General features: G+C 61.4%; 53 protein-coding genes and 1 pseudogene (2 of these 54 only partly in view). 28 read left to right on the plus strand and 26 right to left on the minus strand.

Translation table 11 applies throughout. From position 1 onward, the window contains the following. The 5 genes from RRH01S_RS18230 to RRH01S_RS18250 form a co-directional block, all read left to right on the plus strand. Positions 1-62: the 3' portion of a CobW family GTP-binding protein gene (locus RRH01S_RS18230; RefSeq protein ID WP_012652385.1), read on the plus strand. Its footprint begins 1,042 nt before the window's first position; only the last 62 of its 1,104 coding nucleotides appear in the window; its start codon lies off the left edge, out of view; the stop codon is at positions 60-62. After that, complete coding sequence (locus RRH01S_RS18235; RefSeq protein ID WP_012652386.1) at positions 62-1,051, plus strand: WD40 repeat domain-containing protein; 990 nt, start codon at positions 62-64, stop codon at positions 1,049-1,051. Before RRH01S_RS18230 ends, RRH01S_RS18235 begins: the two co-directional genes overlap by 1 nt. Before the next feature lie 16 nt (positions 1,052-1,067). After that, complete coding sequence (gene cysE, locus RRH01S_RS18240; RefSeq protein WP_042473430.1) at positions 1,068-1,883, plus strand: serine O-acetyltransferase; 816 nt, start codon at positions 1,068-1,070, stop codon at positions 1,881-1,883. A gap of 245 nt (positions 1,884-2,128) precedes the next feature. Further along, positions 2,129-3,757: a phospholipase C gene (locus tag RRH01S_RS18245; RefSeq protein WP_042473434.1), complete on the plus strand. Its 1,629-nt coding sequence runs from the start codon at positions 2,129-2,131 to the stop codon at positions 3,755-3,757. A gap of 23 nt (positions 3,758-3,780) precedes the next feature. Further along, on the plus strand, positions 3,781-5,166 hold the full coding sequence (locus RRH01S_RS18250) for a cytochrome-c peroxidase (protein ID WP_037221284.1): 1,386 nt from the start codon (positions 3,781-3,783) through the stop codon (positions 5,164-5,166). 40 nt (positions 5,167-5,206) lie between these two features. On the opposite strand, the gene RRH01S_RS18255 is transcribed toward RRH01S_RS18250, so the two are convergent. Further along, complete coding sequence (locus RRH01S_RS18255) at positions 5,207-5,797, minus strand: GNAT family N-acetyltransferase (RefSeq protein ID WP_012652390.1); 591 nt, start codon at positions 5,795-5,797, stop codon at positions 5,207-5,209. A 95-nt stretch (positions 5,798-5,892) separates the two neighbouring features. Continuing rightward, a complete protein-coding gene (gene odc2, locus RRH01S_RS18260; protein ID WP_007700859.1) occupies positions 5,893-7,026 on the minus strand; it encodes an ornithine/lysine decarboxylase in 1,134 nt (377 codons plus the stop codon). A gap of 532 nt (positions 7,027-7,558) precedes the next feature. On the opposite strand from odc2, the gene RRH01S_RS18265 reads away from it, so the two are divergent. The 3 genes from RRH01S_RS18265 (at position 7,559) to RRH01S_RS18275 (ending at position 10,296) form a co-directional block, all read left to right on the plus strand. Further along, entirely contained in the window at positions 7,559-8,452 is an 894-nt protein-coding gene (locus RRH01S_RS18265; RefSeq protein WP_007700856.1) for a LysR family transcriptional regulator, read from the plus strand. 90 nt (positions 8,453-8,542) lie between these two features. Further along, complete coding sequence (locus RRH01S_RS18270; RefSeq protein WP_034519233.1) at positions 8,543-9,199, plus strand: DUF1007 family protein; 657 nt, start codon at positions 8,543-8,545, stop codon at positions 9,197-9,199. Further along, positions 9,193-10,296, plus strand: a complete 1,104-nt coding sequence (locus RRH01S_RS18275) for a nickel/cobalt transporter (protein WP_012652392.1) — start codon at positions 9,193-9,195, stop codon at positions 10,294-10,296. The genes RRH01S_RS18270 and RRH01S_RS18275 overlap by 7 nt, the downstream gene beginning before the upstream one ends. A gap of 4 nt (positions 10,297-10,300) precedes the next feature. On the opposite strand, the gene RRH01S_RS18280 is transcribed toward RRH01S_RS18275, so the two are convergent. From RRH01S_RS18280 to RRH01S_RS18290, 3 genes are all read right to left on the minus strand, one after another. Next, on the minus strand, positions 10,301-10,543 hold the full coding sequence (locus RRH01S_RS18280) for a hypothetical protein (RefSeq protein WP_007700841.1): 243 nt from the start codon (positions 10,541-10,543) through the stop codon (positions 10,301-10,303). A gap of 67 nt (positions 10,544-10,610) precedes the next feature. Next, a complete protein-coding gene (locus RRH01S_RS18285) occupies positions 10,611-11,318 on the minus strand; it encodes a tellurite resistance TerB family protein (RefSeq protein WP_042473437.1) in 708 nt (235 codons plus the stop codon). Positions 11,319-11,448: 130 nt separating this feature from the next. Beyond that, complete coding sequence (locus tag RRH01S_RS18290) at positions 11,449-12,087, minus strand: 2-dehydro-3-deoxy-phosphogluconate aldolase (RefSeq protein ID WP_042473440.1); 639 nt, start codon at positions 12,085-12,087, stop codon at positions 11,449-11,451. Positions 12,088-12,247: 160 nt separating this feature from the next. Here RRH01S_RS18290 and RRH01S_RS18295 point away from each other — a divergent pair, with 160 nt between their 5' ends. From RRH01S_RS18295 to trhO, 3 genes are all read left to right on the plus strand, one after another. After that, the gene (locus tag RRH01S_RS18295) at positions 12,248-12,733 is read left to right on the plus strand and encodes a CYTH domain-containing protein (protein ID WP_012652395.1); all 486 of its coding nucleotides are present in this window, start codon (positions 12,248-12,250) and stop codon (positions 12,731-12,733) included. After that, a complete protein-coding gene (locus RRH01S_RS18300; RefSeq protein ID WP_012652396.1) occupies positions 12,711-13,619 on the plus strand; it encodes a CHAD domain-containing protein in 909 nt (302 codons plus the stop codon). The genes RRH01S_RS18295 and RRH01S_RS18300 overlap by 23 nt, the downstream gene beginning before the upstream one ends. A 140-nt stretch (positions 13,620-13,759) precedes the next feature. After that, a complete protein-coding gene (gene trhO, locus RRH01S_RS18305) occupies positions 13,760-14,704 on the plus strand; it encodes an oxygen-dependent tRNA uridine(34) hydroxylase TrhO (protein ID WP_012652397.1) in 945 nt (314 codons plus the stop codon). Between the two features lie 33 nt (positions 14,705-14,737). Here the strand turns inward: trhO and RRH01S_RS18310 are convergent, their stop codons facing one another. The 3 genes and pseudogenes from RRH01S_RS18310 to RRH01S_RS18320 form a co-directional block, all read right to left on the minus strand. Further along, a complete protein-coding gene (locus tag RRH01S_RS18310) occupies positions 14,738-16,951 on the minus strand; it encodes a bifunctional diguanylate cyclase/phosphodiesterase (protein ID WP_041722718.1) in 2,214 nt (737 codons plus the stop codon). A 110-nt stretch (positions 16,952-17,061) separates the two neighbouring features. Continuing rightward, a pseudogene (locus RRH01S_RS18315) lies at positions 17,062-17,595 on the minus strand (NADPH-dependent FMN reductase); the annotation flags it as partial. A gap of 182 nt (positions 17,596-17,777) precedes the next feature. Beyond that, positions 17,778-19,151, minus strand: a complete 1,374-nt coding sequence (locus RRH01S_RS18320) for a GH1 family beta-glucosidase (RefSeq protein ID WP_042473443.1) — start codon at positions 19,149-19,151, stop codon at positions 17,778-17,780. 258 nt (positions 19,152-19,409) lie between these two features. On the opposite strand from RRH01S_RS18320, the gene RRH01S_RS18325 reads away from it, so the two are divergent. After that, complete coding sequence (locus RRH01S_RS18325) at positions 19,410-19,814, plus strand: DoxX family protein (RefSeq protein ID WP_007700805.1); 405 nt, start codon at positions 19,410-19,412, stop codon at positions 19,812-19,814. Positions 19,815-19,866: 52 nt separating this feature from the next. Here RRH01S_RS18325 and RRH01S_RS18330 read toward each other — a convergent pair whose 3' ends face one another. The 5 genes from RRH01S_RS18330 to RRH01S_RS18350 all read right to left on the minus strand — a co-directional run bounded on the left by RRH01S_RS18330 (position 19,867) and on the right by RRH01S_RS18350 (position 26,287). Next, positions 19,867-21,054, minus strand: coding sequence for a Gfo/Idh/MocA family protein (locus RRH01S_RS18330; RefSeq protein WP_007700801.1), 1,188 nt, complete (start codon positions 21,052-21,054; stop codon positions 19,867-19,869). A gap of 304 nt (positions 21,055-21,358) precedes the next feature. Beyond that, positions 21,359-22,414 (minus strand): sugar phosphate isomerase/epimerase family protein, encoded by a 1,056-nt coding sequence (locus RRH01S_RS18335; protein WP_012652401.1) that lies wholly within the window; start codon positions 22,412-22,414, stop codon positions 21,359-21,361. A 260-nt stretch (positions 22,415-22,674) separates the two neighbouring features. Further along, positions 22,675-23,622, minus strand: a complete 948-nt coding sequence (locus tag RRH01S_RS18340; protein ID WP_012652402.1) for a substrate-binding domain-containing protein — start codon at positions 23,620-23,622, stop codon at positions 22,675-22,677. 65 nt (positions 23,623-23,687) lie between these two features. After that, positions 23,688-24,701: an ABC transporter permease gene (locus RRH01S_RS18345; protein ID WP_034517498.1), complete on the minus strand. Its 1,014-nt coding sequence runs from the start codon at positions 24,699-24,701 to the stop codon at positions 23,688-23,690. A 62-nt stretch (positions 24,702-24,763) separates the two neighbouring features. Continuing rightward, positions 24,764-26,287, minus strand: a complete 1,524-nt coding sequence (locus RRH01S_RS18350; RefSeq protein ID WP_034517497.1) for a sugar ABC transporter ATP-binding protein — start codon at positions 26,285-26,287, stop codon at positions 24,764-24,766. 166 nt (positions 26,288-26,453) lie between these two features. On the opposite strand from RRH01S_RS18350, the gene RRH01S_RS18355 reads away from it, so the two are divergent. Together RRH01S_RS18355 and RRH01S_RS18360 are read left to right on the plus strand one after the other, a co-directional pair. Next, entirely contained in the window at positions 26,454-27,479 is a 1,026-nt protein-coding gene (locus RRH01S_RS18355) for a LacI family DNA-binding transcriptional regulator (protein ID WP_007700786.1), read from the plus strand. 11 nt (positions 27,480-27,490) lie between these two features. Next, a complete protein-coding gene (locus RRH01S_RS18360) occupies positions 27,491-27,847 on the plus strand; it encodes a VOC family protein (protein ID WP_007700783.1) in 357 nt (118 codons plus the stop codon). Between the two features lie 43 nt (positions 27,848-27,890). On the opposite strand, the gene xylA is transcribed toward RRH01S_RS18360, so the two are convergent. The 5 genes from xylA to RRH01S_RS18385 all read right to left on the minus strand — a co-directional run bounded on the left by xylA (position 27,891) and on the right by RRH01S_RS18385 (position 34,748). Beyond that, positions 27,891-29,201, minus strand: a complete 1,311-nt coding sequence (gene xylA / locus RRH01S_RS18365) for a xylose isomerase (RefSeq protein ID WP_012652406.1) — start codon at positions 29,199-29,201, stop codon at positions 27,891-27,893. 42 nt (positions 29,202-29,243) lie between these two features. Then, positions 29,244-30,701 carry a xylulokinase gene (xylB, locus tag RRH01S_RS18370; RefSeq protein ID WP_012652407.1) on the minus strand — a complete coding sequence of 486 codons (1,458 nt, stop codon included), beginning with the start codon at positions 30,699-30,701 and terminating at the stop codon, positions 29,244-29,246. A 27-nt stretch (positions 30,702-30,728) separates the two neighbouring features. Next, a complete protein-coding gene (locus RRH01S_RS18375; RefSeq protein WP_042473449.1) occupies positions 30,729-31,754 on the minus strand; it encodes a LacI family DNA-binding transcriptional regulator in 1,026 nt (341 codons plus the stop codon). 147 nt (positions 31,755-31,901) lie between these two features. Further along, the gene (locus RRH01S_RS18380; RefSeq protein ID WP_037221298.1) at positions 31,902-33,509 is read right to left on the minus strand and encodes a DHA2 family efflux MFS transporter permease subunit; all 1,608 of its coding nucleotides are present in this window, start codon (positions 33,507-33,509) and stop codon (positions 31,902-31,904) included. An 18-nt stretch (positions 33,510-33,527) separates the two neighbouring features. After that, complete coding sequence (locus tag RRH01S_RS18385; RefSeq protein ID WP_012652410.1) at positions 33,528-34,748, minus strand: HlyD family secretion protein; 1,221 nt, start codon at positions 34,746-34,748, stop codon at positions 33,528-33,530. Between the two features lie 165 nt (positions 34,749-34,913). Between RRH01S_RS18385 and RRH01S_RS18390 the strand changes: the two genes are divergently transcribed. The 3 genes from RRH01S_RS18390 (at position 34,914) to RRH01S_RS18400 (ending at position 37,415) form a co-directional block, all read left to right on the plus strand. Further along, complete coding sequence (locus RRH01S_RS18390; protein WP_012652411.1) at positions 34,914-35,594, plus strand: TetR/AcrR family transcriptional regulator; 681 nt, start codon at positions 34,914-34,916, stop codon at positions 35,592-35,594. A gap of 104 nt (positions 35,595-35,698) precedes the next feature. Continuing rightward, on the plus strand, positions 35,699-36,538 hold the full coding sequence (locus RRH01S_RS18395) for a GyrI-like domain-containing protein (protein WP_042473452.1): 840 nt from the start codon (positions 35,699-35,701) through the stop codon (positions 36,536-36,538). Between the two features lie 133 nt (positions 36,539-36,671). After that, complete coding sequence (locus tag RRH01S_RS18400; protein WP_012652413.1) at positions 36,672-37,415, plus strand: TerC family protein; 744 nt, start codon at positions 36,672-36,674, stop codon at positions 37,413-37,415. A gap of 34 nt (positions 37,416-37,449) precedes the next feature. Here the strand turns inward: RRH01S_RS18400 and RRH01S_RS18405 are convergent, their stop codons facing one another. Then, positions 37,450-37,860: a hypothetical protein gene (locus RRH01S_RS18405; RefSeq protein ID WP_012652414.1), complete on the minus strand. Its 411-nt coding sequence runs from the start codon at positions 37,858-37,860 to the stop codon at positions 37,450-37,452. A 350-nt stretch (positions 37,861-38,210) separates the two neighbouring features. Between RRH01S_RS18405 and gltX the strand changes: the two genes are divergently transcribed. Further along, positions 38,211-39,668: a glutamate--tRNA ligase gene (gene gltX / locus RRH01S_RS18410; RefSeq protein WP_042473455.1), complete on the plus strand. Its 1,458-nt coding sequence runs from the start codon at positions 38,211-38,213 to the stop codon at positions 39,666-39,668. A gap of 15 nt (positions 39,669-39,683) precedes the next feature. Next, complete coding sequence (lysS, locus tag RRH01S_RS18415) at positions 39,684-41,180, plus strand: lysine--tRNA ligase (RefSeq protein ID WP_012652417.1); 1,497 nt, start codon at positions 39,684-39,686, stop codon at positions 41,178-41,180. A gap of 82 nt (positions 41,181-41,262) precedes the next feature. Here lysS and RRH01S_RS18420 read toward each other — a convergent pair whose 3' ends face one another. The 3 genes from RRH01S_RS18420 to RRH01S_RS18430 are packed head-to-tail and all read right to left on the minus strand — an operon-like array spanning position 41,263 to position 44,330. Continuing rightward, entirely contained in the window at positions 41,263-42,426 is a 1,164-nt protein-coding gene (locus RRH01S_RS18420) for a Gfo/Idh/MocA family protein (RefSeq protein WP_012652418.1), read from the minus strand. A gap of 17 nt (positions 42,427-42,443) precedes the next feature. Then, complete coding sequence (locus RRH01S_RS18425; protein WP_012652419.1) at positions 42,444-43,367, minus strand: sugar phosphate isomerase/epimerase family protein; 924 nt, start codon at positions 43,365-43,367, stop codon at positions 42,444-42,446. Positions 43,368-43,415: 48 nt separating this feature from the next. Next, complete coding sequence (locus RRH01S_RS18430; RefSeq protein ID WP_012652420.1) at positions 43,416-44,330, minus strand: sugar phosphate isomerase/epimerase family protein; 915 nt, start codon at positions 44,328-44,330, stop codon at positions 43,416-43,418. Between the two features lie 206 nt (positions 44,331-44,536). On the opposite strand from RRH01S_RS18430, the gene RRH01S_RS18435 reads away from it, so the two are divergent. Both RRH01S_RS18435 and RRH01S_RS18440 read left to right on the plus strand, forming a co-directional pair. Next, a complete protein-coding gene (locus RRH01S_RS18435) occupies positions 44,537-45,541 on the plus strand; it encodes a LacI family DNA-binding transcriptional regulator (protein WP_012652421.1) in 1,005 nt (334 codons plus the stop codon). Positions 45,542-45,639: 98 nt separating this feature from the next. After that, complete coding sequence (locus RRH01S_RS18440; RefSeq protein WP_007700707.1) at positions 45,640-45,918, plus strand: hypothetical protein; 279 nt, start codon at positions 45,640-45,642, stop codon at positions 45,916-45,918. Positions 45,919-45,949: 31 nt separating this feature from the next. Here RRH01S_RS18440 and RRH01S_RS18445 read toward each other — a convergent pair whose 3' ends face one another. Next, a complete protein-coding gene (locus tag RRH01S_RS18445) occupies positions 45,950-46,783 on the minus strand; it encodes a hypothetical protein (RefSeq protein WP_012652423.1) in 834 nt (277 codons plus the stop codon). A gap of 194 nt (positions 46,784-46,977) precedes the next feature. On the opposite strand from RRH01S_RS18445, the gene RRH01S_RS18450 reads away from it, so the two are divergent. The 7 genes from RRH01S_RS18450 (at position 46,978) to RRH01S_RS33540 (ending at position 54,030) form a co-directional block, all read left to right on the plus strand. Further along, positions 46,978-47,886, plus strand: a complete 909-nt coding sequence (locus RRH01S_RS18450; protein ID WP_012652424.1) for a LysR family transcriptional regulator — start codon at positions 46,978-46,980, stop codon at positions 47,884-47,886. Positions 47,887-48,088: 202 nt separating this feature from the next. After that, a complete protein-coding gene (locus tag RRH01S_RS18455; RefSeq protein ID WP_012652425.1) occupies positions 48,089-49,249 on the plus strand; it encodes an ABC transporter substrate-binding protein in 1,161 nt (386 codons plus the stop codon). Positions 49,250-49,421: 172 nt separating this feature from the next. After that, positions 49,422-50,408: an ABC transporter ATP-binding protein gene (locus tag RRH01S_RS18460; protein ID WP_034517483.1), complete on the plus strand. Its 987-nt coding sequence runs from the start codon at positions 49,422-49,424 to the stop codon at positions 50,406-50,408. Continuing rightward, a complete protein-coding gene (locus RRH01S_RS18465) occupies positions 50,405-51,376 on the plus strand; it encodes an ABC transporter permease (protein ID WP_012652427.1) in 972 nt (323 codons plus the stop codon). Before RRH01S_RS18460 ends, RRH01S_RS18465 begins: the two co-directional genes overlap by 4 nt. Further along, positions 51,366-52,181 (plus strand): ABC transporter permease, encoded by an 816-nt coding sequence (locus tag RRH01S_RS18470; RefSeq protein ID WP_012652428.1) that lies wholly within the window; start codon positions 51,366-51,368, stop codon positions 52,179-52,181. Before RRH01S_RS18465 ends, RRH01S_RS18470 begins: the two co-directional genes overlap by 11 nt. 12 nt (positions 52,182-52,193) lie before the next feature. Continuing rightward, positions 52,194-53,621, plus strand: a complete 1,428-nt coding sequence (locus RRH01S_RS18475; protein WP_042473460.1) for a gamma-aminobutyraldehyde dehydrogenase — start codon at positions 52,194-52,196, stop codon at positions 53,619-53,621. Positions 53,622-53,856: 235 nt separating this feature from the next. Next, complete coding sequence (locus tag RRH01S_RS33540; protein ID WP_007700677.1) at positions 53,857-54,030, plus strand: DUF1328 domain-containing protein; 174 nt, start codon at positions 53,857-53,859, stop codon at positions 54,028-54,030. A 28-nt stretch (positions 54,031-54,058) separates the two neighbouring features. On the opposite strand, the gene RRH01S_RS18485 is transcribed toward RRH01S_RS33540, so the two are convergent. From RRH01S_RS18485 to RRH01S_RS18495, 3 genes are all read right to left on the minus strand, one after another. After that, positions 54,059-54,733: a DUF1345 domain-containing protein gene (locus tag RRH01S_RS18485; protein WP_007700674.1), complete on the minus strand. Its 675-nt coding sequence runs from the start codon at positions 54,731-54,733 to the stop codon at positions 54,059-54,061. Positions 54,734-54,842: 109 nt separating this feature from the next. After that, positions 54,843-55,574: an SDR family oxidoreductase gene (locus RRH01S_RS18490; protein WP_012652430.1), complete on the minus strand. Its 732-nt coding sequence runs from the start codon at positions 55,572-55,574 to the stop codon at positions 54,843-54,845. A gap of 101 nt (positions 55,575-55,675) precedes the next feature. Further along, positions 55,676-56,735, minus strand: the 3' portion of a protein-coding gene (locus RRH01S_RS18495) for an extracellular solute-binding protein (protein WP_174158326.1). It continues 74 nt past the right edge of the window; the window shows 1,060 of its 1,134 coding nt (coding positions 75-1,134); the start codon falls outside the window, past its right edge; it ends in the stop codon at positions 55,676-55,678.

Consider the following 56,735-nt stretch of genomic DNA (forward strand, 5'->3'; position numbering starts at 1 on the left):
GCCGCGAGCTCGACCGCGAAAAGCTGGAAAAGAGCTTCAAGGCCTGCGAGGCAGCCGCCTGATGCCGACTGTCGCTCCGCTTGATATCGACGGCCACGTTCTGGCCGTCGAATTTTTAGGGGATACCCCCATCTTCGCCAGCGCCGCCGGCACGATCCACCGGCTGGAAGGCGGGGAAAAGGTAAGCGAAGCCCATCAGGGCATGCTCGCCTGTATCCGCGATCCCCATAGCGACAGCCTGATCTCCGGCGGTGAAGACGGCAAGGTTCTGCGGATCGCAGCCGATGGCGGCGTGACCGTGCTTGCCGAAGCGCCGCGCAAATGGATCACCCAGCTTGCCGCCGGCCCGCAAGGCGCGGTCGCCTATGCCTATGGGAAAAGCAGCTTCGTGCGGCTGGCCGACGGCTCGACCAAGGAATTCACCGAGGAGCGCACCGTCGAAGGCCTCGCCTTCGCGCCCAAGGGGCTGCGCATCGCCGCGGCCCGCTACAACGGCGTATCCCTGCACTGGGTCGGCATGAGCGCGCAGCCGATCAATCTGGAGTGGAAGGGCGCCCATACCGGCGTCACCTTCTCGCCGGACGGCCAGTTCGTCGTCACCACCATGCAGGAAAACGCCCTGCACGGCTGGAAGCTGGACAGCAAGCCGGGTGGCGAAGCGCGGCACATGCGAATGACCGGTTATCCCGCCAAGGTGAAGTCGCTGTCCTGGTCCGCCAAGGGCAAGTGGCTCGCCTCCTCCGGCGCCCCGGCGGCGATCGTCTGGCCCTTCCAGAGCAAGGACGGCCCGATGGGCAAGGCGCCACAGGAACTCGGCACCCGCGCCAACATCATGGCGACCTCAGTCAAGTTCCATCCGGTGGAAGACATCCTGGCGATCGGCTTCATCGACGGCATGATCCTGGCGGTGCGTATCGGCGACGCCAAGGAGGCACTCTTGCGCCGTCCGGGCAAAGGTGCGATCACCTCGATGAGCTGGAGCAAATCCGGCAAGCTGCTCGCCTTTGCCTCCGAGGCCGGCGATTGCGGCGTTGTTGATATTTCAGCCTGACGAGAAAGACAGCACCATGTCCCAGACAGGTACGGCAACTGCCGGACATTCCCCTGCCACACCAGGCAGCGTCTGGGACGTGATTCGCCATGAGGCCATCGACCTCGCCGGCCGCGAACCGACGCTTCGCCCATTGCTGACGACGCAGATCGTCGCGACGCGGTCGGATGCAGAAAGCCTCGCCAATGTCCTGGTCGCCCGGCTCTCCACTGCCGGGATAGAGACCCGCGACCTCTTCGCCCTCTTCCAGGATGTGCTGACGCGCCATCCCGAGATCCTGCCGGCGACGGAAGCCGACCTTGTCGCCGTCCGCACTCGCGATCCCGCCTGCACGACCTATCTGCATGCGCTGCTCAATCTCAAGGGCTTTCACGCCCTGCAGACCCACCGCATCGCCCATGCGCTCTGGATGGAGGGCCGGGCGGAAATCGCCAGCTGGCTGTCCAACCTCGCTTCGCTCGTCTTCGGCCCGGATATCCATCCGGCAGCTAAGATCGGCGCGTCCATCATGCTCGACCACGGCTCCGGCATTGTCATCGGCGAAACCGCCGTTATCGAGGACGAAGTCTCGATCCTGCAGAACGTCACGCTCGGCGGCACCGGCAAGCAAACCGGCGACCGGCATCCGAAGATCCGCCATGGCGTGATGATCGGCGCCGGCGCGAAGATCCTCGGCAATATCGAAGTCGGCGCCTTCAGCAAGGTGGCGGCGGGCAGCGTCGTTGTGAAACCCGTGCCACCCCACTGCACCGTCGCCGGCGTCCCGGCCGTGGTCGTCCGCATCCACCCCGCCGACGAGATCCCTGCGGAGACGATGGATCAGAATATCTAGCGGATAGATGCCCCGTGACATAAGGTAGCACCGTCGCACCCTCATGCTTCACCGGCGTACGCTCCCCCTCCTTCATTCCAGCAAAATCAATCGCTTGGTTGCGCCTTCCGCGGCTGCGACCGCCACTCCCAAGGCACCCCTTCACGGAACTGTCACATACCGTTGATAGCCCGGCATGGCTCCCTCTGCCCCGGCGCGGCGCAACCAAGCGCCGAGGCAATGCCCCCACCCGAGAGGATATCACCATGACCCGTCTTTCGCGTCGCGCCGCCCTTGCAGCCGGCAGCGCGCTTACCCTTGTTTCGCTCTGTTCCGCCGCTGGTGCCGCTGACACGACGCCAGCAACCAACACCGCTACGCCGATCAAGCACCTGGTCGTCATCTTCCAGGAAAACGTCTCCTTCGACCATTATTTCGCGACCTACCCCAAGGCCGCAAACGTCGCCGGCGAGCCGGAATTCAAGGCCGCCGACAACACGCCAGCCGACATCAATACGCTCGCCAATGCCGGTCTTATCGACAACAACCCGAACAAGACCAATGCGGCCAATGGCACCGATGCCGCAGCCCCCTTCCGCCTCGACCGCACCCAGGCGGCCACGCAGTCGCAGAACCACGGCTATACCGCCGAGCAGGCGGCCTACAACAATTTCGCCATGGACCTTTTCCCCGCCAATACCGGCAAGGGCACCAAGGGTGCGGCCGGCGCATTCGGCACCAAAGGCCAGGTCATGGGCTATTATGACGGCAACACCGTCACCGCCATGTGGAACTACGCCCAACACTACGCGCTAAACGACAATTCCTTCTCCACCAATTTCGGCCCGTCGACCCCCGGTGCGCTGAACCTCATCTCCGGCCAGACCAACGGCGCCATCCTGCCGCCCGGCTATACGCTGGAGAAGGACGGCACCTATTCCAAGGGCCGCATCGTGCCCGACGGCAATGGCGGCTGGACCGCCATCAGCGACTTCGACCCGACCGGCGACGTTTGTTCCGTCGGCCAGACCGCCCTGATGTACGGCAAGAACATCGGCGACATGCTGAACGCACACAACATCACCTGGGGTTTCTTCGAAGGTGGCTTCGACCTGACCCAGACCAACACCGACGGCACCACCGGCTGCAAGCGCGCCACCACCTCGCCCGTCACCCAGGTCAACTACGGCGATTACATTCCGCATCACCAGCCATTTCAGTACTACGCCTCGACGGCCAACCCGACGCATGCACGTCCGTCCTCGGTCGCAGCGATCGGCACCACCGACGCCGCCAATCATCAGTATGACGTGACAGACTTCTATGCCGCGCTGAAGAACGGCAGCATGCCGACCGTCAGCTTCCTGAAGGCGCCCGCCTATCAGGACGGCCATGCCGGCTATTCCGATCCGCTCGACGAGCAGGAATTTGTGACCCAGGTCGTCAACACCGTCCAGAATTCGCCCGACTGGAAGGACACCGCCATCATCCTTCTCTACGACGATTCCGACGGCTGGTATGACCACGCTCATGCGGTCGTCAATCCGTCGAAGCTTAGCGTCAAGGGCTATGACGTGCTCAGCGGCGACAGCTGCTCCACCGGCACACCGCTGCCGGGCCTCAACGGCCAGCCGGCCCAGGGCCGCTGCGGCTACGGCACGCGCCAGCCACTGCTGATCATCTCGCCCTACGCCAAGGTCAATTTCGTCGACCATACGTTAACCGACCAGACCTCCGTCATGCGCTTCATCGAGGATAACTGGATGGGCGGCGCGCGCCTCGGCGGCGGTTCGTTCGATGCCATCTCCGGCTCGCTAAACGCCATGTTCGACTGGTCGAAGGGCGATACGCCAAAGCTGATCCTCGACACGAAGACCGGCAACAGCGCGTCCTAAGCGAAAGAAGAGGGAGACGGACGATGTCTCTGAAATCCAATCACCGTCTCCTGCCCCTCATCGCACTCGCGGGCGTGTCGCTCGCGGGGGCGACCATCGGCATGGCAAACCAGCCTGCCCCCGATGCCTCCCCGGCCACGAATACCTATGAGGATACCGTGCCGCTGAGCGCCGTTGCCCAGCTCGGCAAGAAGCTGTTCTACGACCCCTCCCTATCCGGCAGCGGCCAGATGTCCTGTTCCACCTGCCATGATCCAAACAATCACTATGCGCCGGCCAATGGCCTCTCCGTACAGCTTGGCGGCGTGCATCTCGACCAGCCGGGCATCCGCACCGTGCCGAGCCTCGCCTACAAGATGTCGACCCCTTCCTTCTCGATCGGAGAAGAAAGCGCTGCCGACGAGGCGGCGGAGGCAGCACCGATGACCGAGGCCTCTGGTGTTGCCCTCGCCAATACGCCGGCGGTCGTTGCCGGGCCACTGACCGCGCAAGCCGTCGTCAAGGCCGATGCAGCCGCCGCGAACCTGGTGCCGCAAGGCGGCATGTTCTGGGACGGACGTGTCGATTCGCTGGAGGAGCAGGCCTTGCAGCCGATGATTTCGCCCTTCGAAATGGCCAATGCGGATGCGGCGACTGTCTATGCGAAGCTGAAAAAGGGCTATGGCAAGGATATCGCCGCCCTCTTCGGCAACAACGTCCTCAACGATCAGGACATGGCGATCTCCGAAGTCGGCTTCGCGCTCGCCCGCTACCAGATCGAAGAGCCCTCTTTCCATCCTTATACGAGCAAATACGACTATTTTCTGCGCGGCAAGGCGGCGCTCTCGGATGTCGAGCAGCGTGGGCTGAAACTGTTCGACGACGCTAACAAGGGCAATTGCGCCTCCTGCCATCTCGATAAGATGATGGGCGACGGGCAGATGCCGAACTTCACCGATTTCGAGTTCGAAGCCTTGGGCGCGCCGCGCAATCCGGACATCCCGGCCAATGCCGATCCGCATTACTACGACATCGGCATCTGCGGCCCGCTGCGCTACGACACCTATTCCGCCCAGCCGCAGAATTGCGGGCTGTTCAAGACGCCGACGCTGCGCAATGTCGCCAGCCGCCGTGTCTTCTTCCACAATGGCGTCTATCGCTCGCTGGAGGATGTCACTCGGTTTTATGTCAGGCGCGACACCAATCCGGAGGAGATCTATCCGAAGGATACCAACGGGCATGTACAGAAATTCAATGATTTACCGCAGCAATATCAGGCCAATATCGACATCATCGACGCGCCGATGAACCGCAAACAAGGCGATGTAGCGGCTCTGAACGACGCCGAAATTGCCGACGTCGTGGCGTTTCTGAAGACGCTGACGGATGGATATGACCCGGCAAAGGATGGGGTGAAGGCGGCAAAATGATATCATGCCCTCGCCCCATCGGGGCGAGGGCAAATCAGCCTCAAGCGGCCTTTGCGATCGGCTGTTGGGCCAGTTTGCGGCCGCTGGCGATGATCATGCCGGCGGCGCCGGCAAGCCAGCCTTCCTTAAGCTCGAGCCCCAGGAAACGGTCGCGCTGGAACGGTCCCGGCATGACGAGATGACGGGCCTTTTCGGCGAAGAAGCCGAAACGCTCGTAGTAAGGCGCATCACCGACGAGCAGGATGGCGCCATGGCCGCGCTTCTTGGCTTCGAGAATGGCGGCGCGCATCAGCGCCGAGCCGATGCCCTTGCCTTCATGGGCAGCATCGACAGCCAGCGGACCGAGGAGCAGTGCTTCGACCGGACGGGTTTCGCGATCGACGCCGGCTTCGACGTTCCACAGACGAACCGTGCCGATGATATGGCCGGTGCGGTCGCGAGCGACCAGCGCTAGGCCTTCGGCCGGAACGCGGCCGCGGCGGATCTTTTCCGACGACTTCTTGCGGCGGTCAGTGCCCATGGCCTGATCGAGCAGATTTTCGCGAGCGACGACATCGCCTGCATTTTCCAGGTCGAGCGTGAAGGTGGACGGCGCAAAGAATGCGCGGACAGAATCAAGAACAGCGGCCATCTCGGCCTCCCGTGCCCAATACCGTTATCAGCGGCGGTGACAGATTATTGTGAGGGTGCCGCCCCGGCTGATTACGGGGTCGGCGAAGTCGGACCTTAGATGATGTAGGACTTCAGCGGGTCGAACCCGTTAAAGGCTACAGCCGAATAGGTCGTGGTATAGGCGCCGGTGCCTTCGATCAGGACCTCGTCGCCAATGGTGAGCGTCACCGGCAGCGGATAGAGGTTCTTTTCATACAGCACGTCGGCCGAATCGCAGGTCGGGCCGGCAATGATGCAGGGTTCCATCTCGTCGCCGTCGCGCTCCGTGCGGATCGGGTAACGGATCGCCTCGTCCATGGTCTCGGCGAGACCGCCGAACTTGCCGATGTCGAGGAAGACCCAGCGCGCATCGTCATTGTCCGACTTCTTGGAAATCAGGACGACTTCAGCCTTGATCACACCGGCATTGCCGACCATGCCACGGCCCGGCTCGATGATTGTGTGCGGGATCTGGTTGCCGAAATGGGCGCGCAGAGACGCAAAGATCGCCTTGCCATAGGCTTCAGCGGACGGAACGTCGCGCAGATACTTGGTCGGGAAACCGCCGCCCATGTTGACCATCTGCAGGTGGATGCCCTGCTTAGCCAGCGAGACGAAGACACGCTTGGCATCGGCAAGAGCAGCATCCCAAGCATCGACCTTGGTCATCTGCGAGCCGACGTGGAAAGACACGCCGTAGGATTCCAGGCCCAGCTGATGGGCGTAGACGAGAACGTCGACAGCCATCTGCGGAACACAGCCGAACTTGCGCGACAGCGGCCATTCAGCGCCTTCGCCATCGGTCAGCACGCGGCAGAACACGCGAGCGCCGGGAGCGGCACGGGAAATCTTTTCGACTTCCTCATGGCTATCGACGGCGAAGAGGCTGATGCCGAGTGCGTGTGCACGGGCGACATCGCGTTCCTTCTTGATCGTGTTGCCGAAGGAGATGCGGGCAGCGGTCGCACCGGCATCGAGCGCCATTTCGATTTCAGCGACGGACGCGCAATCGAAGTTGGAGCCGAGGCTTGCGAGCAGGCGCAGCACTTCCGGAGCTGGGTTGGCCTTGACAGCGTAGTAGATGGCGCTGTCCGGCATGGCGTGACGGAAGGCACGGAAATTGTCGCGGACGACGTCGAGGTCAACCACCAGGCAGGGACCATCGGGACGACGGGTAGCGAGAAAGTCGCGGATACGTTGCGTGGTCATGTCAATTCCCTTTTCAATTCCAAAAGCTCCGGGAAAGACCCAGAGGACAAAGGGCGACGCTCATTCGCTCAGGTACCAGCCGGTGGAGACCCCGGAACCGTGCAAACGCGCGCTGCGCAGATAATGAACCAGTGCCACGAAAGCAGCGCTAGTTCGGCTTTGTCTGCCATGGATTGGAGGGAATATCCCAACCGCACTTCCGGCAATGAAGGTGTGCCTCTTCAGTAACCCCGGCTGATGGAAAGCCGGGAGAGAACAAAAAGGCCCGCACCGTCGTTGCTTCAGATGTCCTCGCATTTTTCGGTTGGCCGAAATAGCGACTGGAGGGGTTAGTTCCAGGTACCTTACCGATTTTCTCACCACATCGAGGATCGGCGGACACCCACGGGCACGTGCGACTTTGGGCTGAGGGGGAGATAAGAATATTCGCCGTCATAATCAAGAATTTTTTTCGTTGGCGGCCTAAAAAAATAATTGAACAAATCAGCGCGTTTTGTTCAACATCTTGCAACAGTTAACGGGAGGCATCGCCATGGACACTTTGACCCGGATTCGCGCCTTCATCGACGTGGTCGAAGCGGAAGGTTTTTCGGCCGCCGCCCGCAAGACCGGTCGCTCCAAGGCGCTGCTGTCCAAATATGTCCGGGAACTGGAAGACGATCTCGGCGCACTCCTGCTCAACCGCACCACGCGGCAATTCTCGATGACCGAGGCGGGCCACACCTATTATCGCACCGCATCAGACATCTTGAAGGAAATCGACAACCTTGCCGATCTGGTGCGCGAGAACAACCAGCAGCTCAAGGGCCGGCTGCGCGTCTCCGTGCCGCGCACTTTCGTCGACGCCGATGTCGGGCAATCGCTGATCGACTTCGCCAAGGAAAATCCCGATCTCTCGCTGGAGATCGCCGCCGACGACCGCTTCGTCGATCTGATCGAGGAGGGCTTCGACGTCGCGGTGCGCGTCACCAAGCTTGAGGATTCCGGCATGATCGCCCGCAAGATCTCGGATTTCCGCGTCCATCTCTGCGCCACCCGGGAATTTCTCGACCGCTATCCGGCGCTGGAGCATCCGAGCGATCTCGCGCATGTGCCTTTCATCATCGACACCAACACCCGCTCGCAAGGCAATATTCGCTTCGTCGATGCCGACAGCACCACCTTCAATGTCGCGATCAGCGGCACGCTTGAAGTCAACAGCCCGCATGCGACGCTGCGTGCTGCGCTCGCCGGCCTCGGCATTGCCATTGTCCCGGACTTCATCGGCCGCAAGGCGATCGAGAGTGGGCAATTATTGACCCTGTTCAACGACTATCTTCCGACCGACCGCGGCATCTACGCCGTCTACCCGCACCGCCGTTATCTCCCGGCCAAGGTCCGTATCTTCGTCGACTACCTCCATAACTGGTTCCGCAAGCACGGCTGAGCCTTCCAGTTCCGCCGGGCGGTCCCAATTCCGTCTTATTTTCTGACCAGAAGTCGAAGTGAATCAATGCTCACGAAGCACATCGGACGCATGAGAAAATCCACCCCTGTCAAAGCCACCCTCCTGGCTGGAGGCCTGTTGCTCGCGCCTGTCGCGGCATGGGCGCATCCGCATATCTTCGTCGAGGCTCGCCTGGAAGTGCTGGCCGGCGCCGACGGCAATGTGCAGGAGCTGCGCAACGTCTGGCGCTTCGACGCGGTCTTCTCTTCCTCGGTGCTGATGGATTTCGACAAGAACACCAATCTGAAGCTCGACCCGGACGAGCTGAAGGAAGTCGGCAAGACGGTACGCGATTCACTGGCGGACTACGATTATTACACAAACTTGTCTCTCAACGGCAAACCCATCAAGGTCAACAAGCCCGACATCATCAATGTCGACTATCAGGATGGGCAGCTCCTGATGTTCTTCGCCGTCAAGCCGTCCGAGATGATGCCGCTGAAGGGCAACAAGCTCAGCTTCGGCATCTACGACCCGACGCTCTACACCTCGATCGACTTCCCCACGGACAATGAGCTGGTGACGGAAGGTGACGCTTTCAAAGCCTGCAAGCAGCAGGTCGTGCGCCCCAATCCCGACGAAGTCATCGCCGAGAACAAGACGACCTTGACGGACGCCTTCTTCAACGACCCGACAGGAACGACGATGTCGAAACTCTTTGCAACGCGGATAGACGTCCAATGCTGATATCGCGGATATGGAGGCGGGTTCCGGCTGTAGCGCTCGCCTTTCTGGCGGCGGCTAGCCTCGCCCATGCCACCGGTTCCCCGCTCGGCATCGGCACGGCGGAGCCGAGCTTCCAGCCGATGGGCGGGCCGCTGGCGCCAATCTTCCTTTATGTGAACTACGAGCAGCAGGCCTTCTACCGGGCGCTCACCAAGTCGATAGAAGCCATGCGCGAGGATCCCTGGCAGCTCTGGACGCTGATCGGCCTCTCCTTCGCCTACGGCATCTTTCACGCCGCCGGTCCCGGCCATGGTAAGGCGGTCATCTCCTCCTACATGGTCGCCAACGAGATCGAGCTGAAGCGCGGCATCGTCATCTCGTTCATCTCGGCCCTCATCCAGGGCCTGGTTGCCGTCCTCGTCGTCGCAGCAGCCTATTTCGTCCTGCGTGGCTCGGGCATCACCATGACGATGGCCACCAACGCCATGGAGATCACCAGCTTCGTCATGGTGATCCTGTTCGGTGGCTGGCTGCTGTTCCGCAAGCTGCGCTCGATGTATCAGAACCGCCCACAGCGCCAGGAAGTACAGCTCGCGACATCGGCAGGTCCGATCAGCATGTCGCTCTTCGCGGACGAACCGGGACCAGCCAAAAAGCTCTCCCGTCTCAGCGCCACGCCGCAAACGGCCAGCCAGTATCAGTGCTACGATCCGGCGCACAATCTGGACAACGGTATGGTCTGTGAAACCTGCGGCCATTCGCACCTGCCCGATCCGAAAATGCTGTCGAACGAGAAATTCAGCGTCCGCGAGGCCTGGTCGGCAATCATCACCGTCGGCCTTCGCCCGTGCTCCGGCGCACTGCTGGTCATGACCTTCTCGATGCTGAATGGGCTTTATCTCGGCGGTCTTTTGTCGGTCCTGGCCATGTCGATCGGAACGGCACTGACCGTCTCATTGCTTGCCATCATCGCCGTCTTCGCCAAGGGCGCCGCCGTGCATTTCACCGGTCGCGGCTCGAAGCTCTCGGCATGGGTCGGCAATGGCATAGAGATTTGCGGTGCGCTGCTGGTGATCTGCACCGGCGTCGTGCTGCTCGGCGCCTCGCTGCAGACCTGATCGATTACAGGTCCCTGCGCCGCTGGTAACGCGCTCTCAGCCAGAAGACCAGGAAGAAGGCGAGAATGACGAGGACACCGAAGCCGGTGCCAAGCCAGGGCGAGACATCGCCGAGCCGAACGATGACATCCGGCATGAAATACAGAAGCGCCATGGCGGCCAACAGGATGATGGCGGCGGCGATGGCCGTCGAGCGGGTTTCGCTGTTCTTATCCGTCAAGATGACCAATCCCTCGCGCATCGCCATTCATTGTCGGGCGAAGGCTTAGGCCAGCCGCCCGCGAAAGGCAACCGGCCCTGTTTCGTGGTGGCGATCAGACCTTGGCACTCGAGACCGTCGCCTCGATATGATCGACCAGCGCATCGGGGAGACCGAGCCTGCCGGCGAGAAGATCGAGATAGCCACGCTCAGCGCGCGAATCCGGCTCGATCGCCAGACGCGATGCGGCATAGACCTGCACGCGCTGCTCCTCGGTCTGTGCCGAGCCGACAATGGCGTCGATATCGACGGGGTTGGCAAGCTCGCGCTCGAAAAACGCTTCCGCCTCCGCGCCGACACCCGCCTGCTGCACCTTGCCGAGGATATGCTGCCGCTCCGCGTCGTCGATATGCCCGTCGGCCCGCGCCGCGGCAATCATGGCGCGGACGAGGGAAAGGGCGAAATCATTGTTGGCAATCGCCGGGGCGGTGCTGAAACCGGAATTGGAGGGCGGCGGCAGAAATTGCGGTTCCGCCTGCTGCGTTGGCTGCGGCGCCGGCGTCGGTGCATTGCCGGCCTGATAATTCTTGTAGGCCTGGTAGCCAAGGCCGGCGATGGCGGCAAGCCCGCCGAGCACCAGCGTATTGCCGGCAACCTGGCGTCCGGTCTTGGTTCCGAGCAGCACGCCGGCGATGGCGCTGGTCGCCATTGGGTTGTCCCTGGCGAGATTGATGGCCTGCGTCGCCTTGTCTTTCACGCTTCCTTGCAGTCCTGGTACCTGCGTCCCCAGAAATTGGTCCAAAAGCTTGCGGGCGTCGATCATATGGGTGGTCCTCCGTCCTTGTGATGGCCAAAGTGAGATAGGAATTGCTGCCGCAAATACAAATCCGCCACATGCAAAAAGGGCGCGCATGGAGCCCATGCACGCCCTTCGAGCAAACTTTTTTGCGAGCTCAGCCCTTCAGCGCGGCCGCCTCGGCAGCAAGCTTGGTGATCCCCGCCCAGTCGCCGGCCGCAACCAGCTCCTTCGGCGCGACCCAGGAGCCGCCGACGCAGATGACGTTCGGCAGAGATAGGTAATCATGGGCGTTCTTCAGCGAAATACCGCCAGTCGGGCAGAACAGCGTGCCGGCGAGCGGCGAGGACAGAGCCTTCAGATAGGCGGCGCCCCCGGCCTGTTCGGCCGGGAAGAATTTCAGGACCTTGTAGCCCTCTTCGCGCAGCGCCATGACCTCGCTTGCAGTTGCCGCACCCGGCAGCAGCGGCACGTCGGAGGTGCGGGCAACATCCAGCAGCTCCTGCGTCGTGCCGGGGCTGACAATGAACTTGGAACCGGCCGCGACGGCTGCATCCCACTGCGTGACATTCAGGATCGTGCCGGCACCAACCTCGGCGCCTTCGACTTCCTCGGCGACGGCGCGGATGGCATCGAGCGCGCCCGCGGTGCGCAGCGTGATCTCGATGGCCTTCAGGCCGCCGGCGACAAGCGAGCGGGCGAGCGGCACAGCCGACTTCGCATCCTCGACGACGAGGACGGGAACGACGGGCTGCAGTTTCAGGATGGAAAGAAGCTTTTCGGTTTTCTCGCCCATGGTTGGCGCGCTCCCTTAAAACGATTGAAATCGGGTCCTCGAATAGCCTTCCCGAGGGTGCTTGTCGAGACAAAAGCTAAGTTTGGATACAACGGGTAGGAAAACCCGAAAACTTCCGTTAGTCTATCTGGATATGATGCTGACGGAGCATGTCGAGCATATGGCAAAAGAGATCGAGCGAAAGTTTCTGGTCCGTGGAGATCGCTGGCGCGAGCTCGCCTCCGAGAAGCTCATCCTGCGGCAAGCCTATGTCGCCACCATGGATGATCGTTCCGTACGGGTACGGCTGACCAACGACACCATCGCGACCTTGACGATGAAAATCGGTAAGGCGATGACGCGTGACGAGTTCGAATACGAGATCCCTGTCGGCGATGCCGAGGAACTGCTCGGCAACGCCATCGGCCTCATCATCGAGAAAACCCGCTACAAGGTGCCCCATAAGGGTTTCGTCTGGGAAGTCGACGTGTTTCGCGGCGCGCATCGCGGCCTGGTGGTCGCCGAGGTCGAGCTGAAGGACGAAAGCGACGATCCGGAACTGCCGGATTGGATCGGCCGCGAGGTGACCGGCGAATATCGCTATTCCAACCAGGCGCTCGCGACGCAGTTCGAACAGGAATACGATGAGTTATCGCATTCGGCCTGACAAGGCCTTCGATGACGAAGTCCACGCCGTCGCAGCGCAGCAGCTCGGCAAGGCGATCGCGGCATTGACCGATCGACCACAAGGATTGCACGAGGCGGTGCATCGGGCGCGCAAGCATATCAAGCGTGTCCGCGCACTCTACAGGCTCATCGCTCGGCGCGCACCGGAATTCCAACAGCGGGAAAACGACAGGCTGCGGGAGATGGCTCGGACGCTCTCCGGCGTTCGCGACGCCACCGCGCTGATCGAGGCCAGCCGCCATCTGCACGAAACGGCGGCCTCCAGGGACGAGGCCAGGGCGCTTGCTCGCGTCACGAAGGTGCTCACCGCCCGGCGTGATCGCCTGTCGGAGGCCGAAACCGATATCGAGGACAAGGCGAAGGCGGCCATTGCCACCTGCCACGATGCGCTGGAAGCGCTAGGGGCCACTTCCTTCGAGAACGGCCGGCGCGAAACCGCCCGCCTTTTTCAAAAGAGCTGGCACAGGACTGGCCGCAAGGCGAAGGCGGCGCTCTCCGAATGCCGTGCCGAAGCCCATGCCGATCAGTTCCACGACCTGCGCAAACGCAGCCAGGATTGCTGGATGCATCATGCACTGCTGCGCGACATCTGGCCGGCGGCGATGCACGCCAAGCAGATCGAAGCCAAGGCGCTGGTCGACATGCTCGGCCGCTATCTCGATCTGTCGATGCTTTCGGAAGTCGCAGACCGCGAGCCGCACCTCTTCGACGACAGCGACGACAGCGCCCGCCTGCTGGAGGCGATCATCTCCCGCCAGCAAATTGCGCGGCGGGAAGCGCTTGCCAAAGCCCACTGGGTCTTCGCCGACGAACCGGAAGGCGAGGCGCGAACGATCAAGCGGCTTTGGCTGGAAGCGGGAGATTGAAGAATCTCGCGGTATTGAGACCCTCACCCTAAAGTGCGCAGCTGAAGGCGGAGCCTCGAAGGACGAGGCGGTCCCAGCGCTGCTACGCCAAAATACAAATCCCGATTGCCTGACGGCGCGCAAAATTGTATTTCCCCGGCATGACGGACATTCTTTCGACCTCGCGACACGAGGCAGGTGGCGCATTTCTCGTTGCGGCCCTTTATCATTTCGTTTCCATCCCGCGCTTCGAAAGCCTGCGGGAGCCTTTGCTTGCACTCTGCGAGGCGAGCGGCGTCAAGGGGACGCTGCTGCTCGCCCATGAGGGCATCAACGGCACCATCGCCGGCACGGATGCGGGCATCGGCGCGGTGCTGTCCTTCCTGCGCGCCCAGCCGGAATTTGCCGGCCTGGAGCACAAGGAAAGCCGGGCGTCGAAAATGCCGTTCGTACGGATGAAGGTGAAGCTGAAGAAAGAGATCGTCACCATGGGCGTCGAGAATATCGACCCCACCAGGGTCGTCGGCACCTATGTCGCGCCGAAGGACTGGAACGCGCTGATCTCCGACCCCGACACCATCGTCATCGACACGCGCAACGATTACGAGACCGCGATCGGTCTGTTCAAGGGCGCGGTCGATCCGAAGACCAAGACCTTCCGCGAATTTCCGGAATGGGTGCGCCAGAACGATGGCCTGCACAACAAGCCGAAGATCGCCATGTATTGCACCGGCGGTATCCGCTGCGAAAAGGCGACCGCCTTCATGAAGGAACAGGGTTTCGACGAGGTCTTTCACCTGAAGGGCGGCATTCTGAAATATCTCGAGGAAGTGCCAGCCGAGGAAAGCCTGTGGGAAGGCGCCTGCTTCGTCTTCGACGAGCGCGTCTCCGTCGAGCATGGTCTGAAGGAAGGCAATCACAAACTCTGCCATGCCTGCCGCCAGCCGATCACAGCGGAAGAAATCACCTCGCCCTTCTACGAAGCCGGCGTCTCCTGCAGCCATTGCTATCACGAGCGCAGCGAGGAAGATCGCGAACGCTACCGCGAGCGGCAGCGCCAGATTGCCCTTGCCCGCAAGCGCGGCCACGAGCATATCGGCGGCTGATTTTCGAGAAAATCCGTAAAAGGCTGGGCCGTTCTAGGCGGCAGTGTCGCGTTCCCTGTCCGGGACGCGGGCCGTTTGCGCCGCCAAGCGCCTGCTGATTTCGGCTTCCGGCATCGGCTTGCCGAAGAAATAACCCTGCAGCTCGTCGCAGCCGAAGAGTTTCAACGCCGTCCCCTGCTCTTCCGTCTCGATGCCCTCCGCCGTCACCGGCAAATCGAGGGATCGTGCCAGCGCCACCGTCGCCTGCAGCATGTCGCGAGAACGACTGTCCGTCAGCACGTCCATGGTCAGCGACCGGTCGATCTTGATGCGGTCAAAACCGAATTGGCGGAGATAGCCGATCGAGGAGAAGCCGGAGCCGAAATCATCCAGCGCCACCTTGACGCCGAGCTTCTTCAGCCGCTCGATCGACTGACGGGTGCGCTCCGGATTCTGGATCATATACCCCTCGGTGATCTCCAGCGTGACGCGCTCCGCTTCGATCTCCGCATCCTTGAGGACGTGGCGCACATAATCGGCGAAAGCGGGGTTGCGGAACTGCCCCGGCGAAACATTGACGGCAATACGCAGATCCGGCCATTGCCGTGCCGCAGCACACGCCTTGCGCAGTACAAGCAGCCCGAGCGCCTCGATCAGGCCGCTGGTTTCAGCAATCGGAATGAAGGCGTCGGGCGAAACTGGCCCGTAACCGGGCCTGTTCCAACGCACCAGCGCCTCGACGCCGGTGATGTCATGGCTCACCGCATCGACCAGCGGCTGATAGGCGACCGTCAGCTCCTGCCGGTCGATGGCATTGCGCAGGTCGAGTTCCAGCGCGTTGCGCTCCTCGCGGTCAGTATCCATGGCCGTCTCGTAGCAGATCATGCGGGCGCGGCCGGCTTCCTTGGCCTTGTACATAGCGAGATCGGCGCGGCGCACCAGCTCCTCGCGATCGATCCGGCCCTCCGGCGAGCTGGCAATACCGATGCTGGCGCCGACGACGATCACGCGGCGGCCGATCTCCAGCGGCTCGGATAAGAAATCCAGCACCTGTTCGGCAAGTCGTAGCGCCGGTGCGTGGTTCAGCTCTCTGGACGGAAAGGCGATTGCGAACTCATCGCCACCGAGCCGCGCCAGCGTCGCATTCGGCGGGATCAGCACATTGAGACCGGCAGCGACGGAGCGGATCAGCTGGTCGCCGGTGCCATGGCCATAGGCATCGTTGATTTCCTTGAAGCCGTCGAGGTCGAGATAGAGCAGAAGGACATTGCTGCCGTCGGCGCGGGCGCTGTCAACCAGCCGATCGACATCGAGGCGCAGCCCTTCGCGATTGAGAAGACCGCTCAGGCGGTCGCGCAGCGAACCCTGGCGCGCCAGTGCCTCCTCCGCCCGCAACCGACGCCCCGCCAACGACCCCAGGATCAGCAGCACCACAAAGAACATGCCGACGAGGCCGAGAGCCCCGAGCACCAGCGGACGGGCCTGCTGGTAGCTCGTGTCGCCCGGTCCGCGCGAGTTCCAGACCAGCCGTCCGAGCGATTTTCCGAGCGGATCGACGATCGAGACGGCGTAGCGTGCCTGGGTGTCCGGCGGCACGAGGCGCAGCCCGCTGATGATATAGGTATGGGAGAGCATCTTGAGCTTGGCGGCATCGAGATGCCGGGCAAAGATCAGGTAGCGGCGCTTGCCCTCCGGCACGGGGATGCGGCCGGATGTCTCGCGGATCGTCGCCACACCGACGGCGGCAATACCCCTGGCGGTCGTCACATAGCCGCTCGCCTCCGGCTCGCCGGTTACCCGCGTCTTGCGCACCTGATCAACAAGAGCCCAGATCGAGGCATCGAAGAAATTCTCCGCCCCTTCGGCCATCGGTTTTCCGTCCCGATAGGCAATGATCGGCTTATTGGCTTCATTGACCACCAGCACCGTATCGAACAGGGTGCCATCGGAGGTCATCTTGCCATAATTGCCGACGATCCATTCCCGACCGTCTTCCGCATAGACATGTTCGGCGGCGGCGTCTCGCACCGCATAGTCATGCAGTGTCGCGTCGAGCTGGCCTTCGAAGGTCTTCAGCGCCCCAGCCGTGGTTTCCCAAGAGCGTTCGTCGTCCAGCTTGTTGGAATAATCCGCAACGCGGCTGATCGCTGTCAGCACCATCAGCGTGACCACGGTGACGACCAGCGCGAATGAAAACAAAACGGCCGTCACGATGGAATGACGACCGAGCTGCTTGCTCCGTCCGAATGACCTGAAAACTGCTCCCAACACGCTTCTCCTTGAGCGGCGAAGTCTGCCGTCAGGTCTTCAAGAAACGGTTAAAGCGAGCCTATGATTCTTACAGGAAAGGGTTGTATTTTTATCGCCATGGTGGTCGATCAAGCAGCAGCGCGGATCGTCTGCGCAAAACGATCGAGAGCACCCCCGAGTGCACCGTTTTTCTGCGCCTCCACAAGGATCGCCGCCTGCGCCTCATCGCTCTTGCCGGCAAGCGGAACGCGCAAAAAAGCCTCCGGAACGATGCGGAGTGACATGGTTTGCAGTACGTCCGTTAGTTGCTCCAGCACGAGATCGCCGCGATGCGAGGCATGGGCGAACATCAGCGGCTTGAACGGCACCTCATCGCGAGACACCAGCCAATCCAGCGCATTCTTGAATCCGCCGGGAATGCCATGGGCATATTCCGGACAGGAGACAATCAGCCCGTCGGCATCGCGGATCTTCTCCGCAAAAGCTGCGACAATGGCAGGTGTCCGATCGCCCTCGTCATCCGGATTGAAGATCGGCAGATCACCGATGAAATCGCAGATCTCGATGGAAACGCCATCGGGCGATACCGCACGCAAAGCCTCAAGCAGCCGGCGGTTGGTCGAGGCCTGCCGTAAACTGCCGCAAAGAGCATAGAGGGAGAGTTATTTGGCCATAAGGAACTTTAATCCGAAGCGCCGATTCTGGCGATAGCCACCCTCCCCTTGATGGGGAGGGTCGGACCAACGGTCCGGGGTGGGGTGGGGTGATCATTTGTTCATCCCACAAATCACCCCACCCGCGCGTTCCGCGCGACCTCCCCCCTCAAGGGGGAGGTGATGTGGCATCAATCCGCCTTGTGGTTCCCCTTCGGGAACTGAGCGGCGAGTTCGCTATACCACTTGCCGCTCTTCTTCACCGTGCGTACCTGGGTCTCGTAATCGACATGCACGAGGCCGAAACGCATGCGGTAGCCTTCCGCCCATTCGAAATTGTCCATCAGGCTCCAGGCGAAATAGCCGCGCATCGGATAGCCGTCCTTGATCAGATCGGCGACGATACCGAGGTGCTCGACGTAATAGTCGAGACGCGGCTGGTCATCGACCTCGCCGTTGATGATTCCCATGTTGTAGCAGGCACCGTTCTCGGTGATGTAGCATTCCGGCAGCTCATAGCGCTTGTAGAGGTCTTCGACGACATGCTGCAGGCCGGGCGCATAGATTTCCCATCCGATATCGGTCTTGGCGGCGCTGACCGGGGGCGCCTCCTTCGTCCAGGGGAAATCGCCGCTCTTGGTCGCATCGTCGAAAACACGGTTCGGTGTGTAGTAGTTGAGGCCCCACCAGTCGAGCTTCTGGTTGATAGTCTTCAGATCGCCGTCCAGGACCTCGGGCATCCGGTCGCCGAGCGCCTCGACGAATTCCTTCGGATACTCGCCCTTGAAGATCGGATCGAAGAAAGCACCATTGTGGAACTGATGGGCGCGCTCGACGGCGGCCTTGTCTTCGGCACTGTCGGAACCCAGAAGGATCGAAGCGGCATTAAGCACGATGCCGACCGGCACCTTCGGCGCTTCGGCGCGGATCGCCTCGACGGCAAGACCGTGCGCGAGGTTCATGTAGTGCATGGCATAAAGCGCTGCCTGCATGTTGCGTTCGCCCGGGGCGTGGATGCCATAGAGGTGGCTCAGCCAGACGATGCACCAGGGCTCGTTGAAGGTGGCGACGGAATCGAGACGGTCGCCGAGGCGGGCCATGACGGTCTTGGCATAACGCTGGAAGGCATGCGCCGTCGAACGCGCCGTCCAGCCACCGTCGCCGGCAAGCGTCAGCGGCAGATCCCAGTGATAGAGCGTCGCGAAGGTCTTGATGCCCCGCGCCTTGCAGCCGTCGACGAGACGATCGTAGAAATCGAGGCCCGCTTCGTTCACCGGGCCAGTGCCGTCGGGAATGATGCGCGGCCAGGCGATCGAGAAGCGATAGGCTTCGACGCCCATATCCTTGATCAGGTCGAGATCCTGTTCCAGCCGATTGTAGTGATCGCAGGCGACATCGCCGTTGTCGCGGTGATAGACGCGGCCGGGCATGTTGGCAAAGGCATCCCAGATCGACGGCTTGCGGCCATCCGCCTTGGTGGCGCCTTCGATCTGAAAGGCTGCGGTGGCAACGCCGAAGGTGAAATCGCCGGGAAAGCGGGCTGCGAGAAGCTTCGGATCGATCATGATGAAAATCCCGTCTGTTGTGGCTTCGTTGACGGCGGTTTAGCCAAGCCGAATGGCAAAGTACAGCGTCGGTCGAAGAAAAACTGCAACGTTGCAGCCAATGAAATTGAGCCGGCTATCGGCCTCCCGCAACCATCGGTCGACTATCTCCGCCTATGCTTCAGCGTGGCCGATAACACCAATGTCAACAGTCGTGACTTGTCTTTTCGGTTTGGACCAATTGGAAGTAGCAAACATATCCCATGTGAAAGGAATCAAATGCTTCCAGCGATCCATACCTTGCAGCCCCATCTGCTGAGCCTCCTGCGCATCGTCTCCTCGCTCGTGCTGTTCAGCTATGGAACACAGAAGATCCTGCATTTTCCAGCGGCCCAGAATGTGCCGGCCACGGGCTCCCTACCCTGGATTGCCGGCCTGCTCGAACTCACGCTCGGCTTCCTTGTGCTGATCGGCTTCCAGACGCGCATTGCCGCCTTTGTACTGTCGGGCCTGATGGCTTTCGCCTATTTCCTGCGCCATGCGTCGCAGAGCTTTTACCCGGCGCAAAATGGCGGCGTGTCGGCCATCCTGTTTTGTTTCATCTTTCTCTATCTGGTCGCTGCTGGCGCCGGACCTTTCAGCATCGACGCGCTGACCAAGCGTAAGCAGGCGGTCACTGTCTGAGTGAAGGCCCGTTCCGAGGCGGCGTCCTGCGCCGCCGCGGAATGTCTTGGTCTCAGACCTTGACCCAAGCACCATTGCGCTTCGAGGAGGCAACGCAGGCCTCGACGAAAGCGACACCCTTCACGCCGTCATCGACGGTCGGGTAGATCACGGCTGGATCGACCGCCACGCCCTTCTTGGCAGCATTGATGGCGCGCGCGGCTTCGGTGTAGATCGTCGCGAAGGCCTCGAGATAGCCCTCCGGATGACCCGAGGGGATGCGCGAGACGCGGGCAGCCGCAGCGCCCGAACCAGCGCCATTGCGGGTGATCAGCCTCTTCTGCTCGCCGAATGGTGTGTACCAGAGATAGTTGGGGTCGGCTTGCGTCCATTCGATACCGCCCTTGGTGCCGTAAACCCTGAGCTTCAGGCCGTTCTCATGGCCGGGCGCCACCTGGCTGCACCACAGCATGCCCTTGGCCGGCTTTTCCGAACCCTTGGCCTTGAAGCGCAACAGCACATGGGCGTTATCGTCCAGACGGCGGCCTTCGACGAAGCTGTCGAGATCGGCAGCAAGGCTGTCGAGCTCCAGGCCGGTAACGAAGGAGGCGAGATTATAGGCATGCGTGCCGATATCGCCGGTCGAACCGCCCGCGCCGGATTGCGACGGATCAGTGCGCCACGCCGCCTGCTTTTGACCGGACTGCTCGATATTCTCCGTCAGCCAATCCTGCGGATATTCCGCCTGCACGATGCGGATATCGCCGAGCTCGCCATTGGCGATCATCTCGCGCGCCTGACGGATCATCGGATAGCCGGTGTAGTTATGCGTCAGGATGAACAGCGCGCCGCTTTCGTCCGCCACCTTCTTCAGCTTCTTGGCGTCGGCGAGATTGGAAGTCAGCGGCTTGTCGCAGATGACATGGATGCCACGGCGGAGAAACTCCTTGGCGGCGTCATAGTGAACATGGTTCGGCGTGACGATCGAGACAGCCTCGATGCCGTTCTTCAGCTTGGCTTCGCGGATCGCCATGTCGCGATAGCTGGCATAGGTGCGGGACGGATCGAGGCCGAGATCGCGGCCCGAGGCCGCGGCCTTTTCCGGCGAGGACGAAAGTGCGCCGGCGACAAGATCGAACTGGTCGTCAATGCGCGCAGCGATACGGTGCACCGCGCCGATAAAGGCACCCGCGCCTCCGCCCACCATGCCGAGCCGAATGCGCGGCTCGCGCGTCTGTTCCGATGATCCTTCGATTGCCATAGGTTCCTCCTGAATGAAATTAGTCTTCTACCTTCCCCAGCAAGAGAAGGTCTTGGCGATTTACCGTTCCCGGCCACCCGCCTCGCCCTTCGAGTGCCCCGCGGGCCACCTCAGGGTGAGGCTAACCTTTACGCCCGGCAGCCAGACTCCCCTGCCTGCCAGCACCACAGATCGCTCTTGCGGAATCCCGCGCAGAACTCGCTCCGCCCTCATCCTGAGGTGCGGAGCCTCCTGAGCCCTGCGAAGGAGTGAGGCCTCGAAGGACGAGGGTGGCCTCCATCTTCTCCTCGGTGGGGAAAGAAAACTACGACAGCCCCAGCATGCGCCGGTTGGCCGCCTGATCCGTGCCGCTGCCGGCAAAGTCGTCGAAGGCTTTTTCGGTGACGCGAATGATGTGCGACTTGACGAATTCGGCGCCTTCGCGCGCGCCGTCTTCGGGATGCTTCAGCGCGCACTCCCATTCGACCACGGCCCAGCCATCGAAATTGTTGGCCGTCATCTTCGAGAAGACCGCGCCGAAATCCACCTGGCCATCGCCGAGCGAACGGAAGCGGCCGGCGCGCTCGACCCAGCCCTGATAACCGCCATAAACGCCCTGTCGGCCGGTCGGATTGAATTCCGCGTCCTTGACGTGGAACATCTTGATCCGGTCCTTGTAGATGTCGATGTTGTCGAGATAATCGAGGCACTGCAGGACATAGTGCGAGGGGTCGTAGAGCATGTTGGCGCGCGGATGGTTCTTCACGCGCTCCAGGAACATCTCGAAGGTGATGCCATCATGCAGGTCTTCGCCCGGATGGATTTCGTAGCAGACATCGACGCCGTTTTCATCGGCATGGTTGAGGATCGGCGTCCAGCGGCGCGCAAGCTCATCGAAGGCGGTTTCGACCAGGCCGGCCGGGCGCTGCGGCCAGGGATAGATGAAGGGCCAGGCGAGCGCGCCGGAGAAGGTCGCATGCGCCTTGATGCCGAGATGCTTCGACGCCGTCAGCGCCATCTTGACCTGCTCGACCGCCCATTCCTGCCGCGCCTTCGGATTGCCACGCACTTCCGGCGCCGCGAAGCCGTCGAAGGCCTCGTCATAGGCCGGATGGACCGCGACGAGCTGGCCCTGCAGATGGGTCGAAAGCTCAGTCACTTCAACGCCGTTGGCACGGGCAACACCGGCGAATTCGTCGCAATAATCCTTGGAAGAAGCCGCCTTTTTCAGGTCGATGAGCTGGCCCGCCCAGGTCGGCACCTGTACGCCGACATAGCCGGCATCGGCCGCCCATTTCGTGATAGAATCCCACGAGTTGAACGGTGCTGCATCGCCTGCGAATTGTCCGAGAAACAGGCCGGGGCCCTTGATCGTCTTCATGCGTAATTCCTCCCTGATCGCGTTCTGTAAACGTTTCCGATCCATCTTAACGCCCAGTTCCAGATGAACAAGGCGCAATTTCCTCGAAAAACAATAGGGCCGTCCGGCCGAAAGTCGAATGCATCGCGACCTAATCATGGCCCGCCGCGGACGGCAAGAGGTACGTGCCGCAAAAATCGTCGCGCCGTGCTAAACTCTTTGGCGGAACGCATAAAAAACGCCCGCCGGAACCGGCGGGCGCATGTGTTCAAATCAGCCGATCAGAACGGCGAATCGGGGAAGTAGAAATCCTTGGCATTCTCCTTGGTGACCAGGGTCGCATCCAGGATGTAATTGCCACGAACCGGAACCTGATCGTAGAAGTGAGCGGCGGTCAGCTCCATGGCCGTTCCGACCATTGCCGGCGGATAGAGCACGTCGACCGGGATCAGCTTGTCGCCGTCCATGACCTTCTTGATCATATCCTTCGAGCCGGCGCCGGCGACGACATACTTGATGTCGGTGCGCTTGGCCTGCTCGATCGCCTGCAGCACGCCGACGGCCATGTCGTCATCCTGACACCAGACGACATCGATCTTCGGGAACTTCGTCAGGTAATCCTGCATGACCTTGAAGGCGTCGTCGCGGTTCCAATTGCCGTATTGCCGGTCGAGAACCTTGACGTTCGAGCCGGCAATGCCCTTGTCGAAACCGTCCTGGCGCTGCTGATCGATCGGGATCGGCAGACCACGGATAATGACGACCTGCGCATCCGGAGTCGTCGCCTTGATATATTCGCCCGCCGTCTGGCCGAGTGCCGGATTGTTGCCGGCGACATAGAGGTCGCGGACGGAATTGTCGTTGTTGCTCGGTGCACGATCGACGAGCGCGACGAACTTGCCCTTATCCTTGACTTCCTTAATGGCATTGACGAGCGGATCCGGGTCGGACGGCAGGATCACGAGGGCATCGATGCCCTGGGTCTCGAGGTCCTGAACCGCATTAGCCTGGCTTGCCGCATCCGGCGACGTCTTGACGATGACGGTGAGCCCCGGATGTTCCGCCATCAAGAGCTTGGCGACGCGCTCGGCATGGAAGACGACGCCCGAGGTCCAGCCGTGGTCCGCCGCCGGAATGGAAACGCCGATGGTCACTTTCTTGTCCTCGGCATGCACCGTGCCGGCCAAGGCGACCAACGCCACGGCCAGGCCAAATAGTCTTTTACGCATGTTTTATCCTCCCAGATAGAGACAGGGCCTTGTCATAAGAACCGGGCGCCCCCTGACCCGGTTATTCACGATTTGCGCGCAAGCGAACGCTGAACCAGCATGGCGATGATGATGATCGCGCCCTGGATGGCGCTCAGCAGATACTCGCTGATGAAATTGGAAAGCAGCATGATGTTGCCGACGAGCTCGAGGATGAAGGCGCCGCAGATCGTGCCCCATACCCTGCCCGCACCGCCCTTCAGAGCCGTACCACCGACAACGACGGCGGTGATCGCCTGCAACTCCCAGAGAATACCCGTCGTTGCCGATGTGGAGCCAAGCCGCGGCACGTAGAGAAGCACGGCAATCGCCACACACAGGCCCTGGATGACAAAAGCGACAGTGCGGACGCGATTGACCGCTACGCCGGAATAGCGCGCAACGTCGCGATTGGAGCCGACAGCGATGACATGCCGCCCGTAGCGGGTGCGATAAAGAATGAAGGCCGCAACACAGGTGACCGCAAGGATGACCACGATCGGAACCGGCACACCGAACACGGAGCCGTAATAGGCGGGCTTGTAGAGCGCCTGCACCTCGGCTGAGCGCAGGGTGATCGCGCCGCCCTGCGACAACCACGTCGTCAAGCCACGGTAGACGCCCATGGTGCCGAGCGTCGCGATGAACGGCTCGATCTTGCCCATGGTCGTGATGAGACCATTGGCGAGGCCGCACAAGACACCGGCGACGATCGCGAACAACGCAGCGGCCGCCAGCATCAGGGTTGGATCTGCGATGACGCCTGAGTTCATCAGGAGGATCATCAGACTGGCGACGAAGGCGACCATCGCGCCGACCGACAAATCGAGATCGCCCGCCGAGATGACGAAGGTCGCTCCCACGGCGATGATCGCAATAAAGGCGCATCTCGTCGCGACATTGGTCAGATTGGTCATGCCGATGAAATTCGGATTGACCAACGCGCCGACGATCAAAAGCAGCAGCAGCGCCGCAAACGGTGCGACTGCCCGCAGATCGACATCCCGCCAGGATCGGCCCCGTCCGCCTGTCTTCTCGCTGCTATCCTCGCCGACGCTCATATCCAAAACCAACCTCCCGTCCCATTATTGCTGGGAATTCGCTCGTATCTTTTGCCGCCTGCTCAGGCAGCCGCCTTTTTCTTCAAGCCTGCCGCGTAGCGCATGATTTCCTGCTCGGAGATCTCCTCGCCTTCGAGCACGCCGACGATCCGGCCCTCGCGCATCACGGCAACCCGCGTGCACAGCCCGATGACCTCAGGCATCTCGGACGAGACCACGATGATCGAGTGGCCGTCGCGCGCCAGCGCCGAAATGAAATGATAGATCTGCTGCTTCGTGCCGACGTCGATGCCGCGAGTCGGCTCGTCGATGATGATGATCTGCGGCTCGGTCTCCATGACCTTGGCCAGAAGCAATTTCTGCTGATTGCCGCCGGACATGCGGCCGGCGACGATATTGCCGTCACGCACGCGGATATCGAAGCGGCGGCGCGCCCGCGCCAAGGCATTGGCCTCGCTTGTGGCACTGAGATAGCCGAACTTGCCATGCCGATCGAGCGATTGCAGGGTGAGGTTCGCGGTCATGCCCGAATTGAGAAGCAGGCCTTTGGATTTCCGGTCCTTGGTCATATAGGCAAGGCCCGAGCCGATCGCGGCGTGAACGTCATGCGCCGGCACGGATTGCCCGTTGACGATGACATCACCGGCAAGACGCGAGCGCAACCCGACCACCGCCTCCATCAACTCGGTGCGACCGGAGCCGATCATGCCGGAAAAGCCGAGGATCTCGCCCTTGCGCAGCTCGAAGCTCGCATCGCGGACATAGCCCGTCGAAATTGAGTTGACGCTGAGCACGATCTCTTCGTCGACGTCGGGCTCGTGCTTGGCGGGATAGAGGCTGGAAAGCTCGCGCCCGACCATCAACTGGGCAATCGATTCACCATCGAGCAGCGATGTCGGCGATGTCTTCACCCATTGGCCGTCGCGCAGGACAGTAACCCGGTCCGTCAGCTCCATGACCTCATCGAGCTTGTGAGAGACGAAGACGAAACTCGTTCCCTGGTCGCGCAGCTTGCGCACCTGCTTGAACAGGAAGTTGGTTTCCTCCCGCGACAGCACGGCGGTCGGCTCGTCCATGAAGACGATCCGCGCGTCCCGGCTGATCGCCTTAGCGATCTCGACCATCTGCTTGTCGGCGATGGAAAGCGTACCGATCATCGCATTCTCGTCGACATGCGAACCGAGCAGGTCGAGAACGCGCCGCGTTTCCGCCCGCATATGCTTGCGGTCGAGAACGCCGAAACGCGTGACTTCGCGGCCGAGAAACAGGCTCTCGGTGACGGTCAGATGTTCGGCAAGATTAAATTCCTGATGGATGATGACGATGCCGAGCGCTTCGGCCGCACCGTTCGGCGGCAGCTTCACCGGCTTGCCGTCGAGCAGGATCTCGCCGGAGCTCGGCTGCTCGAAACCGGAGAGAACCTTGACGAGCGTCGACTTGCCGGCGCCGTTCTCACCCATGAGTGCATGGATCTCGCCGGCCCGCAGATCGAAATTGACGCTGAACAAAACCTGCACGCCGCTGAAGGACTTGCAAATCCGCCTCGCGGACAGCACCACCGCGCCGTCGACGGCCTCCGAAACCATCACTTCCTCCCTGTGGCTCCACCCACTTTCCATGCTATGTAAACCTTTACATATGGAGTGTAAAGGTTTACATCGGTTGATATTGCACAATTCTTCGCGGTCGCCTTTGACCTCCACGGAAGTCTGTGTAGTGTCCGGTCCGAGACGAGACCCAAGGCAGAGCGCAGTGTCGAATTCCACGCCCGCAACCATCGAAGACGTCGCCCGAATTGCCAATGTTTCGATCGCCACAGTCTCCCGGGCCATCCATATGCCGGAGAAGGTCGCAAATTCGACGCGGCTGAAGGTCAATCAAGCGATTGCGATCACCGGCTATACGACCAACGCCATGGCGCGCAGCCTGCGGCTCGGCCGGTCGAACATGATTCTGGTCGTCGCACCTGATATCGGCGACCCCAATTTCTCCAATATCCTCATCGGGCTGGAAAACGAGGCACGGTCGCACGGCTACGGCATCCTGATCGGCCACACGCAGAACGATGCCCAGCGCGGACTGGAATATCTGAAATTCCTGAATTCCAACCAGGCGGCGGGATTGATCCTGTTCACCGGCATCCTGCCCTTCGGACATCAGACGATGACAGCGCGACTGCCGCCGAGCGTCGGCGTCTTCGAGCCGGTCTTCAACGGCGGCATTCCCTATGTCGGCGTGGACGATATCGCCGGCGCCCGCAAGGCCGTCGACTTGCTCATCGCCGAGGGCCACCGCAAGATTGCGTTCATTGGCGATTCCCGCACCCGCCTTGCCTATAGCCGGCGGCGCATGGGCTATGAGGCCGGGATGGACGCCGCCGAGATCGGCGCCGATCTCCGCATCGTCTTCGAAGGCGACGGCACCATCGAGAGCGGACGGCTGGCAGTCGAGCAGCTTTTCATGCGCGACACGCTGCCGACAGCTTTCATGTGCGTCAACGATCAGACCGCAATCGGCGTGATGATCGGGCTGAAGGCGCGCGGCTACGACGTTCCCAAGGATTTCTCTGTGACCGGCTTCGACGACGTGCCGCAGGCCGTCTTCATGTCACCGTCGCTGACGACGATCAGACAACCGCGCACCGCCATCGGCAAGCAAGCCATGGCGCTTCTGCTCGAACTCCTGTCGGCCGGCGAGCCCCCCGAGGCGGAAATCCTGCTGCTGCCCGATCTGGTGGTCCGCAACTCGGTCTCGGCACCGTCACGCAGCCGGCGATAGGGTACGTAGCGATGCCGCTCGGTAGGATCACCCTTTATGTCCGCGATGTAGAAGCGACGATCGGCTTTTACGAGAAGCATTTCGGGTTCAAGCCACTGAGGCTCGAAGGCGATCGGATTGTCGAGCTGCTGGCGCAGGATGGTGGCGCCAATCTGATGATCCATCTCGCTGGAAAGGCCCAGAAGATGGGCCAGGTGCTGGTGAAACTGGGCTTCGACGTGGAAGATGTCGAAGCTTTCCGCACCAAATGCGCCGCCGAGGGGCTTGAATTCGGACCTTTGCATCAGGCGGACGGCTATGTGTTCGCCAACGCCAAGGACCCCTCTGGAAATCCCATAGCGATTTCCAGCCGCGCATTCAGGCGGTAGCTCGGGAGGCGATGAGCATCGCCTCCCGGATGTCATCGATCCATCAAACGTAACGGTTGACGATGTTTTCCAGCAGTTCCTGCTTGCCGGACTTCGGCTGCGGATTGATATCCTTGGCCTCGACCCACTGTGCGATCTGGTCGAGCGAGTACTCGCCGCGGAGCAGCTTCTGGCCTTCAGCCGAATCCCAGCCGGCGTAACGGTCGGCGAGCGGCTGCGAAAGGGCCTTGTCCTCGATCATCTTGGCCGCAGCCTTCAGGCCACGAGCGCAGCAATCCATACCACCGATATGGCCGATCAGCAGGTCTGCCGGATCGAGCGACTGACGGCGCAGCTTCGAGTCGAAGTTGGTGCCGCCGCTCTTGAAGCCGCCGCCTGCCAGAACCTGATAGTAGGCCAGCGACATTTCCGGAACATTGTTCGGGAACTGGTCGGTATCCCAGCCGGACTGGTAGTCGTTGCGGTTCATGTCGATCGAGCCGAAGATGCCGAGCGCGTTGGCAAGCGCCAGTTCATGTTCGAAAGAATGGCCGGCGAGGATCGCGTGGCCCTGCTCGATGTTGAGCTTCACTTCGTTTTCGAGGCCGTTCTTCTTCAGGAAGCCATAGACGGTCGCGACGTCGTAATCGTACTGATGCTTGGTCGGCTCCTGCGGCTTCGGCTCGATCAGGATCGCGCCCTTGAAGCCGATCTTGTGCTTGTATTCGACCACGAGGTTGAGGAAGCGGCCCATCTGGTCCAGCTCGCGCTTCAGGTCGGTGTTGAGCAGGGTTTCATAGCCTTCGCGGCCGCCCCAGAGAACGTAGTTTTCGCCGCCGAGCTTGTGCGTCGCATCCATGCAGGTCTTCACGGTCGCAGCCGAGAAAGCGAAGACATCCGGATCCGGATTGGTGGCAGCGCCCGACATGAAGCGGCGGTTGGAGAAGAGGTTTGCCGTGCCCCACAAAAGCTTGACGCCGGTATCGGCCTGCTTCTGCGCGAAGTAATCGACAATCTCGTTTAGGTTCTTGGTGTTCTCGGCGAAATTCTTGCCTTCCGGACGCACGTCGGCATCGTGGAAGCAATAATAGGGCGAACCAAGCAAAGTGAAGAATTCGAAGGCAACGTCAGCCTTCAGCTTGGCAGCTTCCATCGTCTCGTTGAACCAAGGACGCAGGAAGGTCTGTCCGCCGAAGGGGTCGCCGCCCGGCCAGGTGAAGGTGTGCCAATAGGCAACGGCAAAGCGCAGATGGTCTTCCATGCGCTTGCCGAGAACCACTTCGTCCTTGTTGTAGTGGCGGAAGGCCAGCGGATTGGTGCTGTCGGGGCCTTCATATTTAACCTTGGCGATATCGCCGAAAAAGCCGGTGCTCATGTCCTGTCTCCTTGGAATGAAATTTGATCTTGGTTGATTATTTCAATGCGCGCTCAACGGCTTAATCGCCGGGTAGAGCGCGCGGTAACGCTTGTAGGCATCCTCATAGGCGCCGGTCAGCGCCGTAACGGGTTCGATCGTTCCAGCTGTTTCCGGGGCCGAGCACACGGCGACCGGATCGGCACCCGTCGCCGCGATCAGGCCGAGACGGGCAGCACCGAAAGCCGCTCCGAAATCGCCGTCGGCCGGCAGGTCGACGGGAACGCCAAGTGCTGTCGCGATCGAGGCGAGCCAGTAGCGCGAGCGCGAACCGCCGCCGATGGCGGTGACGCGGGCAATGTCGGTGCCGGCGGAGCGCAGCGCTTCGAGATTGTCCCGGATGGCGAAGCTGACGCCTTCGAGCACCGCCTGCGTCAGCACGGCGCGGCCGCTCTCATGACCGAGGCCGATGAAGGCACCGCGGATGGTCGCGTCATTGTGTGGCGTGCGCTCGCCGGAAAGATAGGGAAGGAAGGTGACGCTCGACGGCGCCTTCAGCGTGTCTCCGACCTCGCTGGTAAGATCTGCGGCGGATCTGCCGGTGACGCTCGAATGCCAGTTCAGCGCATCGGTCGCCGACAGGATGACGCCCATCTGGTGCCAGGTGTTCGGTAGCGCGTGGCAGAAGGCATGCACGGCGCTTTCCGGCTTCGGCAGATAGGAGCCGTTGGCGGCAAAAAGCACGCCCGAGGTGCCGAGCGAGACGAAGGCGGCGCCATGGCTGACCGTACCCATGCCGCAGGCGGAAGCGGCATTGTCCCCTGCCCCGCCAGCCACGACGACGTCGCCGGCAATGCCCCATTTCGAGGCCAGCTCGCCGCGCAACTTGCCGGCGGCGTCCGTGCCTTCGACCAGCGTCGGCATCTGCTTTTCGTCGAGGCCGGTCGCGGCCAGCAGCTCGGACGACCATTTGCGCTTGCCGGTGTCGAGCCAGGAGGTGCCGGCGGAATCCGACATTTCCGAAATGTGCTCGCCTGTCAGCCACAGGCGCAGATAGTCCTTCGGCAATAGCACCCAACGCACCTTGGCGAAAACATCAGGCTCATGCTTGGCGACCCAGGCAAGCTTCGGCGCGGTGAAACCGGGGAAGACGATATTGCCGGTCAGCGCCCGGAAACGCGGGTCGGCGTCAAGGGCCGCCGCTTCATGATAGCTGCGCGTATCGTTCCAGAGGATGCAGGGGCGCAGCACCTTGTCGTCGGCGTCGAGCAATGTGGCCCCATGCATCTGGCCGGAAAGCCCGATGCCACGCACAGCCGCCAATTCCTTCGGATGCGCAGCCCTCAGGCCGGCGACCGCTTCTTCGGTGGCGCGGATCCAGTGCGACGGCTCCTGCTCCGACCAGCCCGGATGCGGACGCGATACGTCAAGCCCGCCATTGGCCGAGCCGATGATCTTCTGATTACCGTCGATCAGCATCGCTTTGACGCCGGACGTTCCGAGATCGAGACCCAAATACATCAGATAATACTCCCTAGAGTCCGCCGTTCACGGCAGATTGTCCTTCACGAAAATGTCGAGGCGTATGCGCTCCTGGCCGGCAATGAAGCCCTGGCCATCCGCCGTCGCCTTCAGGACGCGGATGGCGCTGCGCACCTCATGGCCGGCATCCTGGTTGAGCACGGCATCGATCGTGCCGTCCTGCAGCGCCGAGCGCGTATGTTCGGTGAGTTCATGCGCCACCACCGTCAGCCCACGCCCCTGCCCGGTCGCCTTCAGCGCCCGGATCAGGCCGCGATTACCGGCGCCGAGACTGTAGACGCCGATGATGTCGTCGCTGCCAGCAAGCGCCTCCGAGATGAGCCCGCTGGTGATCTCCGGATCGTCGCGGCCTTCAAGCACCGGCAGCAGCCGCAATTGCGGAAACTCCGCCGCCATCACGGCAGCAAATCCTTGGAGGCGCTCGCGATGGTCGCGCACCAGCATGGAACCGGCGAGAACCGTGATATCGCCGCCACGCCCGCCAAGGAACCGGCCAAGCAGCCGCGCCGCCGTCCGGCCGGCGGCAATATTGTCGACGCCGGCATAGTGATGCCGCATGGAACCGGTGAGATCGGACACAAGAGTGACGACGGGAATGCGCGCATCCACCAACCGGTCGACGGCGGCGCGAACCTCCGGCGCATCGGTCGCCACAAGCGCTACGCCAGCGACATCTTGTCCATGCAGCGCATCGAGCGCCGCCACCAGCGCCGGCGGATCGAAGGCGGGCACTTCGATGATGCGGATCTCGGTGCGCTCGAGGGACGAACGTGTCATCGCCTGGCGCACCTCGGCGTAAAGGCCGTGCATGAAGGAATTGTCACCGGTCGGCAGGATGAAGACCAGCGGATAGACGCGACCCTTGGCAAGATTGGCGGCCGCCACGTCGCGCACATAGCCGATGTCGCGGATCGCCGCTTCCACCTTCTCGCGCGTCACAGTACGCACGCCCGGGCGCTGGTTCAGCACCCGGTCCACAGTCGCAAGGCTGACGCCCGCGGCAGCGGCGATATCGTACACAGTGGGTCTCATCAGCTCCTCCTGACGAGATGCTTACCGCCATTTCTGATGTACGTAAATCAGAAATTTTTTCGAGCCGAAACTTTCCTGCCGATCGCCATAACGAAAAAGGGCTCCTCGATGTGAGGAGCCCTTTCATTGCAAGAGGATAGGACGCGATCAATGGCCTCCGCCACCGCCGCCGCCGGCTGTCTTCGGCTTGCTCAGCATCAATACGCCGAGGATCATCGCCAGGAACAGCACCGTCAGCATCAGGAAGATATCGCTGAAGGACATGATCATTGCCTGCTGCGTTGTCATGTTGACCATCTGCCTCAGCGCAGCTTGCTGGCCGTCCAGGCCCGAGGCGGTGAAGCTGGTGGCCATGTTGTTCAACTGGTTGACGGCAACCTGATTGCCCCATTGGATATTGTCGCGCAGATTGAAGTAATGCAAATCCTGGCGGTTCGTCAGAAGCGTGTTGATGATGGCAAGGCCGACGGCGCCGCCGAGATTACGCGTCAGGTTGAACAGGCCGGATGCACCTCGCATGCGGGCGGGCGGCATGGTTCCGAGCGCGATATTGTTGATCGGCACCATGCAGAGCATCAGCCCGAAACCACGCAGGATCTGCGGGATCAGCAGCTCGTAGAAATCCCAGTCCGTCGTCAGATGCATCATGATATAGGTGCCGGCCGAGAAACTGGTAAAGCCGATGACCATCATGATGCGCAGATCGAGCTTGCTCGACAGGAAGCCGGCGAGCGGCGCCGTAAAGAACATCGTCAGGCCCGATACGAACATCGTCTCGCCGATCTGCAGCGAATCGTAGCCGCGGATGCGGGCGAGATAGAGCGGGTAGATGTAGGTCAGACCATAAAGACCGATGCCCATCACGAAGGAGAACACCGAGCCGAAGGAGAAGTTCTTGTTGGCGAAAGCCTTCAGATCCACCACCGGGAAATCCACCGAGAAAGCACGGTAGAAGAAGATGATTGCGCCGATGCCGGAAGCGATGGCGGCAATGGTGATGTAGCTGTCGTTGAACCAGTCGTTGGTGTTGCCCTCTTCCAGCACATATTCCAGCGCGCCGAGGAAGACGCCCATGGAGAACAGGCCCCACCAGTCGAACTTCTTCATCAGCGACAGCTCGGGCTTGTCGAAATCGATGTAGTTCCAGGTGACGATGGCGACGATGATGCCTGGCGGAATGTTGACCAGGAACAGCCAGTGCCAGGAGAAGGCATTGGACAGATAGCCGCCGACGGTCGGGCCGATGGTCGGCGCCAGCGTGGCAATGAGGCCGATGATCGGCGAGACGATATTGCGCTTCGACGGCGGGAAGATCGTGAAGGCAGCCGCGAAGACAGAAGGGATCATGCCGCCGCCGATGAAGCCCTGCAGCGCGCGGTAGATGATCATCTGGTCGATATTGGTGGCGGTCGCCGCCAGCGCGCTGGCCATGGTGAAACCAGCCGCGGAGATCGCGAAGAGGTAACGCGTCGAGATGATACGCGCCAGCGTTCCCGACAATGGGATCATGATGACTTCAGCGATCAGATAGGCGGTCTGCACCCAGCCGATTTCATCCGAGCCGGCGCTGAGGCCGGCCTGGATTTCGCTAAGCGAAGCCGAGACGATCTGAATGTCGAGGATCGACATGAACATGCCGAGCACCATCGCGAGGAAGGCGATGAGCTTTTTCGGGTCTATGCGTTCGTCCGCCGGAGAAACGGCGGGCGCCGGCGCCCGCGGAGGGGCGCCTGCGGTAGTGCTGGCCGACGACATGATATGTCTCTCCCGAGCTTACTTGTCCGGCGCCGTGCGGGTGTCGACATCGACGACGACACTCAGGCCGGCGCGCAGGCGACCGCTATCGAGCGCATCCTGCGGCAGGGCGATGCGAACCGGCACGCGCTGGATGATCTTGGTGAAATTGCCCGTCGCGTTTTCCGGCGGCAGCAGCGAGAAGACCGAGCCGGAAGCCGGCGAAATCGACTCGACCGTGCCGACGATCGGATGATCGCTATAGGCGTCGACATGGACGTTGACCTTCGAGCCAGGAACCAGATGCTGGATCTGCGTTTCCTTGAAGTTGGCGTCGATGTAGAGCTGGCGGGTCGGAACGATCGCCATCAGCTTCTGGCCGGGAGAGACGAGATCGCCTTCCTGCACGGAGCGATTGCCGACGACGCCGTCATAGGGCGCCTTCAGGACCGTGAAGGAGAGATCGCGGGCAGCCTTGTCGCGGGCGGCTTCGAGGCCCTTGATGGTGCTCTCGGCCTGGGTGCGCTGCGCCTGCAGCAGGTTGATATTGGCCTGGGCCGAGGCGATGGCGGCGTCGCCGCCGACGAGATTGGCCTTGGCCTGGTCAAGCGCGATATTGGCGCTATCGAGAGAAGCCGTGGTGCCGACCGACTTCGCCTGAAGTTCGGCGGCGCGGGTCTGGGTGATCTGTGCGCCACGTACCGTTGCTTCAAGCGCGACCTTCTGGGCTTGCGACTGGGCAAGGGTCGCCTGGCCGGCGGCAATCTGCGCGTCGATCGTGTGCAGCGACAACTGCTCGGTGACGAGCGAGGCCTGCGCCTGTTCCAGCGCCAGCTTGTAGTCGCCGTCATCAAGCGTGGCGAGCACGTCGCCCGTCTTGACCTGCTGGTTGGCAACGACATTCACCTTGGCGACATAGCCGGTGACCTTCGGCTGAATGGTCGCGATGTCGCCTTCGATATAGGCGTCATCGGTGGAAACCATGAAGCGGCCCGTCGTCCACCAGTCATAACCGTACCAGCCGCCGCCGACGAGCGCCAGAACGACGACGATGGGCATAACCAGGCTGCGCCGCTTCTTCTCGGCGGGTGGTGGGGCCACCTCGGCCGGAGATGCTGGCGCAGCCTGGGCGGGGGCTGGATTGCCGCGCGTTTCCGCGGCGGGAGCTTCGGCGGTTACACCGGCTTCCGTTGCTTCCATTTCGGTATCAGCGGCATCGTTCACGATGCGTGCTACGTTGTTACCATGACTAGACGACATTGCCCTACCACCGGAGAATCTGGGTAAAATAATCGAACTGAACGGTTCGGTTCAGTTGACATAGATCGTTTTCCACTCCATATCAAGTGGTATCGAACCACTGAGTTCGATTTATTTGGCGAATCTGATTAAGGTTCTCCAAAAATGATTGAGTGTAAGGAGACCATGAAGCACGAACCGCAAAATGTCGCCGTCTTGAACGCACCTGCATCCGGTGGACGATGGGCCGCCGGTGAAGATCCGGTCAAGCGCCAGCAAATTCTGGAGGGCGCCAAGCGCGTCTTCATGAAAATGGGGTTCGATGCCGCGAGCATGAACGACGTCACGCGCGAAGCCGGCGTCTCCAAGGGCACGCTCTACGTCTATTTCGCCAATAAGGAAGACCTGTTCTCCGCCATTGTGAACAGCGAACGTGCGCATTTCGTCGAAATCGTGCGCGCAGCGCTCGCCGAGGATACCGACATCGCGTCAAGTCTCCTTGAGTTCGGCAAGGTGTTTGCGACCCACGTCACATCTGACAAGATCATTAGCGCCATGCGGACCGTCATCGGGGTGCGCGAGCGCATGCCATCGCTCTGTCAGCGCTTTTTTACCGGTCCAGAAAACCTGCGTACCGTGTTGCGCAGCTATCTGGAGCGCAAGGCCGAGGCAGGCAGCGTCGAGATCGAGGATTTCGACATGGCCGCGCGCCAGTTTCTCGAGATGGCCAGCGGCGGCTATTTCAAGCTAAGGCTGTTCGGCGACATGGAAGCCCCTCCTTCGAAAGAAGAGATCGACTATGTCGTGCGCGGCGCCGTGCGTGTCTTCCTGGCCGCCTATGGTTCCAAACAGAAAGATTGCGCCTGACGGCCAGCCGATGGCTAGCAGGTCTTGCCATCAACTCCGCAATCACGATCAAATCCCATCGCCGGTCGACGCCTAACAATGGGCCGGCAACCAGGGAGTTAGACATGAGCGCGATTGGACGAGCGATATGGTTCATCGAAAGCCATTTTGCGTCAGACATCTCGCTCGACGAGATTGCCGACACGGCCGGCCTGTCGCGCTACCATCTGTCGCGCGTCTTCGGACTGACCACCGGCCATTCGATCAGCGGCTATATCCGGGGGCGGCGCCTTAGCGGGGCGGCTCTTGCGCTGATCGACAGCTCATCGACCATTCTCCAGGTTGCCCTCGATGCGGGCTACGGCTCGCATGAGGCTTTCACCCGTGCCTTCCGCGAACAGTTCGGCATGACGCCCGACAGCTTGCGCAAACAGGGGCACGCCAGAAACCTTGCCTTACTGGAGCCAATCAGAATGGACGAGACCCACCTCCCCAAGCTCGACGCACCGCGTTTCGAGACCCGCCCCGCAATGCTGCTTGCCGGCCTTGCGGAAACTTATGCCCATGAGGCCACGGAAGGGATTCCCTCGCTCTGGCAGCGGTTCAACCAGCATTTCGGCCACATCCCCGGCCAGGTCGGCAATGTCGCCTATGGCGTCTGCACTCAGGCTGAAGGCGAGACCGAAAGCTTCCGCTATATGTCCGCCGCCGAGATCAGCGCGGCCGACGACCTGCCGGAGGGCTTTACGACCCTGAAACTGCCACAGCAGCGCTATGCGGTCTTCACGCATCGCGGCCACATCTCCGGCATCTCCGCTACCGTGCACCAAATCTTCGGTGACTGGCTGCCGCAATCCGGTCACAAGCACGCCAGCCTGCCCGACATGATGGAGCGCTACGACGACCGTTCCGACCCTCAAACTGGCATGGGCGTGACGGAGATCTGGATTCCCCTGAAGGCATAGAAGCAGCTGCGGCGCCTACGAAAATGGCGCCGCCGCTTGCACCTGTGAATTCGCTCCTTACATTACCGACGATTATTGAGGAGCCGAAGCTGGGGGTCAGCGTTCGGCAAACGCTGACCAAAGGAAATCGTTAATGGACATTGTTGGCTTGATCCAGGATCCGAGCGCGTGGGTTGCGCTGATCACGCTTGTCGTCATGGAGGTGGTCCTCGGTATCGACAACCTCATCTTCATCTCGATCCTGACCAACAAGCTGCCGCCCGAACACCGCGAGAAGGCACGCAAGATAGGTATCGGCCTCGCGCTCATCATGCGCCTTGCCCTGCTCGGCACCGTCGCTTGGATCGTGCAGCTGACGCAACCGGTCTTCGAACTCTTCGGCCACGGCTATTCGTGGAAAGACATGATCCTGATCGGTGGCGGCCTGTTCCTCGTCTGGAAGGCCACGAAGGAAATCCATCACAATGTCGATCCCGCCGAACATGGCGAGGACTTCATCGCCAAGTCGACGACATCGACCTTTGCCGCCGCCATCGGCCAGATCCTGCTGCTCGACCTCGTCTTCTCGGTCGACAGCATCATCACCGCCGTCGGCATGACGCCGCATCTGCCGATCATGTTCGTTGCCGTCATCGCCGCCGTCACCGTCATGCTGGTCGCCGCCAACCCGCTTGCCAATTTCATCGAGAAGAACCCGACCATCGTCATGTTGGCGCTGGCCTTCCTGCTGATGATCGGCACGACGCTGATTGCCGAAGGCATGGGCTTCCACGTTCCCAAGGGCTACGTCTACACCGCCATGGCCTTCTCGGCGGCCGTCGAAGTGCTGAACATGGTCGTGCGCAACAAGCGGAAAAAGGCGGCTGGCGGCCATTGAGGAAAAGGTCCGCACCCGCATATGGGTGCGGCACTCACTCCTGGACGTGGACGTCGACCCATTCGCCGATGTCACCCCGACCGTAAATGTCCACCTTGATCCATATGTTGCCGCGAACGATGTCGTTCGCGGCATCGTCGGTGATGGTGCCGCTTGCGAGCATTACTTCCAGACGCTGGCGGTTGGCGGGGTCCGAGAAGAAGCTGTCGCCCTGATCGCCCCGATCGCGGCGGCGGTAGGCGTGATAGTTCGCGCGATCCTGCCGGATAATCTGCCAGGGCAGCTCCAGGCGCTCTCCCTTGGAATTATACAGATCGTCGTGACCGATATAGGCCCGGTAGCTATCGAGAAGACGGGCCGAACTATCACGCGTTATCGTCGATTGGGCGGCGGCTGGGCTGAGCATGGTTCCCACGAATAAAAAGCTCAAGATGAATTTCTTCATCGCTTTCTCCCATTGGTCAATTGAAGATCAATTCTGCCACTGTCGCAGAAATTGCAAATGAAAAATAATACGTCCGCCTTTCTATTCAGACTTTTCCGAATGGAAATAGGAGAAGAGATCGTGATAGACGAAGCCACGGGACGGCACCGCGCTTGCGTCCGCGCCGTGTCGCGACGCACTTTCCCTTGACGTCATCCAATGAATATGGCCTAAGGCCAGCCAAACGGAAAACGCGGAATTGAAGCGGCAAGACGCCCTTTTCCGGCCGGTTTCCTGATCCAGATAAACATCTCCAGCCGGGCAGCGCCTATCCCACGCAGCGGCCTGGCTTTTTCTGACGGGCAAACAAAATGACCACTTCAGGCGTTCGCGTCCGCATCGCACCCTCCCCGACCGGCGAGCCGCATGTCGGCACCGCCTATATCGCGCTGTTCAATTATCTCTTCGCCAAGAAGCATGGCGGCGAGTTCATCCTACGCATCGAAGACACCGACGCGACACGCTCGACGCCGGAATTCGAGACCAAGGTGCTCGACGCGCTGAAATGGTGCGGCCTCAAATGGTCGGAAGGTCCCGATATCGGCGGCCCCTATGGCCCCTATCGCCAGAGCGACCGCAAGGATCTCTACAAGCCCTACGTCGAGAAGATCGTCGATGCCGGCCACGGCTTCCGCTGCTTCTGCACGCCCGAGCGGCTGGAGCAGATGCGCGCCGCCCAGCGTGCCGCCGGTCTGCCGCCGAAATATGACGGCCACTGTCTGAACCTTTCGGCTGAGGAAGTCTCGTCGCGCGTTGCCGCCGGCGAGCCGTATGTCGTTCGCATGAAGATCCCGACAGAAGGCAGCTGCAAATTCCATGACGGCGTCTATGGCGACGTCGAAATCCCGTGGGATGCCGTAGACATGCAGGTTCTGCTCAAGGCCGATGGCATGCCGACCTATCACATGGCCAACGTCGTCGACGACCATCTGATGAAGATCACCCATGTGGCGCGCGGCGAGGAATGGCTTGCCTCGGTGCCGAAGCACATCCTGATCTACCGCTATCTCGGCCTCGAACCGCCGGTCTTCATGCATCTGTCGCTGATGCGCAATGCCGACAAGTCGAAGCTGTCGAAGCGCAAGAACCCGACGTCGATCTCCTATTACACGGCACTCGGCTATATTCCCGAAGCGCTGATGAACTTCCTCGGCCTGTTCTTCGTCCAGATCGCCGAAGGCGACGAGCTGCTGACCATGGACGAGCTGGCCGAAAAGTTCGATCCGGAAAACCTCTCCAAGGCTGGCGCGATCTTCGATATCCAGAAGCTCGACTGGCTGAACGGCCGCTGGATCCGCGAAAAGCTCTCGGAAGAAGAATTCCAGCAGCGGGTGCTGACCTGGGCGATGGAAAACAGCCGCCTGCAGGAAGGCCTGAAGCTGTCGCAGTCGCGCATCTCCAAGCTTGGCGAACTGCCGGATCTCACCGGCTTCCTGTTCAAGTCCGACCTCAATCTCGATCCCTCTGCTTTCGCCAGGATCAAGTCGACACCGGAAGAACTGCTGGAAATCCTGAACACGGTGCAGCCGGACCTCGAAAAGATTCTCGAATGGAATGTCGAGACGATCGAAGCCGAACTGCGCGCCATTGCCGACCGCATGGGCAAGAAGCTGAAGGTCATCGTCGCGCCGCTCTTCGTCGCCGTATCGGGCTCCTCGCGCTCGCTGCCGCTTTTCGATAGCATGGCGATCCTCGGCCGTTCCGTCGTGCGCCAGCGGCTGAAACTTGCCGCCCAGACCGTTGCGACCCTCGTCGGCCCGAAGAACTGAACCGGACGTAGAACCATGAACGACAAGACCGAAACATCAGCCCTCTCCTCCGACGCAACGGAAGTTCGCGCCCAGAAGCTGAAGCTGCTGCGCGAAAAGATCGGCGACGTCTATCCGGCGCATTTTCACCGGACGCTGACCAATGCCGAGCTGACGGCGAAATATGAGGGCCTGGAGCCGGACACAGAAACAACCGATGTCGTCACCGTTGCCGGCCGTGTCTACTCGTCGCGCAATTCCGGCATGTTCATGGATATTCATGACGCCTCCGGCAAGATCCAGATCTTCAGCCACAAGGACGTCACCGGCGAAGACGCCCGCGCCCTGCTGCCGATGATCGATATCGGCGACATCATCGGCGTCACCGGCGTCGTTCGCCGCACCAAGCGCGGTGAGCTGACGATCAACGCCCAGCAGATCACCATGCTGACCAAGTCGCTGCTGCCGATGCCCGAGAAGTGGCATGGCCTCTCCGACATCGAGCTGCGCTACCGCAAGCGCCATCTCGACATCATGACCAACGAGGAATCGAAGCTCCGCTTCCAGCAGCGCAGCCGCATCGTCTCCGGCATCCGTCGCTTCATGGAAGATGACGGCTTCATGGAAGTCGAGACGCCGATGCTGCATTCGGTCTATGGCGGCGCCACCGCCGAGCCGTTCAAGACACATCACAACACGCTGAAGCTCGACATGTACCTGCGCATCGCGCCGGAACTGTTCCTGAAGCGCACGCTGGTTTCGGGCCTTACCGACAAGGTGTTCGAGATCAACCGCAACTTCCGCAACGAAGGCGTCTCCACACGGCACAATCCAGAATTCACCATGATGGAATGCTACTGGGCCTATGCCGACTACGAGGACATCATGGACCTCGTCGAGCGTCTGTTCTCGACGCTCGCCATGTCGATCCACGGCAGCACGGAATTTGCCTTCGGCGACAAGCAGATCTCCTTCAAGGGTCCGTTCCGGCGCGTGCCGATGCCTGACGCCGTCAAGGAAGCGACCGGCATCGACTTCCTGGCGCTCAAGACCGACGAGGAAGCCCGCGCCGCTGCCAAGGCCGCAGGCTTCACCGTGGAAAAAGATGCGACATGGGGCGAATGCCTCGCCTTCATCTTCGAAGAGAAGGTCGAGGGCACGCTGATCCAGCCGTCGCACGTCACGCATTTCCCGAAGGACATCTCGCCCTTCGCCAAGGAAGTGCCGGGCGAGCCGCGCCTCGTCGAGCGCTTCGAGACCTATTGCAACGCGTGGGAACTCGGCAACGCCTTCTCGGAACTCAACGATCCGGAAGAGCAGCGCGCCCGCATGGTCGAGCAGCTCGAACAGGCGCATGCACGCGGCGAGAAGCAGAAGGAACTGGACGAGGAATTCCTCGACGCCATCGACCAGGGTATGCCGCCCGCCGGCGGCCTCGGCATCGGGGTCGATCGCCTGATCATGCTGCTGACCAACTCCCCCTCGATCCGCGACATCATCCTGTTCCCGGCACGCCGCGCCAAGGCTGACTGAGCCGGCTTCGCCAAGACAGCATAAGAAAAAACAAAGGCCGCCAGGGTAACCCATGGCGGCCTTTATCGTTCATTCGACAGCGTTATTCGTAGTCTACCCAGACGGCGCCGGCATCGGCGGAGCGCACGCAGTTCTCCACCCATCGCACGCCCTCAAGGCCGGCATGGACATCGGGAAAGCCGAGCCCTTCCATTCCGGCCGGCGCGAGGCCACGCTGCCCATCGATGGCAAAACCGAAGCGACGGTAAAGATTGGCCCAGGCTTCGAACAGACCCTCCGGATGACCGCCGCCGATACGGTCGTCGATCCGGGCCTCCGGATAGAGATAGTCCATGCCGCGCTCGAGGACACGCACCGGCTCGCCCTGGATCTCGTAGGAGAGCTGATTGGGACGCTCGTCCCACCATTCGACGCTCGCCTTCGATCCGACGATACGGACCTTCTGGCCATGCATGGAGCCGGCATTGACGGCGCTCGACCAGACGGTTGCGAGCGCGCCGTTGTCGTATTCCATCAGGGTCACGGCATTGTCCTCAAGCGGCGCCCGGCTTTTGACGAAGCTCTGGCGCGTGCACATCAAGCGCTTGATCTTCAAATGTGGCAGGATGACTTCCGAGATATAGAGCGGATGCGTCCCGACATCGCCGAGCACATAGCTCGGACCCGCAAAATTGGGATCGACGCGCCAGCGCGTGGATGGGTTCAGCTCCTCGACCGCCGCACTATGGAAACCATGGGCGAACTGCAGATTGACGATACGGATCTCGCCGAGATCGCCATTCCTCACCATGGCCCGCGCCTGCTCGATCATCTGGTGCCCGGCATAACCATAGGTGACGCCGACGATGCGGTTCCGCACCTGCGAAAGCGCCTTCAGCTCGTCTGCCTCGGCAACGGTGAAGCAAAGCGGCTTCTCGCAGACGACATGCAGATCATGCTCGAGCGCCGCCTTGCAGATGGCGAAATGGGTGTTGTTCGGGGTCGCGATCGAGACAGCCTCGATGCCATCTGGCCGCTTGGCCTCTGCGGCAAACATCGTCAGATAATCCGGATAGCTGCGCGCTTCGTCGAGCCCAAGCTCCACACCGAAGGCACGACCACGCTCCGGGTCGATATCGAAGGCGCCGGCCACGAGTTCGAATATGCTGTCCCTAAGTGCCGCCGAGCGATGGATATAGCCGATCTGGCTGCCGCGCCCGCCTCCGACCATGCCCCAGCGGATCGGCTTTCTCTTCAGTCCTGACATTACCCTATTCCCTGTTCCTAGAAGCCGACCGACCGCAGATAATCGCGGCTTTCCTTCACATCCTCGAGGCTCCCCGCAACGCTCAACGGATCGCGCTCCTGCTCGACGGTGATGAAACCGTGATAGCCGATCTCGTCGAGTGCCCGCTTCACCTCGGGATAGTCGATGATGCCCCGGCCGATCGGGCACATGACGCCCTGGGCGCAAGCCTCGAAGAAGCGGATCTTCTCGCCGAGCACGCGCTCGAACACAACCTGGTCGATATCCTTGAAATGGACGTAGTCGAGCCGGTCCGCATAGCGGCGCAACGTCTCCACGGGATCCATGCCGGCATAATAGGTGTGGCCGGTATCAAGGCAGAAGCCCGCCGTTTTCGCCGGTATATCCCTGGCGATCCGCTCGATCTCGTCGGCGAACTCGATATAGCCGCCGGCATGGGGATGGATGACAGCGCGGACACCGTATTTGTCCCGGGCAAGCTCGGCGATGGCCTTGATGTTGGCGACCATGCCGGCCCAGTCCTTGTCGGAGAGCCGCGGCGCGCGGTCGGAATGACCGGCGGCGTAATCCCTCTCGTCATGACCCCAGTCCATGACGGTCAGATAGGGCGTCTTGAACCGCTGGCCGTCTACCTGCTCCGGCTGTGGCAGCCTGGTGATCACGGCGCAGATCTCGTCCGTCTGCCGGAGCAGGTTCTGGCGATTGTCCGGAGAAACCAGATCGTCGAAGATCGTTCCGGCGACGATGAAGAGATTGCGCTCTGAGAGCGCCCCGGCGACCCGCCAATGGTCGAGTGGCACATAGCCGTATGGCCCAAGTTCAAGACCGCCATAGCCGGCAGCGGCAGCTTCGTCGAAGACGCGCTCCCAGGCGGGCAGGTTCGGATTTTTAACGTCGTCCACGCCCCAGCAGCATGGAGCAGTCGTAATCGTGATGGTCACGGGGTCATTCCCTGTCTGATATCGGTAAGGTCGAACGGCGGCCGGTGATCAGGCGCGTTTCGCTGGCCAGTATTTGTCGACGTAGGTCTGGATTTCCGAGCGCATGAACTTTCCGGAAGCGTCAGCCCGCTCTTCCCAGCCGAAGACGCAGGCCGTGACGATGCCGTCGAAGCCGACCGCCGCCAGCGACGAGAAGAAGACATCCCAGTCGATCTCGCCCTGGTACATGTCCATGTGCTGGTGGATCGTCACCTTCGCGCCCGGCGGATTGACGATGTAGCGAAGGCCCGAGGATGCCTTGTGATTATAGGTGTCGGCCACATGCACATGGTTGATCAGCGGACCCGCATCGCGGATCATCTTCGCCATGTCATCGCCGAAATAGAAGGTGTGCGGTGCGCAGTAGAGGAACTTCACCTTGTCGGAACCAATCGTCTTCAGCATGTCGATCGCCGGATGCAGCGTCTCGCACCAGTCTTCCGGATGCGGCTCCATGTTGAGGGTCACGCCTTCCTTTTCGAAGACCGGAACGAGTTCCTCGATCGAGCGCCACCAGGCCGCCTCGCTGTGTTCGTGGGTATGCATGCCGCCGCAGCAATTGGAGCGGTGGCTCCGGTCCGGCGAAGGGCCTCGGCCGAATTCCGAGTTCATCGTGTCGCAATCCATCTCGACGGCGATCCGGATCGCTTCCTTCCAATAGCTGACCGCCGCCTGCCGCTCATCTTCATGCGGGCTTGCCCAGCGATACATCGGCAGGAGCGATGCGAGCTTGACGCCGTGGTCCTTTAGCGCCGACTTGAATTCGACGATGCGTTCCTTGTGGGCACGCGGCCGCACCCACCAGGGAAGGAAGTCGTCGCGCGGCGACAATTCAATATGGTCATAGCCAAGCTCCGCTGCCTTACGGCAAAGCTGATCGAGCGGCAGGTGCCGGTGCATATGCGGGTCGAGTGCGATCTTCATGGGGCTCCTCCGTCATCCGGCGTGACCATGAACAGGCCAGCGGATGCTCTTTCGTCTGGATCGTTTTGAGATTCGGTTTTCCTCCCGAATTGCCCGGAGGATAGGCCCGCGCCGTGGCGACTCTCCAATCCTTCCTTGATCAAATTTGATCATTGGCGTAGGGCAGCACGGATGCAGGGCTGAACTACTGCTGTCGGAGGAACGGGATGACGAAGGTCACCTTGAAGGATGTGGCGGAAGAGGCCGGCGTCGGCACAGCCACGGTCGAGCGAGTCGTCAATGGCCGTGGCGGCGTCAGGCCGGAAACCGTGGAAAAGGTGTTTCTCGCCGCAAAAAGGCTGAACTACCGGCATGGGCTGTCGAATGCCCATCGCAGCCTGATCCGGATCGAGGTGATCCTGGTGCGGCCGGAGACCAGCTTCTATTCGCGGATGAACCAGGCTTTTGAGCGCATCGCCGCCTCACTCGACCATGGCATCGTCGTTCACCGCACCTTTGCCCGGGAAAACGATCCGGTGGACTTCGCCCACTATATCGCCAATCCGAAAGTCCGCAGATCGGCGCTGATCGTCGTCGCGCCGGACCACCCGGACGTGGTCACAAGCGTCAGACAGGCACGCGAACTCGGGATTCCCGTCGTCCAGATCATGACCCGCCCGGCGCCGGAGCTGCCCTATGTCGGGATCGACAACTATGCGGCCGGCCGCACCGCCGCCTACTATATGTCACGCATGCTAGCCGGACAGGCGGGCGCCTTCGTCGCGCTCTGCCATAGCGGTGCCTACGAGAACCACAAAGAGCGCATCCGCGGGTTCTCCGCCTATCTCGCCGAACAGGGCTCGAACGCCCACGCCTTCACCGAGGTGATGTTCGATCTCGACGACGAGCACAATGCCATGGAGCTGCTGCGCAATGCACTTGACCGCGACCCCAGCATTATCGGCGTCTACAGCGCCGGCGGCGACAATGTCGCGGTTGCATCCGTTCTCCGGCAAAACCGGCAACGAGGGACCTTCTGGGTCGGCCATGAACTGACCGAGCAGACACGCAGCTACCTGCGCCAGGGCATCCTGTCGATCGTGCTGGATCAGGCGCCGGAGATCCAGGCGCGCCGATCGATCGACCTGACGTTGAAGACATTGGGCCTGATCGACGTCGAGGTCAGCGCCGAGCCCGTGCGCTTTCTCACCGTAACCTCGGAGAACCTCTGAACCAATTGCGGTTACGGGTGGCCATTGCCTCCAGATGGCGTATAAGTCCCGCCAACTGCGGTGACGTCTTCGCCGCGCCAAATCAAAGGTGCCAATCCATGACCGACAACACGACCGCAGACACCGATAACGAACAGCAGCGGCTGGCCGATCTTGCCGAAATCGGCGATGTTGATCTGTCTCAATTCGTACCAGGGACCTTCGGCTGCCATGAGGCAATGCATACGGCCTCACTCATGCTCGACATGACCGACGATCACCTGCTGCAACACCCCGCCATCCTCGCCGATCCGGAATTCTACCGTCTCGCCGGCAATGTTCACGAGGCGCTGTTCGCGCTCTATCAGGCCATCGGCGAAAAGCATCTGGCGGACTAAGTATCTTCAGAAGCGGCGACGTTAGGCCGGCTCAGTTCGTCACCGGCGACGGCCGGCTGCTGGCGCCCGTCATTGTCGGGTCGAGACCCAGCGGCGGTGCCGCCTTCGGGTCAGTGGCATCCACGCCGATGAATTCATCGCCTTTATCAGTCTCGGGCGGTACGTTGCCGGTCGTCGCGGGCTCGTGGGGTTTAGGCGGAGCATGGGCGGCTTCCTTGGCTGCCGCCTTCTCTTCCGCCGCCATTGCGGCCTTACGCTTATCCGTCTTGGCGTCGCCCTTTTCGTTCTCGGCTGCCAGCGGATTGTCGCAATCGCTGTAATTTTTCAGCGCCGCCAGCGTCTCGTCGATATCGGTGGGCAGCATGTTGATCTGCTCGCCATAGAACAGACCCTGGGCACTTGCGCCGCCATTGTAATAACGCGCCGTGACCGGCGCCTCGACGGCGCCACCCGCGACCTTGTCGGGATGCGGAACATAGACGACATCGGCGCCCAGCGCCCGGCCGCGAATATCGGATCGCAACGTCGGCCCATTCTTGTCGAGAACCACCACCTGGACGAGATCCGGCTTCTGCTCCTCATAAACGGCTTTGGCGACACGTAATGCTGTTTTCACACGCGTCAGGCCATCGGTCGGATCCGTGCGGATATATTTGCGCACCCAGAAGCGATTTTCCTTGCGGATGGTGATGAGGCTAACGTCGCTGCACTCGAGGCCATTTGGGGAGGCCGAGACAAAACCCTGGAGCCTGTCCTTGCCCAGATAAAGCGCGAAAGCGCCGGAGGAGCCTATCAACAAGGCCACTCCGCCGATGAGGACGACAAGCTTCCGGGGGGACCGGAAAATATGCAGTAAGGCGCTCACGCCAACTGCTCCAGCATAAAGCACTCCAACGCGACAAGGTGATTGATCCTCACGTTAGGGATGCGGCGTTTCGGAATGCTTAAAACAGAGATGAAACTTGTGTCACTCTCGCTGCTTTTACCAAAAAAGGTCCAGATTTTTCAGGCCGATGCCGGCGCTTGCCTTCTACGGTTCGGCCATGCTCTAACCGGGACATGGCGTTCACCTTGAGACAGCTTCAGTATTTCGTCGCCGTGGCGGAACAGGGCTCGGTCACCCGCGCCGCGCAAAACCTGTCGATCTCGCAATCCTCCGTCACCGAAGCCCTGAAAGAACTGGAAAGCGATCTCGGCGTCGAGTTGTTCGACCGTCATCCCCGCGGCCTCTCCATCACCCATAACGGCCACCAGTTCCTGCGCCACGCAACGAAGATCCTCTCGACCGTTTCCGACGCCCGCACCAGCTTTTCCGGCCAGCAGAATGCGACCGGCGGCACCTTGAACATCGGCGTCACCTCGCTTGTCGCCGGCTATGTGCTGTCCGACCTGCTGGCACGCTATCGCCGCGTCTGCCCCGGCGTCGAGGTCAGCGCTATCGAAGATAATGGCGGCTATCTCGAACATCTTCTGGTCGGTGGCGAGCTCGACGTCGCTGTTATGGTCATTTCCAACCTGCGCGACCGCATGGCGCTGCAGGCCGAAATCATCGAGACATCCCCCTACCGCCTCTGGCTGCCCATGGGCCATCCGCTGGTTTCCGCCGATATCATCAGCGTCGCCGACATCACCCGCGAACCGCTGATCATGCTGACCATCGACGAGATCGAGGAAAACACCGGTAAGCTGCTGACAGCACTTGGCGCCCGCCCGCATGTGGCCTTTCGCACGCGCTCCGTCGAGGCCGTGCGCAGCCTGGTCGCCACCGGCGCCGGCGTGGCGCTTCTGCCGGACCTCGTCTACCGCCCCTGGTCGCTGGAAGGTGATCGCATCGAAAGCCGCGACGTCTCCGGCTCGCTGCCGGTAGTCCAGGTCGGCATGGTCTGGCGCAAGGGCTCCAGCCTGCCCCAAGCAGCCCGCGATTTCGTCGGTGTCGCCGAAAGCATGCGCTCGGGGCGGCAGCGATAGGCGAGCGTGATCCCGAAAACTGTGAAGCGGTTTTCGAACGAGATCACGCTCAATCAAATAAGGGAACCTATCGGAAATTCCGATATCGACTTTCTGATAAATGAATTTGCGAATACGGCAAAATCGCGTCACCTTTTTCTCCGGGAACAAAACGCCAGACACTGGCTCCAGTAGCAACTGGCTCAAAAACCGGGAGACTCCGATGAAGCATTTGCTGAAATCATGCACGGTCGCACTCGCATCCTTAAGTTTCGCCACGCAGGTCATTGCCGCTGAGCCGCTGAAGACGCTCGGCAAGGGCGAAGGCGCCGTCAGCATCGTTGCCTGGGCCGGCTATATCGAGCGCGGTGAGAGCGACAAGAATTACGACTGGGTCACAGGCTTCGAAAAGGAGACCGGCTGCAAGGTCAGCGTCAAGACCGCCGCGACATCGGATGAAATGGTGGCGCTGATGAACGAAGGCGGCTTCGACCTCGTCACCGCCTCGGGCGATGCATCGCTGCGTCTCGTTGCCGGCAAGCGCGTCCAGCCGATCAACACCGACCTCATCCCAAGCTGGAAAAACCTCGACGATCGGTTGAAAAATGCGCCATGGCATACCGTCAACGGCGTCCATTATGGCGTACCCTATCTCTGGGGGCCGAACGTGCTGATGTACAATACCGACGCCTTCAAGGATCAGGCGCCGAAGAGCTGGAACGTCGTCTTCGAAGAAATGACCCTGCCGGACGGTAAGTCCAACAAGGGCCGTGTCCAGGCCTATGATGGTCCGATCTACATCGCCGACGCCGCTCTTTACCTGATGGCCCACAAGCCGGAGCTCGGTATCAAGGATCCTTACGAACTCAACGAAGACCAGTATAAGGCAGCCCTCGACCTGCTGCGCGGCCAGCGCAAGCTCGTCAGCCGCTATTGGCATGACGCGATGATCCAGACGGACGATTTCAAGAACGAAGGCGTCGTCGCCTCCGGCTCCTGGCCGTTCCAGGTGAACCTGCTGCAGGCCGACAAGCAAAAGATCGCCTCGACCTTCCCCGATGAAGGCGCGACCGGTTGGGCCGATACCACCATGCTGCATGTCGACAGCGAGCACCCGAACTGCGCCTATATGTGGATGGAACACTCGCTTCAGGCCAAGGTCCAAGGCGACGCCGCCGCCTGGTTCGGCGCGGTGCCCTCGGTTCCCGCCGCCTGCAAAGGCAACGAGCTCTTGACCGACAGCGGTTGCGCAACCAACGGCTACGACCACTTCGACAAGATCAAGTTCTGGAAAACCCCGGTCGCCAAGTGCACGAGCGAGAGCGAATGCGTGCCTTACCATCGCTGGGTTTCCGACTATATCGGCGTGATTGGGGGCAGATAGCTCACGCCGATCACGGCGATCGCCTCTCCACCGCGAGGAGTGGCGATCCCGCCGGGACGATGAGGGGAGCGGCATACTAAGCCCCTCGTCGCCTCGCCAAGCCCTCCTCTGAAGAGAGAAGGCAAGGTGGAAATATATGCCCCGTCATCTCTGCATATCCTTGGAGCACCCCATGACCGCCGTTCGTTTCCAGCAGGTATCGCGCCATTTCGGCCAGGTCCGCGCCGTCGACCACGTCGATCTGGAGATCGCTCCCGGTGAATTCTTCGCCATGCTCGGCCCCTCCGGCTCCGGCAAGACCACCTGCCTGAGATTGATTGCCGGTTTCGAGCAGCCGACCGGTGGCCATATTGAGATTTTCGGCGAGACCGCCGAGGGTGTGCCGCCCTATCGGCGCAACGTCAACACCGTGTTTCAGGACTACGCCCTGTTTCCGCACCTCAACATCCTCGACAACGTCGCTTACGGGCTGATGGTCAAGGGTATCGGCAAGGCCGAGCGGTGGAAGGCTGCCGAACAGGCGCTGGAAATGGTGAAACTGCCGGGCTACGGCGCCCGCCGCCCTGGCCAGCTCTCCGGCGGCCAACGCCAGCGCGTGGCACTCGCCCGCGCGCTCGTCAACAAGCCGAAAGTCCTTCTTCTCGACGAGCCGCTCGGCGCGCTCGACCTAAAACTGCGTGAGCAGATGCAGGAAGAGCTGAAGAGCCTGCAACGGGCGCTCGGCATAACCTTCGTCTTCGTCACCCATGATCAGGGCGAGGCGCTTTCCATGGCCGACCGCGTCGCCGTCTTCAACAATGGCAAGATCGTGCAGGAAGGCACGCCGCACGACATCTATCAGCGGCCGAAGACCAGATTCGTCGCTGATTTCGTCGGTTCCTCCAACGTAATCGCACCCGAGACGATGTCATCGCTTGGCGGCGAGCGCCGCTGGGCGAGCCTGCGGCCCGAGGCCATTCGTCTTGGCGACAGTGCCGGCCTTGCCGCCACCGTGCAGGCAACCAGCTTCCTCGGCGCCGCTACCCGCCTCTCCGTCGAAGCACACGGCACGCGGCTGCATGTCACCGTGCCGGCCGGTCAGCCGATCCCGGAACCCGGCGCCTCGATCCGCCTCGCCTGGGCACCCGCCGACGTGCACTATATGGACGACGCCGCATGACGATGGCGAGCATCACCACAGCTGCGCCGGCTCCCACCTCGATCCTGCCAAGCCGCGGCGGGTTCTTCGGCCGCCTTTCGGATCTCTTCTGGCGCCGTCCGAAACTCTTCCTCTTCTTGATGCTGACGCCTCCGCTCCTCTGGCTCGGCATCATCTATATCGGAGCGCTGATCGCCCTGCTGCTGCAGAGCTTCTTCTCGATCGACGATTTCTCCGGAATGGTGAATTACGAATTCACGCTGTCCACCTATGCGCAGCTGCTGAATTCCGCCAATTTCGACATCATCGTCCGCACCGTCGTCATGGCGGCGCTGGTAACCGTGGCCTCCGCCTTCGTCGCCTTCCCCATCGCCTATTATGCGGCGCGCTACGCACAGGGAAAATGGAAGGCGCTGTTCTATCTCGGCGTCATGCTGCCGCTCTGGTCGAGCTATCTGGTCAAGGTCTACGCCTGGAAGCTGATCCTCGCCAAGGAGGGCATCCTGACCTGGCTTTTCGGCAAGCTCTATCTCGGCTGGCTGCTCGACAGCGTACTTGCTTTGCCCGTCATCGGCGGCAACTCACTGTCGGTGAGCTATATCGGCACCTTCCTTGTCTTCGTCTATATCTGGCTGCCCTATATGATCCTGCCGACGCAGGCCGCTCTCGAGCGCGTGCCGGCCAATCTGCTCGAAGCCTCCTCCGATCTCGGTGCAGCGCCGAACCAGACCTTCCGCACTGTGCTGCTGCCGCTGGCACTGCCCGGCATCGTCGCCGGCTCGATCTTCACCTTCTCGCTGACGCTCGGCGACTACATCATCCCGCAGATCATCGGCTCCTCGCGCCTCTTCATCGGCCAGGCGGTCTATGCGCAGCAGGGCACGGCCGGCAATGTGCCGCTGGCCGCCGCCTTCTCGGTCGTGCCGATCGTCATCATGGCCATCTATCTCTGGATCGCCAAGAAGCAGGGGGCCTTCGATGCGCTCTGATCGCGGCCAACGCGCCTCCCTGCCCCTGAAGACCGCCGCCGCCTGCGGCCTGCTCTTCCTGCATCTGCCGATCCTCTTGATCTTCGTCTATGCCTTCACGACGGAAGAGAAGAGCTATCAGTGGCCGCCGCCGGGCTTCACGCTGCAATGGTTCGGCATTGCCTGGAACCGGCCGGACGTCTGGTCGTCGCTGGCGCTGTCCGTGCAGGTGGCGACCATCGCGACCGCAATCGCCCTGGTGCTCGGCACGCTCTGCGCCGCCGCCGTCAGCCAGACGAAGTTCTTCGGCCGTGAGGCAATCTCGCTGCTGGTCATCCTGCCGATTGCACTGCCCGGTATCATCACCGGCATCGCGCTGCGCTCGGCCTTCAGCCTGTTCGACATTCCCTTCTCGGTCTGGACCATCGTTCTCGGCCACGCCACCTTCTGCGTCGTCGTGGTCTATAACAATGCGGTCGCCCGCTTCCGCCGCACCTCCGGTTCGCTGATCGAAGCCTCGATGGACCTTGGCGCCGATGGTTTCCAGACCTTCCGCCATGTCATCCTGCCGAATATCGGCACGGCGCTGCTGGCAGGCGGCATGCTCGCCTTCGCCTTGTCCTTCGATGAGGTCATCGTCACCACCTTCACCGGCGGCCAGCAGATGACCTTGCCGATCTGGATGCTGCAGGAACTCATTCGCCCGCGCCAGCGCCCTGTCACCAATGTCGTCGCCATGGTCGTGGTGCTCGTCACCTTCCTGCCGATCCTGGCAGCCTATTATCTTACCCGCGACGGCGACCAGATCGCCGGCGGCGGCAAATAAAGGGAGATTATTATGGACACCCAGATGCTGATCGGCTCCCGCTTCGAGGCCGGCACGGAGACGGAAGAGCATATCCTCAACCCGAAGACCGGCGAGACCGTGCTCAACCTGCCTGAGGCGTCACTCGGCCAGATCGATGCCGCCGTCGACGCCGCCGAAAAAGCCTTCACGAGCTGGTCGCAGACGACGCCCGGCCAACGCTCCGCCTATCTGCTGAAGATCGCCGACGCCATCGAAAGAGAGGCCGAAGGCTTCGCGGCACTGGAAGCGCTCAACTGTGGCAAGCCGATCAACGCCGTCCTCAATGACGAAATCCCCGCCATCGTCGATTGCTACCGCTTCTTCGCCGGCGCGGTACGCAACCTGCATGGCCCGGTCGCCGGCGAATATCTGCCCGGCCACACCTCGATGATCCGCCGCGACCCGATCGGCATTGTCGGCTCGATCGCGCCGTGGAACTATCCGCTGATGATGATGGCCTGGAAACTGGCCCCGGCGATTGCCGGCGGCAACACCGTCGTCTTCAAACCCTCCGAACAGACGCCGCTGACGGCGTTGAAGATGGCAAAGCTGCTGGCAGACATCCTGCCCGAAGGCGTCGTCAACGTCATCCTCGGACGTGGCGAAAGCGTCGGCAACGCGCTGATCAACCATCCGAAGATCGGCATGGTCTCCATCACCGGCGATGTCGCGACGGGTAAAAAGGTATTGCAGGCCGCTGCCAAGACAGTGAAGCGCACGCATCTCGAACTTGGCGGCAAGGCCCCGGTCATCGTCTTCGATGATGCCGACATCGATGCCGTGGTCTCCGGCATCCGGACCTTCGGCTATTACAATGCCGGCCAGGACTGCACCGCCGCTTGCCGCATCTACGCCGACGCCAAGGTCTACGACAATTTCGTCGCGGATCTCACCTCCGCCGTCTCGAGTATCAAGTTCAACCTCGCCGACGACACCGAAAACGAGATCGGGCCGCTGATTTCCAAGCGCCAGCGCGACCGCGTCGAAAGCTTCGTCACCCGCGCCGCCGAACACAAGCATATGGAGATCACCACCGGCGGCAAGACCTCCGGCGAGCGCGGCTTCTTCTACGCCCCAACCGTGGTTGCCGGCGCGACGCAGGATGACGAGATCGTCCGCCGCGAAGTCTTCGGCCCCGTCGTCTCCGTCACCCGCTTCACGAATCCCGACGACGCCGTCGCCTGGGCCAATGACAGCGACTACGGCCTCGCCTCCTCCGTCTGGACCAAGGACGTCAGCCGCGGCATGCAGACGGCTGCCCGCCTGCAATATGGCTGCACCTGGATCAACACCCACTTCATGCTGGTCAACGAAATGCCGCATGGCGGGCTGAAGCAATCCGGCTATGGCAAGGACATGTCGGTCTACGCGTTGGAGGACTACACGGCCGTGCGGCATGTGATGATCAATCACGGGTGAGGAGCGGTTCGGCGCAGCCGAAGCAATCGACCCACTGGGTCGATTGCAGCAACGAACGCCCTGAGCCAAAGCGAAAGGCCGGCTGGTGCCGCATATACAGATCCCATTTCGCCTTAGCGGATGAGATGGGCTCTCGTAGAACGAGGCACAGCCTTCGCCTCTCGATCAGAACGGCATCGGAACAATTTCCCGTTTCAAGCGTCTCTATTGAACGCAACGCAGAGGAGATTTCCGCATGCTGAAATGGGCCATTATATTTTTCGTGATTTCCCTCATCGCCGGCTTTTTCGGCTTTTCGGGCGTTTCCGCCGCAACGGCGACAATTGCCCGTGTGCTCTTCGCGATCTTCCTGATCGTCTTCCTGGTCTTCCTGATCCTGGCCGTCATGGCTGGCAACGCCGTACTGTGACAATCGGCAATGCCTCGAAGGGGGCGAGCTATACCAGGCTCGCCCCGACATTGATCGCCAGCGCCAGGATCGTCGTGTTGAACAGGAACGACAGGATGGAGTGCAGCAGCACCAGCTTGCGCATGCTGACCGAGGAAACGCCGATATCGGCGGTCTGAGAAGCGACACCGATGGTGAAGGAGAAATAGAGAAAGTCCCAGTAGATCGGCTCCTCCACCGGCGCGGCGAACACCAGTCCCTCCCCCTTGCCCGGCCCGCCATAAAAGCGGTGCGCGTAGTGGATGGTGAAAAGAATGTGCAGGAATGCCCAGGAGATCAGGATCGTCACGATCGCCATCGCCACGCGGAAAAACGCGACGTCGGGTGGTGCATCCTTGATGCCGAGCAGATCCAGGGCGATGCCTCCAATGCTGGCAACCGCCGCGGCGATCGACAGGAACAACAGCAACGCATCCGAAAAATCAAGATCGGCGGAACGCTTGCGGATAAGACGCGCGTCGGCCGTCAGCATGCGATAGAGGCTGAACACGATATAGATGATGGCGGTCGCATTCCACGCAATGAGCATATTGCCCGCGTTCACTGTGCGCGAGGTCAAAAGCAGGAAAACCGCCACGCCAATCGCAATGGCGACGAGGATCACCTGGTGCTTGCGTAGCAGCACGAGGCCTCTGGAACGATGCAGCTGTCCGTCCACGCCCATGCCGTTCTCCCGATTGCAAATCGTCTCTCAGACATCGATTCGCCGATGAGAGTGGCAAATAAAAGGAGACCCCGCAATGCGGAGCCTCCGATCCAAAAGAAGATGGCGCTCAGGCTGTCCAGCCGCCGTCGATGACGTGGATCTGGCCGGTGGTGAAGCCCGCCTCGTCGCCGGCGAGATAGGTTACCAGCGCCGCGATTTCCGTGGCCTTGGCGATGCGGCCCATCGGCTGGCGAGCAATGAAATCGGCCATTGCCTTTTCGTAGTCGCCGGTGGCGCGCAGGCGATCATGCAGCGAAGGGCTGTCGACCGTGCCGGGGCAAATAGCATTGGCGCGGATGCCCTTGGAGACGAAATCGGCGGCGATCGACTTGGTAAGCCCGATGACGGCGGCCTTGGAGGCGCAATAGGCAAAGCGGTTCGGCACGCCTTTCACGCTGGAGGCGACAGACGCCATGTTGACGATCGAGCCCTTGCCCTTTTCCAGCATGCCCGGCAGGAAAGTGCGGCAGGTCGTGTACATCGCCTTGGCATTGAGGTTGAAGGAGAAATCCCAGTCCTTCTCTTCGCAGTCGAGGATGGTGCCGGCGTGCACGAAGCCGGCGCAATTGAAAAGCACGTCGATCGGGCCGATTTCGCTGGCGTAAGTCTTGACCGCCGCGCCGTCGAGCACGTCCAAAACATGCGTGCTGGCACCTTCCAGCGTCGAGAGCGTCTGCTCGTTAATATCGGTGGCGTAGACATGCGCGCCGAGCGAGATGAAGCGCTCCGCCGTCGCCCGGCCGATGCCTTGACCCGCCGCCGTGATGACGACCTTCTTGCCTTCCAATCCGTGACCCATAATCCTGATCCTTTCCTCCATGGCTTGATTCCGATCTGGAGAAGCCCAAGGCCATCTCCGGATAAGAACAAGCAAAAACAGATAGCTAGAGCGATTCCACTCTAGCCTTCAAACGATTGCGCAAAGCGCCGGTTGAGTTTGTCGATGAGGACTGTATGCCGCTCTGCGGTGCGCAGTCCATGGGTAATAATGTCCGAAGCCTCACTTTGAAACGCCATATAGCCGTCATGACGTGGCCGGACATAGGCGCCCTCCAGCGTGGCCCGCGTGTTGCGATAGAAATCGAGCGCTGGCACGTTGACGGCATCGCTGACCCAGGCATCCGAATGGCCCGGCTGGCCGTTGCTCTCGGCATAGGCACCCACCTGCACCGGCCCGCCGGCGATCCAGCGCGCAAAGGCCTTTGCCTCTTCCGGCGCCCGCGTCGCAGCCGAAACGGCAATGCCCGTACCGCCGAGCGCCGATCCATTGGGAACGCGGCCGTCGATCACCGGCATATCGGCAAAGGCGATACGCGCCGGTCGGAATCCGGCGAAAGAATAGCTGACATAGCCGTAGATGAAGGGCGTAACATCATAAGGGCTATCCATCTCCCCCATCAGGTCGAACACAGCGATGGGGTCCATGTCATAGCATCGGGCATCCATGCCACCGAGGATCCGCGCCATCCAGTCGAGCACGGCTTCGCCATCCGCCCTGGCGATAAATTCCGGGCCTTCGATACTGCAAGACGTGCCGAGATGCGCCGCGAGGGTGAAGAAAGTCATCAGCACATGCGGCGAGCGCATCGGCAGGATCGCCCTGCCCTTTGCCGCCAGCTTGACGATCTCGGCAAGATCGGTGATCGGCCCACTCAACCGATCGGGTCGGTAAGCCTGGACTTGCGTTGCTGCGTCGATCGGGAAGGCCCATTGCCGGCCCTGCCAATGATAGCTCGGATAGGAGCGGCCGACCGTGCCGGCGGCGATGGCGGCAAGTTCGCCGGCATGCTGCGCATCGTCGAGCGGCAGCAGGCAGTTTTCGCGGGTGATCTGGCCGACATGCGGGTGATCGATGACGATCAGGTCGTAAGCGGCGGCAAGCTCTTCGACCGGAAAGGTCTCGAAATCCTGCAGCGAACGCTTTTCCCAGGCGATCTCCACACCAGTCTTTTCCAGCCAG

The organism is Rhizobium rhizogenes NBRC 13257 (assembly GCF_000696095.1).
Taxonomy (GTDB): Bacteria; Pseudomonadota; Alphaproteobacteria; order Rhizobiales; family Rhizobiaceae; genus Rhizobium; species Rhizobium rhizogenes.

Coding starts and splice junctions, on each gene's coding strand:
- RRH01S_RS18235 (WP_012652386.1), top strand. CDS start 62: ATGCCGACTGTCGCTCCGCTTGATATCGACGGCCACGTTCTGGCCGTC.
- cysE (WP_042473430.1), top strand. CDS start 1,068: ATGTCCCAGACAGGTACGGCAACTGCCGGACATTCCCCTGCCACACCA.
- RRH01S_RS18245 (WP_042473434.1), top strand. CDS start 2,129: ATGACCCGTCTTTCGCGTCGCGCCGCCCTTGCAGCCGGCAGCGCGCTT.
- RRH01S_RS18250 (WP_037221284.1), top strand. CDS start 3,781: ATGTCTCTGAAATCCAATCACCGTCTCCTGCCCCTCATCGCACTCGCG.
- RRH01S_RS18255 (WP_012652390.1), bottom strand. CDS start 5,797: ATGGCCGCTGTTCTTGATTCTGTCCGCGCATTCTTTGCGCCGTCCACC.
- odc2 (WP_007700859.1), bottom strand. CDS start 7,026: ATGACCACGCAACGTATCCGCGACTTTCTCGCTACCCGTCGTCCCGAT.
- RRH01S_RS18265 (WP_007700856.1), top strand. CDS start 7,559: ATGGACACTTTGACCCGGATTCGCGCCTTCATCGACGTGGTCGAAGCG.
- RRH01S_RS18270 (WP_034519233.1), top strand. CDS start 8,543: ATGAGAAAATCCACCCCTGTCAAAGCCACCCTCCTGGCTGGAGGCCTG.
- RRH01S_RS18275 (WP_012652392.1), top strand. CDS start 9,193: ATGCTGATATCGCGGATATGGAGGCGGGTTCCGGCTGTAGCGCTCGCC.
- RRH01S_RS18280 (WP_007700841.1), bottom strand. CDS start 10,543: ATGGCGATGCGCGAGGGATTGGTCATCTTGACGGATAAGAACAGCGAA.
- RRH01S_RS18285 (WP_042473437.1), bottom strand. CDS start 11,318: ATGATCGACGCCCGCAAGCTTTTGGACCAATTTCTGGGGACGCAGGTA.
- RRH01S_RS18290 (WP_042473440.1), bottom strand. CDS start 12,087: ATGGGCGAGAAAACCGAAAAGCTTCTTTCCATCCTGAAACTGCAGCCC.
- RRH01S_RS18295 (WP_012652395.1), top strand. CDS start 12,248: ATGGCAAAAGAGATCGAGCGAAAGTTTCTGGTCCGTGGAGATCGCTGG.
- RRH01S_RS18300 (WP_012652396.1), top strand. CDS start 12,711: ATGAGTTATCGCATTCGGCCTGACAAGGCCTTCGATGACGAAGTCCAC.
- trhO (WP_012652397.1), top strand. CDS start 13,760: ATGACGGACATTCTTTCGACCTCGCGACACGAGGCAGGTGGCGCATTT.
- RRH01S_RS18320 (WP_042473443.1), bottom strand. CDS start 19,151: ATGATCGATCCGAAGCTTCTCGCAGCCCGCTTTCCCGGCGATTTCACC.
- RRH01S_RS18325 (WP_007700805.1), top strand. CDS start 19,410: ATGCTTCCAGCGATCCATACCTTGCAGCCCCATCTGCTGAGCCTCCTG.
- RRH01S_RS18330 (WP_007700801.1), bottom strand. CDS start 21,054: ATGGCAATCGAAGGATCATCGGAACAGACGCGCGAGCCGCGCATTCGG.
- RRH01S_RS18335 (WP_012652401.1), bottom strand. CDS start 22,414: ATGAAGACGATCAAGGGCCCCGGCCTGTTTCTCGGACAATTCGCAGGC.
- RRH01S_RS18340 (WP_012652402.1), bottom strand. CDS start 23,622: ATGCGTAAAAGACTATTTGGCCTGGCCGTGGCGTTGGTCGCCTTGGCC.
- RRH01S_RS18345 (WP_034517498.1), bottom strand. CDS start 24,701: ATGAGCGTCGGCGAGGATAGCAGCGAGAAGACAGGCGGACGGGGCCGA.
- RRH01S_RS18350 (WP_034517497.1), bottom strand. CDS start 26,287: ATGGTTTCGGAGGCCGTCGACGGCGCGGTGGTGCTGTCCGCGAGGCGG.
- RRH01S_RS18360 (WP_007700783.1), top strand. CDS start 27,491: ATGCCGCTCGGTAGGATCACCCTTTATGTCCGCGATGTAGAAGCGACG.
- xylA (WP_012652406.1), bottom strand. CDS start 29,201: ATGAGCACCGGCTTTTTCGGCGATATCGCCAAGGTTAAATATGAAGGC.
- xylB (WP_012652407.1), bottom strand. CDS start 30,701: ATGTATTTGGGTCTCGATCTCGGAACGTCCGGCGTCAAAGCGATGCTG.
- RRH01S_RS18375 (WP_042473449.1), bottom strand. CDS start 31,754: ATGAGACCCACTGTGTACGATATCGCCGCTGCCGCGGGCGTCAGCCTT.
- RRH01S_RS18380 (WP_037221298.1), bottom strand. CDS start 33,509: ATGTCGTCGGCCAGCACTACCGCAGGCGCCCCTCCGCGGGCGCCGGCG.
- RRH01S_RS18385 (WP_012652410.1), bottom strand. CDS start 34,748: ATGTCGTCTAGTCATGGTAACAACGTAGCACGCATCGTGAACGATGCC.
- RRH01S_RS18390 (WP_012652411.1), top strand. CDS start 34,914: ATGAAGCACGAACCGCAAAATGTCGCCGTCTTGAACGCACCTGCATCC.
- RRH01S_RS18395 (WP_042473452.1), top strand. CDS start 35,699: ATGAGCGCGATTGGACGAGCGATATGGTTCATCGAAAGCCATTTTGCG.
- RRH01S_RS18400 (WP_012652413.1), top strand. CDS start 36,672: ATGGACATTGTTGGCTTGATCCAGGATCCGAGCGCGTGGGTTGCGCTG.
- RRH01S_RS18405 (WP_012652414.1), bottom strand. CDS start 37,860: ATGAAGAAATTCATCTTGAGCTTTTTATTCGTGGGAACCATGCTCAGC.
- gltX (WP_042473455.1), top strand. CDS start 38,211: ATGACCACTTCAGGCGTTCGCGTCCGCATCGCACCCTCCCCGACCGGC.
- lysS (WP_012652417.1), top strand. CDS start 39,684: ATGAACGACAAGACCGAAACATCAGCCCTCTCCTCCGACGCAACGGAA.
- RRH01S_RS18420 (WP_012652418.1), bottom strand. CDS start 42,426: ATGTCAGGACTGAAGAGAAAGCCGATCCGCTGGGGCATGGTCGGAGGC.
- RRH01S_RS18430 (WP_012652420.1), bottom strand. CDS start 44,330: ATGAAGATCGCACTCGACCCGCATATGCACCGGCACCTGCCGCTCGAT.
- RRH01S_RS18435 (WP_012652421.1), top strand. CDS start 44,537: ATGACGAAGGTCACCTTGAAGGATGTGGCGGAAGAGGCCGGCGTCGGC.
- RRH01S_RS18440 (WP_007700707.1), top strand. CDS start 45,640: ATGACCGACAACACGACCGCAGACACCGATAACGAACAGCAGCGGCTG.
- RRH01S_RS18450 (WP_012652424.1), top strand. CDS start 46,978: ATGGCGTTCACCTTGAGACAGCTTCAGTATTTCGTCGCCGTGGCGGAA.
- RRH01S_RS18455 (WP_012652425.1), top strand. CDS start 48,089: ATGAAGCATTTGCTGAAATCATGCACGGTCGCACTCGCATCCTTAAGT.
- RRH01S_RS18460 (WP_034517483.1), top strand. CDS start 49,422: ATGACCGCCGTTCGTTTCCAGCAGGTATCGCGCCATTTCGGCCAGGTC.
- RRH01S_RS18465 (WP_012652427.1), top strand. CDS start 50,405: ATGACGATGGCGAGCATCACCACAGCTGCGCCGGCTCCCACCTCGATC.
- RRH01S_RS18470 (WP_012652428.1), top strand. CDS start 51,366: ATGCGCTCTGATCGCGGCCAACGCGCCTCCCTGCCCCTGAAGACCGCC.
- RRH01S_RS18475 (WP_042473460.1), top strand. CDS start 52,194: ATGGACACCCAGATGCTGATCGGCTCCCGCTTCGAGGCCGGCACGGAG.
- RRH01S_RS33540 (WP_007700677.1), top strand. CDS start 53,857: ATGCTGAAATGGGCCATTATATTTTTCGTGATTTCCCTCATCGCCGGC.
- RRH01S_RS18485 (WP_007700674.1), bottom strand. CDS start 54,733: ATGGGCGTGGACGGACAGCTGCATCGTTCCAGAGGCCTCGTGCTGCTA.
- RRH01S_RS18490 (WP_012652430.1), bottom strand. CDS start 55,574: ATGGGTCACGGATTGGAAGGCAAGAAGGTCGTCATCACGGCGGCGGGT.